Consider the following 53,001-nt stretch of genomic DNA (forward strand, 5'->3'; position numbering starts at 1 on the left):
GGTGGCAATGAACGCTTCGTCGATGTCGGCTTCGCACAGCGCCATGTCGGCACAGTGGTCACGGTAGAACAACAGCGGGAAGCTGTCGCGGTCCTTCAGCCCCAGCAGGACCAGACCGGTCAGATGATCCGGGTCGCGCTTGAGCTGCGACACGTCGCAGCCTTCAGTGCGCAGGGTCTCGATCAGGAACTCGCCCATCTGTTCGTCGCCCACCCGGGACAGCATGGCGGACTTGAGCCCCAGACGGGCGGTACCGAAGGCGATGTTGCCGGACGAGCCGCCGAGATATTTGGCGAAGCTGGCCACGTCCTGCAGCCTGGAGCCCACCTGGTGGGCGTACAGGTCTACCGCCACCCGGCCGATGCTGATCAGGTCCAGCTTGCGATCAGCGGCAAATACGGTGTTATTCTTCATTTCAGAAACTTTCAGTCTTCACAGTGATTCGATGCGTGTTTGTTGGCAATCCACATGCGCTATTAGCTCGCGCGTTTCTTGCGGAACTGGTCGGCAACTACGGCAATCACGATAATCAGACCCTTCACGATTTCCTGCAGGTAAGAATCGATCCCCAGAAAAGTAAAGCCGCTGGAAATCACACCCAAAATCAGAGCGCCAATCACCGTACCGGTAATTCGTCCCACGCCGCCTGCCAGGCTGGTACCACCAATCACGGCCGCTGCAATCGCATCCAGCTCGTACCCCATCCCCATACCAGACTGACCGGTTTGGGCACGAGCAGACACAACCACCCCGGCCAGACCTGACAAAACACCAGCGATGGTGTACACAGCGATCAGGTTTTTACCCACATTAATGCCGGAAACACGTGCCGCTTGAACGTTGCCGCCAATGGCGTAGATGGACTTGCCGAAGCGGGTGTAGCGCAACACGATATGGAAGAACAATGCAACGGCCAGGAAGATGATGACCGGATTGGAACCGCTACCGATCCACAAGTAGTCATCCGTGAACATGCTGACAGGCTGACCGCCGGTGTAGTAACGGGCCAGGCCACGTGCAGACACCATCATGCCCAGCGTGACGATAAATGCAGGCACACGCATCTTGACGATGACGGCTCCGTTGATAAACCCGGTAATTGCCCCGATCAGCAGGCCCATCAGGACCGGAATGATCACAGGCAGCCCGCCAAGGCTTGGAAAAATGGCACGATCATAACCAACGACTTGTGCAAAGCTGGAAGCCACCATGGCAGAGAGAGCCACGACAGAGCCGGAGGCCAGATCAATCCCGCCGGCGATAATGATCATGGTGACACCCACCGCAATCAGGCCGATCTCTGACACCTGCAGAATCATGATCAAGAGGCCTTGCGGGTTGTACAGGAAAGACTGGTCACGCTTGACCCAGCCAAGTACTTCAAAAATCAGTGCAATGCCGATGAGTACCAGCAGAATGCTGAACTCTTGCGGGAGCTTGAATTTCCGTTTTTTGGTAGCAGGCAAGCTGGCTACGGTAGTGGTTTGGTTCATGATGGTTCCTCTAGAATATTATTTGCATCACGTTGCTAAATGGATGTCATTTATTCTGTTATAAGTCTGGTCTTGCGCTACGCCCTGGAAGCTAATGGTTGGATTACATGCCTGAAGCCAGCGCCAGAATCCGTTCCTGGGTAGCCTCTGCACGGGATAAAATGCCGCCGACCTTGCCTTCGTGCATCACCATCACCCGGTCGCTCATGCCCAACACTTCAGGTAGCTCGGATGAAATCATGATGATGGCGACACCCTGCTTGGCTAGCTGAGTGATCAGTTTGTGAATTTCGGCCTTGGCGCCCACGTCCACACCGCGGGTTGGCTCGTCCAGAATCAGTACTTTCGGGTGGTTGAGCAGCCAGCGGGCAATCAGCACTTTTTGCTGGTTACCGCCACTCAGGTTTTCGATGATTTCATCCAGACCAGGTGTTTTGACTTTGAGCTTGCCCACCATTTGATGGCACAGCTCATCGACTTCACTTTGCTTCACAAACCCCATATTGCAATGGTCAGGCAGAGAAGCAATCTGCATGTTCTCGCCCACAGACAGGCTAAGGAAAAGACCGGTTTTTTTACGATCCTCTGTAAGCAATGCCATGCCAGATCGAATAGCATCGGCCGGAGATTTAATCTTCAGCTGACGTCCATCAAAGCGGATTTCACCTTCTTTTGCAGGGTTAATGCCAAATAGCGACTCCATGACTTCGGTCCTGCCTGAGCCCATCAGCCCAGCCACACCAAGAATCTCGCCATAGTGCACATCAAAAGAGACGTCGTTGAAAACGCCTTTTAAACCCAGGTTCTTGACGGAAAGTGCGATATCGCCAATTGGTACGTCTTCTTTCGGGAACACCTGAGACAGCTCGCGCCCCACCATGGCCGTAATCAACGAGTTATGGTCAAACTCGGATGCTGTCTTGGTCACAATGTGATGACCATCACGGAAAATCGAAATATCATCCGCAATCTGGAAAACCTCATCCATCTTGTGGGTGATATAGATAATCGCTTTGCCTTCAGCTTTCAGCTGGGCAATGATGCGGAACAGGTGTTCCACTTCTTTTTCGGTAATGGCAGATGTCGGTTCATCCATGATCAGCAGATCGGAATTGAACGACACGGCTTTGGCAATTTCGACCATCTGACGATTGGCAATACTGAGTGAACCCAACTCGACTTCCGGGTCGATATCAATACCCAGCTTGCTTAGCAGCGCGTGGGTCTGGGCGAACAGCTGACCATGATCAATCAGGCCCAGCATATTGCGTGGTTCACGACCAATCCAGATGTTTTCCGCAACCGTCATGTACGCCAGCAGGTTCAGCTCCTGATGGATCATGGCAATGCCTTTACCCAACGCGTCCCGAGGGGACTTCAGCACAATCGGTTGGCCCTTGAAATACAACTGGCCTTCGTTCGGAATATAAATGCCAGCGACGATCTTCATCATCGTGGACTTGCCTGCGCCATTCTCGCCCATCAGTGCATGGACCATGCCGGGGCGGATTTTTAGCGAGACTTTGTTAAGGGCTTGCACCCCAGGAAATGATTTTGAGACACGCTCAGCCACAAACATGTACTCAGCGTCTTGCTGACTGACAGACGAATTTTCTTGTTGCTGTACTTTTGACATGACACACCTCTCACTTAACTGCTAGCAGATAAGCGATGACAAACCTGGACATATGAACGCGAACTTGCGTATCACAGTGTTCCGGACAACCGGGCGTTCATGACAAACGCCCGGCGTCTCATGCAGAGTGCTTCTGATTAACGGTTCAGATAGCCCTTCATGTTTTGTGGTGTCACCAGCTCGTAAGGAATCATGATGTCTTTGGCTTGAGACTTGTCACCTTTTGCCAGTTTGATCGCTGCATCAATCGCACCCTGGCCCTGACCTTTGGCATTCTGGAACACGGTCATGGTCAATTCGCCTTTTTGCATGGAAGACAATGCGTCTTTGGTTGCATCCACGCCACCAATCACGATTTTCTTCGGATCAACTTTCGCCTGTTTCATGGCGATGATGGCACCTAGCGCCATTTCGTCATTATTGGCAGCAACTGCGTCAAACTTTACGCCGGCACTGATCCACTTGCTCATCAGGTTAATGGCTTGAGAGCGGTCAAAGTTAGCCGTTTGCTCTTCTACTACCTTGATGCCTGGGAACTTTGCAAAAATGTCTTTCACGCCTTGTGTACGATCACGCTGGGCATCGGTAGACAACTCGCCCTGCATAATCACCACATTGCCTTTACCATTCAACTTCTTGGCAATGTATTCCCCTTGCAGATGGCCAGCCACCAGGCTGTCTGAGCCAACAAAAGCGGCGCCATTTCCCATTTTCTCATCTGGCTTGCGGTTAACGTACACAATCGGGATACCAGCCTTGCGAGCCGCTTCAGTCATGCGTTTGGTGGCAGACGTATCTGCAGGGTTGACCACAATGGCAGCCACTTTCTGAGAAATGAAGTTCTCGACCTGGCTCACCTGACGACCCACGTCACCACGGGCATCTTCAAACTGAAGATTGACGTCTTTCTGGGTTTTTGCGTAAGAAGACATGCCTTCGCGCAGAACAGTCAGGAAGTTGTCATCGAAGTGAGCCATGCTCACACCAATTTTGGTATCTGCAAATGCAGACAAAGGCAACAGAGCAGCCAGAATGATACTTTTAGTGAATTTCTTCATTTGTGTCTTCCTCTCGTTATTGGCATCACGTTAACAACATCAAAAAATTGCTAGCGGTTCAGACTAGCAGACTGCAAACTGTGGACGAATCAAGAAAGATTCAGGCCTTTCTTGATGAAACAGATACTTTCACCCAGCTGTTTTTCTGCCTCCTCAACCGACAGTGATGCCACTTCTTCAGCAAATGGTTCAAATGAAACATAGCCTTTAAAGCCGGCATTCAGCAGGTATTGTAGTTGAGGAATATTGCCAAGGCGGTCATCTTTATTCACGAGCACCCGGTGCATATCCAGCATGCCAGGACGCTCGACCTGAGCAGACTCCACACCAGAAATATGAATCAGCCCCGTCCACTCTGGGTAAAATGCTTGTTCGCCCGCGACATAATGGTGAAAAGTGTCATGAACGACCTTGAATGCATTTTCGTAACCGCTGGCCTGAATGGCTTTTACGGCTACACCTTTGTGACGCAGTGCACAGATTTCGAAACCTAGAGGCTCAATCAGACCGGTCAGATGATTAGCTTCCAGGATCGGGCCAAGATTTTTTAGGGCGTGAACCAGATCTTCAAACCGCTTTTCTTCAGAGCGCTTGTCGTTACGGTCACAGGTTGGACACAGCACAATTGCCTTGGCGCCGCACGCTTTGGCATACTGCGCCAGTTTTTCGGCTTCGTCTTTTTTGGCATCGTCAAACTGGTCGAAACGTTGCAACGCGTTGATAGAGGCGATCTCGACACCTGCAGCATTGGTGGCTGCAAGGATATCTGCAGCTTCGGAGCCGTCGTTCATTTCAACACCTGGCAGATCATTACGGATTTCGATACCGGATACACCCAGGTTCTGTGCCACTTTCAGAAAGTCGGCATAGGTAGATCTTGGGATGCTCATGCGGTTCAAAGAAAACTTGATAGACATTCGTGTATCCTTTACGTGTACATCGCGATAACATGCAGTAAAAAAATGTAGCCCCCTCACATAGCCTTATGCCCATCAACAGCGCTGCAAGGTTTAGCCCATTCGCCGGGCTACTCAAGTTACTGCCCTAGAACCAAATTCGATGTGACTATCTAACCATACGGACCTTGTGTTTTCACCACGAAAGATGACGATTTATCGTCAATGACACCTAAATATAAGCAAGCTAAATTCTGTGCAGCGCAACATTTCCAAGGCTAGTTATTAATTGAAATTACAATGCATCACAAAGGTAAAAGTGACAGTCCCATACGAGGTCGGTTTGGCATCGCAAACGATAGGAGCTTGGAGGATAAGCTTGAGCACATCTGCACATATTCAGGGTAATACCTCAAGAAATCAGGGCAATCAGTGCAAATAGTTAAGAAATGCTGGTCCATGAGACGGTGATGGCAGGACTGTTTTAGATGGCGCTAAACGAATTTATGTATAGCATGTTGATCAAGAGCATGCGCACGTAATGAATAACCCCGGCTTCATCAGAAAATCTTGCCTTATGATGAGTACATTGACGAATTTAATTACAAATGCATATTCTTTGTAGTCAAATATTCCCTACACGACATTGCTGTCTATTGCCTCCTTCCAAGCCGTTTCTGCAAATTCTTTTAGCATCAGAGCCTCCTCCCAGCGATCGGTAATATCCAGCCCATCGCTTCCTGTGATGGCATATGGTGCAGGGCCTAGTTCGCAGGTAAATGTGAGGGTATCTGTCGGCGCGGCTCGTCGTTGCCAACTCGCCATCCCATAAGCCCACCAACGCCTGAAAATATTTACCCAACTTGCATGCTGACCAAAGCGAATTGGCACTTGAACCTGATGCCCGTTTGATACCCTTCCATGAAAACCCCAGCCATGATCTAGTATGGTTTTAATTTGTTGATCATCTACTTCAGTAGGAGGCAGGGGAAACTCTCTAGCCACCACATAATGGGATAGGTCTGACAACAGCTTGAGGTTAGGCATTTCATCCAGTAAATCAAGGGTAAAAAGCAAATCATTTGTCACCCGGTATCGATGAGTTTCGACCAAAACAGGGAAGTTGACCTGCTCGGCTAACCGCTGCCAGCCCTCAATTACATGAATAGCCTCTTTCAGGGAACGAGGTCTGAAATCTGCCTGAATGGTAATATGATGACAGCCAAATTCACACCCGTTTTCCAAAGCTGGGGCCAATTCTTCAACTGTTGCAGGGAAAACCTGCCCTTCTGCAAGCAACCCCAAGGGTTGAAACGTTGAGGCGAGTCGTGATACGTGATCACGGTCATAGTAATGGTCGGTAAACCCGTCAAAACCAGCAGCAGCAATTTGTAATAGGCGTTCCTCATAACTGGCTGTTTCTCCGCCAGATAACAAGTTCTCCATTCCCCACATGGATTGAAATACCTTTAATTGCTGTTGGAAACGTGTAGACATTTAATTGCCTTTTAACAATGATTTGAGAGATTGGGCCGGGTCTAGCAATTTGTAAGGAGGGATAATCTTTTGCATGTCAATCAAACGCTCAAGCAGCTTGATCTCTCTGGCAATATGACCCTCTTTGCCCATCCCAGCTGCCCCGCGTATTCGCTCAGTGTCATCCAGATAAATCACTAATGTAGCTTCATCTGATTGCAAACGGATGATAGGTGTGAGATCCGCACCAGTCTCGCCAATCACCTGCAATCCTTCATCAAACTGATCTGACCAGAACCACATGGTGTCATGAAATGCCTGTTCTCTCTTGGTCAAATGTTTTGCCAGAAAACGAGCTTGATGTTCGGCATTGCGCCAAGTTTCAACACGTTGGTGCCCATTCCCTTGAGGCAAGGCAGCTACGTCTCCAATCGCATAAATATCGGTTTGAGATGTTTGTAGATATTGATCGACCAAAATACCATTGCCAACCGCTAAACCCGCAGCTTCTGCCAAGTGTTGATTCGGTACAATTCCAATTCCCGCTATCAGTGCATCGCAGCAAACTGTTTCACCTGTTTTGAGCTGCAAAAGAGTTGAGCTACCATCACGAATCAGCCTTTCAATTCCAGTACTCAAGCGAATATCTACGCCATGCCTTTGGTGAAGGGACATCAACCTAGCAGAAATTTCTGCTGGTATGACTCGGCTTGCTAGACGGTCTGCTGTTTCTATCACGACAACTTCACAGCCAAGTTGTTTAGCGGAAGAGGCAATTTCCAATCCAATGAAACCACCACCTATAATTCCGATTGATCGACCAGGTAAGAGCTGGGATTTAAGCCGGCTGGCATCCTCCATGTTTCTTAAGTACAAGATATTAGTTTTATCGCAACCCGGTAGAAACAAGGAGCGGGGATAACCACCCGTCGCCAAGATCAAGGTTCCATAAGTGAGGGTTTCCTGATTGTCCAGAATAACCTGTTTGTCCAATGGTAAGATTTGACTTGCTGATACCCCGGCTATCCAATCAATAGACAGCTTGGCAAACTGCTCAGAATTAGTGAAGGGTAATTGAGCTAGAACCTCCTCGCCTAACAAGATCTGCTTAGATAGCGGTGGACGCTGATAAGGCAGGTGTTTTTCTTCGCCAATGAGTCTAATAGCTCCAGTAAAACCCTCCTCCCGCAAGGCAAGCGCTAAGCGCCCACCTGCTTGACCCGCTCCAATAATAACGATGGGTGCTAAGGTATGCATGAGGTTACTCCAGTTCTATCCAGACTTTTCCCGCTTCCACTTTTACAGGATATGTAGGCAGGTTGACACAGACAGGAGCCCCCTGCGCCTTACCAGTACGATAATCAAATCGTCCATTGTGTTTAGGGCACTCGATGATGTAATCCATCACTAATCCATTTGAGAGATGGACTTTTTCATGGGTGCAATGCCCGGCAGTAGCGTAAAACTCACTGTCTGGCGAACGATAAATGGCGTAACTAGTACCATTGTGATCAAAACGACCCACATCTTCTTCGTCAATATCGTCTACTTCACAGACCTCAAACCATTGACCCATGTTGATTCTCCTTTAGCTGGCGAGCATCTGTGATGAGGCTCGTATACTGATAAGTGTTTTCAGACTTGTGGCAATACACGGCGAATGAAATATTCCGGATCGCGGCGCTGGCGCATGATGGCGGGAAAGATTTCTTTGTAAGCCTCCCACAAACTTTGGGAAGCAGGGGCGCACTGATCTTTTATTAACCCATGCAACTTCGGCAAGTTGTAAAATGGAACCATCGGAAACATATGATGTTCGATGTGGTAATTCATATTCATGTACATGAAAGCTGACACCGGATTGAAAATAACGGTACGGGTATTTAAACGATGATCAAGTACATCTTCGGCCAAGCCAGCATGCTGAGTAATATTAAAGACTTGGGTCAGTGGTGATCCATAAAAGCGTGGCAACACCACAAACATGGCAGGCAAAATACTATGACTGTATGCACACGTGGTCAGGGTTACCGCATATATCAGGGTATGGATTCGACTGGAAATAATCATTTTTGGTATTTCTGACGCTGGCACAAATGAGCGTGTTGCAGGGCTAACCACACCAAATGCGTGTTTGATAGTTCGGAAGAATTCAATACTGCCAGACTTCAGAAAGAAAAAGTCTAATAGCCAGCCGATCACACCAAACGGTCGAGGAAAGGCAATTTCCCGATCATTTCCCACAATTAATGTATCGGTATGGTGACGTGCATGACTCCAACGCCAATAAACGGGTTCATGCAGTGCCATAAAAGAAGTAAGCTGGAAAAATAGCATATTCAGCCACTGCGTTTTGAAGGGCGTGCCGTGCGATAACTCATGCGAACCATGTTCACCTGCCGAATACAGAAGCCCATAGGCAAAAAACGCAGGGATCGCCCACAGGGTGCTCCATGAAAAATATGCAAGTACCCCACTTGCAATGAGTAGCAGAAACCAACTGCCTAAATACGCGAGGGCTTGTTTATCATCCCGCTGCATGAGCTGCTTCATCACTTTACGATCGACATTGCATGCAAACCATTCTGCAGAAATAAGCCCCTTGGCAGCGGCTTCTTTAGCACTGTCACCTTCCAGGTTGTAACTTCGTTTCTTGATAGAATCTATCATTTGCACCACCTCAATTTTCAGGATATATTTTGATTATTATTGATTACATTACTTGCAATCATTGTGTGATACAGTATGATTTGATCTTGACAAATGATGCAATACATCGATCAAAATGAATTTCATTTTCTATCATATATATCGAGAAATTATTGATAGCTCTATCAAAAAAGGACAGATATGAAACCTACAATGGAAGATGTCGCACATTTGGCAGGTGTGGGAGTCGCAACAGTTGATCGTGTCATCAACAAACGAGCCGTGGTTCGCCCCGAAACAGCTCAGAAAGTCTTGGAGGCAGCTGAACAACTGGGGTTTCAGCGCATAGGACTCATCAAGCATCGAATTAAAGAGCAAAGTTCCGGCCTACACTTGGGCTTTATCCTACAGAAGCAAAGCACCCAGTTTTATAAAGATCTAGGTGAACAAATTCATGTACAAGGAAAGCAAAGCCCCTTCCCAGTTGCAAAAACAACGGTGATCTATCTAGATGACCTAAGTCCGCAAGTGATTTCGGATCAGCTTCTAAATTTGGGAGATCATGTCGATGCGATCGCCTTGGTTTCCACTGACCACCCCTTGGTCAACCAGGCGATAGGACAATTATCATATAAGGGCAAGCCAGTAATTTCCCTATTGTCTGATCTAACTGCGGAGAGTTGTGCTGGATTCGTTGGAATTGATCATCGAAAAGCAGGAAGAATGGCCGCCTGGACAATTCAACAACTTTGCCGGACACCCGGGAAGATTGGCCTGATTGTTGGTAGCCACCGATATCTTTGTCAGGAACTCAGCGAAATCAGCTTTCGCTCATTTTTTCGCGAACATGCGCCTGACTTTCAGGTACTAGAAACACTGGTTTCGCTCGAAGACATCATGCTTGCTGAATCAGCAACACTGGAACTACTCAAACAGCATCCAGACTTGACTGGGTTATTTGTTGCCGGAGGGGGAATTGAAGGTGTTATCAGAGGACTGCAGAGTACAAAGGTAAATAATCATGTGGTAACTATTTGCCTCGACCTTACCCGAATTACTCAGCAAGCTTTGATTGATGGAGTGGTAGATACCGTCTTGTCCCACCCAATGGAATGGATGGTCAGTAAGTTACTCGAGAGTATGGTGCACGCTTGTAAGCAAACAGACTTTAAGCGAATTGTTAACGTGACTTTACCTTTTACTACGTATACAAACGCCAATGTCTGATCCGGAGGTTAGTGTGCTCCTTAAATTGGCACAGTCACCACTGAACTGCCCCGGGTAACCAGTAACTACTCTGCATATACGTTGATGGATAGACGCCCCCCACTTCACCCACGCTTCTCCGGCCCATCCTACCCCAATCTAGGCGAATGTGTTTTCTATTCCATAAATCACACACTTTTAAGAATTTTTGCCCATATCCACCCGCTTTTTAAGGAAAAGATTCTGCAACTTCACCACTAAGATTTTCCGGTCAGGTTGGGCACATCGCCAGGGTAGAAAACCTTCCGCCACGCATGCGCCCACCTTGGCGATTCGTGTGGAATAGCTCAATTCATGGAGAGGGTCAAATTAAGCGCAATTATCAACATCATCCTTTGTATTACTCGGACTCATGCAGGCATCGGCTACCAATGCAGATGCAGAAATCATGGTCGGTCAGGTGAGCCCGCTATCAGGTTCTATTGCTCATCTGGGTAAAGACGTAGAAGCTGGTGCACTGCTTGCAGTCTAATACGCCAAAAGCATACACGTAGAGATCACAGGGCAAAAGGTCAAATATATTTTACTGTCAGAAGATGATACAGCAGGCCCCAAAAAAGCCAATGTGGTTGCACAGAAACAAATCAATGAAAAAGTGTCAGGCCTGCTATCGCTCAAAGGGCACTCTGGCTGATCATCGGCCAAAGCAGCCTGTCGATAACATCGATATCGCGGGCAGTCACCTACAGCAAAGCTGACATTAAAGATTATCGTCTCGTGCTGTCCCGTACTACAAACGTAGCTACAGTGCATACAGCCCATCGGTCTGTGCTAGCATTGCTGCCACCTCCTGTCGAGTCAAAACGATGGCAGATGTCTGGACGAGTTGGCCCGAACTACCTCATCCAGCCAGGGCAAGTTCAGCATCAGCACATCACGATGGAGGAACAACAGCGCCGACAATGCCTGATTTTGCGTGGATGCAGATACCAGACCTTCAACGGCAAAATGGGTGAGGAAGCTACTAATCTCAGTAGCCCCCATCTCACATGGGTGCCGATAATGAGTGAAAGCAAAAAAACGCTGTACCCAATTGATGTATTACTGCTCCGTACGCAGGCTGTAATGTCTGACTCGCATCGTCAGGCGCAACACATCGAGCAAGCGGGGCGCAGCAGTCCTATCTGACTGTGTCCTGTCAAGCATCGGCAACTCCAATGTCTTGTAAAACAATGGAAAATTCATTAAACATTTCGTGTTATACACATACATGAACCAAATATACACCTGCAAAGGCGTATATTTCACGTTAGACAAAATCAAGTACATATGAGCATTGAGCTAGAAAAACTGAAAGCACACAGTGAACATCTCTTGGATGGTTTCCTTGGGCTGAGAGAGCGATACGCCATGCTTGAACCAATGCTTTTCAACAGGTCGGTGATTAAGGCAAAAGGGCAAGGTGCGATGGGTAGAGGCTTTCTTGCTATCAAGAACAACCTCTTCCTGTACTGCTGCCAAGATATAGCCAAGCTAACCTTGGATAAGTACGACACATCCCCGAGTATCAAGAGGATCGTAGATAAACTTCAGGACGAGAAGCTCTTGGCTACATTGGAGGATGAATTTTCAGTCTGGTACGTCGAACCGCCTGTCGGAGAAAAAGACCCAACGGTGCTGGACCTCCTGAAGCGGATGGATGAGAGAGAGCACCTCGACAGGAGAGCCAACTTCAAAGAGCTGGTCAAATCCCTCAATCTCAACTGGCAAGAGCTTGAAAACAAGCAAGCACTAGATTCCTTCAAGAAAATTAGAAATAAGGTATCAGCCCACCTTGATGTAAACTTGGTGGGCGGGAAATTTCAACCATTGGATATTGGCTCGCTTGGTGTCAAATGGAAAGACATTGGCGAAACAATAGCTGAGATGCAAGTTATCATCGAACATATCGGATTGATTGTCCGCGGAGCATCCTTCGCGTGGGACAGCCTAGACAATAACCTTCAAAATGCCGCGAAGGGCTTCTGGGAGGCTGAAAATGTTGTCTAACTGGCGGTTCAACGTGGACGCCAACATTGGCCATGACGTCGCCATTTTCATGGTCAGTGTCGGTGCCCTTCGCGCACCGGCGCCTGTTAACCTGGACGTTAGAACTCGTCATGTCTGAGTCCTTCGCTCAATGCGACTGTTGCGATTACTTCACCATCCAAGATGGCAACGACTATGAAATTTGTCCTGTCTGTTTCTGGGGGCAAGATGCTTTTGGCGTTTCGGAGCCTGATGAGCCCTCCGGCGCAAATCATGGCCACTCGCTTCATGAAGGCCGCACAAACTTCCTTATGTTTGGGGCATGTGCGGCTAAATTCAAAGCAAATGTCGTCACAGTGTCTGAACGCGAGATGTATCGCTATGCAGCGCGCACTATCTAGTTCTAACCCTGCGCTCAAGCAGACCGTCAAAAGCTGCGCTTTTGCCGCCCGCTTAGCTTCACGTTAGGCCTCACTAGGAACTATCGTGCAGTCCCCAAAGCAGGTACAGAATACTGTTGACGTGAAGGATCTCTACAAGATTCTAATTGACACGCGAAATGGACGTGTCCGATATTACGTGTAAACCTGTCGTTCCACACTTACCTGTCGAGTGTCCGCTTTGGCCGAATTGCAGCCAATCCTATTAACTGTAGCCAATTTTGCAATCCCAAGACAAAGGACGTTCCTTCACCACAGCAAACCGTATAGAACATACCAGCTTATTCAAGTCGCTTTCGCAAACGCGGCCCAACTTCATGAAAACCGACACTTGTATAGAAAGAAACGGATCTCTGCCATTTGGGAACAGATGGCGCTCCAACTTCTAACATGGTCCAGCCCCTGTTCCGGGCAAACTCTTCGGCTTTGGTCATCAAAAGCTGCGCAAGGCCGTGGCTGCGTTTGTTTGGGTGCACATACAGCTCGGTTATCACGCCATAGGTACCACCAGCGTAAAGGGCATTTCTTTCACCCAGCATGATAATTCCAACAACCTCGTCATCTTCCTGTAGCAGAAAACCAAATACTTGATCCTCCATGCCCAGCAATTTTCTTACCAAGCGGGTATCCAGTTCTGATGCAGCAGTATCTGGCAAACCGCGTAATTCGTTAAACAGCGCACCAACAAGTTGGCCTACCATCTCTGCATCTGCAGGCAATGCCGGTCGAATACTATGTTTTTTCAAGGGAAATGCTCCTTCACTTCCAATCGGCATTTGCAAAATGACGGCCACTTTCGTGTTAGTACATGCAACTACATCTCTTTCGACCTTTTGAAAGGCATAATCTGAAAATACGCATCAGGCATTGTTCTTTTATATGAACGCTTCATTCAGCGTACCTTGCCACCAATCAGTGCCCTCTTCACCGGGACGGTTCGACCAGCCATTTCGTCCATGCCTGCACACGCTCACCGGCTCAGCCACTGCCAGTAATGCCCTGCTTCAGTAAGCGTAACTGCGCCCTCACCTGCACTTCTACATTTTCTCGATATCGACGCGACCTAATCATTTCAACCAAGAGTCTTTCGAAGTCGCGCTCAATGATCTGTCGCAGTTGATCAAGCGTCTCCTTCTCGACCATCCGCCGAATGTCCAAGCCTAACAAATAGATACCCGCCAGGTCTGGATCATAGTCACCGGCTTCAATCACGCCCTCTATTTCGTATACACGTTCAAAATTACCTGCCGCGGCATAACTCTTCATAATAAATGCAAGATCTTGTGCATCTTTCGGGTTCTCTCTTCCACGGTCAGACCATGCAAAGATTTTCAGAATCGCCAAGCCCGCTATCGACACGACTTTTTGAATCAATCCCGGGGCAAACTCCACCCACTCGGCGGCAGCCAGAACCTCCTCGTAGCCTGCTACATTCATGATGGTTTTCATGTCCGGGGGCCAGGCTATTTCCATTGTGCCTTTCGCGATAGCACCGAACGGGACCAAGTCAATGTGATAGTCGAATTCCCCTTTTTCACCTTTATAGTAAAGACGCTGCTTTGCCCTTCCGCTACCCTTAAATGTTTTACGTTCAATAAGCCCTGAACACAGCGCATCAAACTGCTCCCAGTCCTTCACCGCGACTGCAAAATCGATGTCATATGTTGCCCGCGTAGTTTCCAATCCAAACACATGGGTCAGCAATACATCTCTCGCCGTTGCACCTACCAGCATATGCGCTATATCCGCTGTGGTTGCAACCTCAGCAACTTCACGCAAAATGGCTATCGTGATCGGGTCGATGGGACGGTCAGTCAGGATAGTGCGAGGGCTCAATGAACTTCTCCATAATGAGTTGTGCAGTTTCCTTGGCCCTTGGATCCATTAATCCGAGCAGGTCGGCATAGACGGCCAGTGGTGGTGCTATTCCAGGAACAGACTCAACCTGCGGAGACCAAAACCGCTCCAAAATTTCAATTTGTCCGTGGGGATCAGGTCTGAGCCGATACGTTTTCACCAGCCGGCCAATGAGGTCTCGCCCATGCTTCGGATCCACATACATCGTTTGCGTCGATGGTTTGAGATGTCTGAACATCTTTGTAGCTGCTACTTCTGATCCCCAGGAGGCATGGAAATCAGCAATATTGACGCTCTCCCACCAAGAAGGGTCAGGGCATGTAAAGCGGTAACGGTTGAGCTTTGTGCGAAGCGCCAAAGGGAAGTTGATGGCCCACTCTTCAGCCAGGCGTCTTGGCTCCAACAATGTGCGGGTATTCTTTACATCGGCAATCAAATACCCTCTTCGCAGCAATTCGCCAAGTACATTATGGGCGGTGCCTAATGAGACATTAGACATGGCAGCAATTTCTTTGAATGTCCCCTTGATGAGTTCCGGTTTTGATAGCAGCGCGAATACGACACGGAGTGCGGCCTGGTTGGTCAGCCCTTTGGGGGCTCTTTCATATTGATGTTTGTACTCATTCTTTTCACCCGTTGTATAGATAAACAGCCCAGGCGCGCGCAAGTATGCATTTCCATGAGTATCTATAAACTGCAGACCAAGCGTTTGGCAGTAAGAGGCCAGTTCCTTGCTGAGGTACTCAGTCACCAGCATAGACGGGGTGCCGATCTGTTGCAGTTTCAGAGCAATCTGATCGATCTGCACTTTTCGATCGACCTTGTTTTTGCATTCCACGAGGTAATGGTAGCACTGGCCATCAATTGAAAGGTCTACCGCAGCATCGGGTTGATGGTGGGTCGTGACCGCCAGTGGAGCCCCCCCCCCCTGGATTTGCGTCTTTTCCTGCAAGGCATGGAGCGCATCTTCCAGTAATCTGGATCCCAATTCGTAGGACCTTATGTCACGCACGGACTCGTTCATTCAATTTTTTCCAATTTTCACGCTTCGTGAATTTACAAATTATATGAAAATTATAATGCTTTTTCAATAGTTCATTTTTTTCACGCAACGTGAAAACATATTAATATTGAAACCAACTATGTCGAGGTATTAAGCCATGACCCGCCAAGAATCATGCAGCGTCCCCATCGAGATGTTTTAACTATGAAACTCTGTGTACGTTTGCACCCCGGCAAATAACTGATTAATCATGTCGCATACAATTTCAAAGGTGAACAATACCGTCGGATCCAGTGTGCTTGAGCCATGTGCATAGCCGTTACGAATTTTGGGGATCAGTTCTATAAAATGATTCAGCCAATCAAAATCGAGCTCTTCTGGAGTCAAAATCACCTCTTCCTCCGGATAAGAAATGAAATCCTGACCTGAACTAATCATTTGATCGATTTTCTGATGTGTTAAGCGTCCTTTGGCGCGCATCAGCGCCCATTGCATACGATGGGTGAAGCTTTCATTACGGATCAACTGACGGGAAGACGCTTCTTTCAACAGATCAGAAAGTCCTCTTGGGGGCTTGTTGCCATTCTCACCATGGAGAAGCATTAGACGTTCTTTTAAGGCAAACTCCAGTGACACTAAGGCATAGTGTTCAGCAACGGGGTGAAAGCGATACACAAACCAGGCATATAGATACAGGTTTTTCGCGGTTTCGAAATGCACACGAATATCGAGAGGGACGGCATTATCAAGTTTGAAACCAGCAACGGTCTGTTGACGTACAGCCAAAGAAACATGCGCATGCTTCGATCTACTTGAAGCAAAAAATGCATTTCTCTCATCAGGCTCCCAGACGGAATCTGCACTCCGCAGCGCATCACACGCATCGATCTCAGCATCATCAAAAGATTCGCTCATCTAGTCATCTTCCACCAAGTGCTACGAAATATTGTATATCTACCTAGCATACTACAACCCTGTCATCTGTAGGGTGCAACCATGGAAGGAAGACGCAACATCAACGAAGACTTATCACACCGGCTTTCACCAACCCGCCAATACGCTTTGAAACTAGCCAATCCTGGTTAATCTTGATATGACTTCAATGCTCGCCAGCACAGTTTTTTGGCCGTGCACAGAACCATGCACAACCAAGAAACATCGAATTTTCACAACCCTACCCTCTCAGCCCCCCCCGTTATCCGGTACCCCAGCTATTTTGATGACTGCTTTTGAAAGGCTTGCAGTTCACTCACCACTTGCTGGATGAACGGTTCGAAAATAATCCAGTTGCGATATCTACCCTCCCAGTGCCCCCTGCCCCGGCAAATCGGTTCGACAACTTTTCTCACATCTTCATTAAAGCGATGTTTCACTTTGTAGTTATAAGGGAGTTTATCGACCCAAACGCTTGCGCCGCAAATCGTAAAAGTCAAAGACTGCCAAGCAGGTGCTGAAATTTGGGGCGAAGGCACTGACGGCTCCGCTTCCTGTTCAACCCAATATCGGCGATTCACGTCCATTAAAACGGCCTCTTCGAGATCTGACCAAGTCCAGGGAAGACTCACCATATCTTTCAGATCAATTTCGAGAGTTCGGATACTTAAATGCTTTAGTTTGTCTGTTTTGATTTCATCAACCTTATGATGAACAGCAATTTCTATGGCAATAGGCTCACCCTCTGCGATGGCAAAGCAGTCAACAATCACTTCCCCAAGGACAGAGCTCATCCAATGCTCCACTATTACCTCAGAGAAATGCATGTTCCCGGCTGGCTGCTGATGTGTACTATCCTCAGGAACAGCTAACCACTTGTAATCTTGCACGACCTGTTTGGCAGCCAGATGCAGTGCCGTTTCTGCACACTTTGCAGCGTGTGATCCCGTTTCATGCGCAAAATGATGGGCTTTTTCTCGCCCAGCATTCTTTGCGATCAATCTGTGTTTACAGCTAGGGCAAACACACCTGCAATCAATACCCGTTGGCACATCTTCCACATGCACCATTCTTCCATCTTCGGCTAATGCAAAAGTAATCATTGGGTTACTGATGTCCATGTCACAACTCCTCTTGGGTTAACTTAGGAGTTAGCGTATGCATGAATATGCGATTAGAATAGTCCGAAACCCTCATACAACTGTTCGAGACTGATATGCAAGATATTGATCTTATTATGGAAAATGATAAAAACAAGGAAAACAGCATGGGCAACGGATATCTTGAAGGTCTCGAAACCTTGCTGGAATTTGTAGACTATCTAGAACTTCCAACTAAACCTTATCAGGTACTTCAACAGTGGTTACGGGTGGAAATACAGCGGATTAAGGATGGGAAAACACAATCCAGATATGAAGCCGAAAAATTACAGTTGTATGCAGATGGAAAAGTGTCCGGGAAAGAACCTTCTCGCTGGATGAGTCCGATCTGGGATAAGTTAAAAGACTTTGAAAATCAGCATGCAGAAGGAATGCTAAAAAGGGCACGGGGTCAAGGACGGAAGTGGTACTGTCTTCCAAGAAAACAAACCAGTCCAGGCGGCCAAGGGCATACGTCAAAGTTTTACTTTGAATGTTTCGAGGTGAATCAACAGGATGCAGAGGAAACGGCAGGCTCTCCGCGAACAAAGGATGAGATCGACTATATCCTGGATACTCAAGTGGTCCCTGCCTGGTGGGCCAGAAAATTATTCACGACCAGTTACAAATTGGCCGGCTGGCGGAAGTGGCTGTTCCTGGGGTATTTCTTCTTAAATTTGATCATCATTGCACTTGCCTTAATATCTGCATATGTCAGTTCAATGTATCTGAGCCATAACGCACTTGAAATTATCAAATGGCTGCTTCCCACCTCTGCCATTGCATTTTTGGGATGGCAGACGATTAAACCAATCATTCAGTTAGCTGATTGGCGAATCATCATGGCGCCAATTACCCTTTTTGCGCTAAAAGAAGATCATGCCCAGTTAGAACTCGCTACACTGTCAGATCATCACAGTTCTGCAAAAAGAGAAATTCGCCTTGTCCGTTATAGCGCGCAATGCCCCAAGTGTACGGGTAAAATTCTACTTCGTGATGGAGGGAAACAGTTTCCAAATCGCCTGGTAGGTCGTTGCGAGGAAAGTCCGTCAGAGCATGTATATAGCTTTGATCGAATCTTGCAAATTGGCAAAAATTTAGTGTGAACGTCTATGTAAGGGTTATATCGTCTCTTGCCCTTCTCGACCGGTATTGGGAATGATGAAAATAAGCGATCATTCCCTCAACAAAAAAATAGAGCTAATTTTGTCATTCTTTCAAGTCCCTATCCACTTTCCGGTAAGGCAATGCATCTGTTAATTTCTGACGTCGAGTGTAAATTCGGAAAGATCCACAATAAGCATTCGTGATCGAAATTTTACTATGCCCAGCCTCTTCCGCTACCTGCAAACGAGCTATGCGAATCAGCTCAGGATTATTTTCAGCAAAAGCTTTGGCGTCCCCAATAGATATCTCTGGATATTGGCGTTCAACCCTTTTCACAGGCTCTGCGTATCGTATTGCATTGAGTAGAATGCTCTTTCTAGTACAAATAACCGAAGATGCCTTACCGCTTTCTCAGGTGTATATTTTCGATCTCGGATATATCCACCATTCTTTTTAGCAAAATCCAAGGCAGGCTCATAAGTACTTCGCTTATAATCAGAATCAAGATGCAACAGTGAATTAGCACCTGAATTCTCATTCTGAACAATAAAATATTTATGGCTTGAATGTAGACATTTTTGCGGCATAAATGCAACAACCTGCTTTGGTTTCAACCCAAAGGTATGAATCATGAGTAACTGCAGCCAAACATATTGGTCAGTGGCAAAAATTCCATATATCACTTCCAACGAACATTTGCTTCCATCCTTCATGTAGACATCCATCTTTTCCCTTTGAACTACCAGTAAAAATCCAATAGGTAATGACATTCAAAATAGTGATATCTATCAACACGAAGAATATTGTTCATGCAGGTTATACAATATATTTTTCATTTACCATGCATAAATATTCGCAACAATGCATTCAGTCAATAACAAATGAAGCAGAGTGACACTGGGATGAAGAATATAACTTGCTTAACATCCTATTGATAAAGACTATTGGTTCTCCTCATATTTAGTAGAGCCAGACAACATACAAAATGCACTAAAGCTGGCTAATGGATGGTGTGTCGCGATGACCCTCGCGACCAGGGTTTTGGGCAAGTTTTAATTAAAAGCGCGAGTCGCGTCCCCCGGGCGGGTGGACCCCAAATAAAAATTGGGCGGAGACGAATGGTCCCTATGTGGGTTAGGCGAAATATCTCATTCTCGTCCCCAAGAGCATGCCGGCTCGATCGAGTTACCTTTTGACAAGGTGCCGATGCCAGCGCGGGCATCCAACGGCCTTGTTTTTCCTAGTTTGAGATAGGAAAAGCAAAGGAAGATATTGAAGTTTTGATATTACCGGCCGGAGTACAGCCAGAGTGAGAAATGCACCCTGAGGAGGGATTAGCTGAAGGGGCTCTAGTTCATCTTGCAACTCAATACAAGAGACAGCCATTTTGAACTACATGTCAGGAAAAAGCGTGTCGCGAGTTCCTGCGTCAGAAAGCCGGACTTAACCGGGGTTACCAAAAATGAAGTATTTTGGTATTTAGATTTTCATTCAAAAATCAAATCTCTGTCAAGCCGTTTCAAGAGTACATATTTTCTTTAGTATTATTTTTAGTATGTGAAATTACACTGTAAGTCCCATAAAACGTAGATCTTCTACATCCTCTGTATTCGAAATTTGTCTAAAGTGGACATGACGAGGATGTGCATCATCCCCTCTTAAGGGATAAAACACGACGCCAGCTCAGATAATCTCTAGCTCATGAAACACGTAGAGGTATGCAGATGGGAGGCATTGCAAAACAGTCTTATCAGTATGAAGTTACTTTAAGGGACATTAGTACGGGGGAAGAGCTGATGAAATTCAGCGTTGGAACATCTATGAAGACACATCATTCGTAATTTCTGTCTACTGATTTGATGGCCAAAGGTACGCTGAAATGTCTGTGGGAAATGTCTTTTGAGAAAATAATGCTGCAGCAAGAGCGATCACTACCAGAAGCCTCAAAAAGGGGCGGTTCATGACTACCGGCCCCTTTGAACCGGTGAAGTCAAATAGCCAGATCAGATTCAGTTTTACCACTGGCCAAAGCAGCTTTATACCATTCAGGTAGACGGCCGCGCCCTGTCCATGTCTGGTTTGGATTTGCCGGATTAGCATACTTTGCAATAGAAGGAGTTTTAGATCCCTTGCTGCCCTTTCCAGCTAATAAAGCGACCAACTCATCCACGCCCATTCCCAAAGCTTGCGCTTTATCTTTTACGGTCTTCAACAAAGAATTGATCTCACTCTGCTTTCGGCTTTTGATTTCATGATCAATCGCGTTAACCAGTGCATGCAATTCATCAATACTCAGTGATGAAAGGTTCATAGACATGATGATGCCTCCCTAAATTTATTGGAAATAAGTTGTATCTCACAGCAGGAAAAAGGCGTTTTACAATTGCTGTTTATCAGTATAGCAAAAAATGTAAGATATGCATTATTGTATACGACGTTCGTCCTGAGTATAAGCCTACAAATATAATGAAAAAGAGCTTGATCTAGCATAGTTTCATTGATTTCAAATGCATCAAGATAAATTTCCATCTGTAACAACCACCATCGCCTCTTCTTTCAGCATACCAGAAGGCAAGACACAGGAAGTACGCTGACTCACAAGTCGTTTGCCATATTTCCAAACTGGGACATATCGAAAATTACGTTGAATTTTTTGATTTTTTTCCAGGCACCTCAACAATTGTAAATTTACGCCTGATTTCATACACGCCGATCGCAAATGCAAAATTGCATTTAAAGTACCATATCGAATATTACGAATAGATCCATGATTAGTATTAGCTATAATAAGTGCAAGGTCATAAACACCTTTTTTATACTCAGTATCAACATTAAATCTAATTAAACAATCAGAATCTAAGTCTTTAACGAAAAAATACACACCACTGGAGTGTATATTATTTTGTGGATGTAAATTTACAACCTGGCGTACGCTTAATCCAAAGGCATGAATCAACAATGATTGTATCCATACAAATTTATTCACAGCAATCAATGAATTAACATTTTCTAGTTGAGCAGTTTTTTTATCAATTATAGAAGTAACTAACTTATCTTCATTCAAATTAGTTAAATTTTTAACAGCGTCATTAATTTCTGATTCATCCTCAGATTTACGTGAGGAATATTGAATGCAAAGTTCGTGCAATGTGATGCCTAGCTTTTTCTTAGTGAGCCCAACTTTCTTAAGTACTGTATTCATCCTACTAGCACATTGACTACTCGTTTTAAGTTGATGACTAATATGATCATTATTACCTTTCGAGTAATCCATCAAATATTTTAACAAAATAGATTGCTCTTCATTTGTAATCTTAACTATGCGCTTCTGTCTATTCTTTACATTTTTAAAAACCTCAATATAACCATCATCAATTTTACTGTATTCATTTGGTCGAAACGAAATTGCCTCATAGACTGTCAAACCAAACTCCAACACCATACGTACCTGCATATAGCAGTATTTATCTATAATTTGAATCTTATTTAATACTGCCTCAACGTCGATATCGACAGTTTTTCTCGGATTACTAGCCTTGGGTTTACTTTGCTTCGGGAAGATGGCTTTGTCACTAAAGTAGGAGGATGTGCTCCTGACTAACCCCGGTTTTTCTATCCATTTTGCAAATTGACGCAAAGCAGATAAATGAGTTTGAATTGTGGATAGAGCATAGTTTTTTTCAAGAAATGTGTCACATATAATCTGAATGTGCTTCTCACGAATGTTGGCTGGTCTTACCCTATATCCCTTTTCCTGAAGAATGCTAAAGATAAGTTTCAAGGAATCAATCCTCCCATTCTTTGTCAGATCCGCCCCAAACTTTCCATCCGCGCGATAGCGAACAAATGGTTTTATGGTAAGTAAAAGATCAACAAGCCAACCAGGATTCTTCTTTGCTTTCACAAGATTTCCCCTCGATTCAACATCACAAGATAGTAGATAAAAAACAAAAGGTCTGACAAAAGTGTTGCTCGAACGAGCTCAAGGTGCACAGAAAGAAAGTGGTAATTATGCGTAACCAGCATCCCTGCCAGGATGTGCTTCTTATGCTTGTACGGCGAAAACGTTTAAGCAAGTTGAGGACATTATCGAAAAGTAGAGGATGTTGGTTCGAAAAAACCAAGTAGGAGAAAACTACCCATAAAAGGTAATTAACGGATGATCGGCTGACCACGTATTCCATGGCGCTTTAGTCACCATGGCAATATTAGAAAGCTGGACTGAACCAGGATGCCCAAAGGCACTTAGAAATAACATATTACTGATCACAGAGTTCTTGTCAAGAATTTTTCACATTTTATTTTTAGTACATATTTTAGTGTATTTTTCTATCTCCTATGCCACATCCCTGCTTGATCTGCATATTACTCTGTATTTGACTTTTGACTAAAATTCCGTATTTCAACCACAATATATGCATAAGACATAATACATTTAAGGCACTTAAGATTGATGTAACTGCGCGGCAACTGCCCTTTCCCCCCAATCGGTATGCCACTAATTACAGGACCATTTGGGATTGGTGATGCTTTATACGGTATTCCACCGGTGACAAGTGGACGAACTATGTTGTTATCAAGCTGCCATGCCTCGTTTCTCTTCCTGGCCGACTGCAAGCTCCGCAAACCATGTTGACTCAGGCATACCTCCCTGAATCGGTCATTAAAAATCTATATATATATTCCAAACCTGAATCAACACTTGCTTAAGTCCACATAGACGCAAATGTTCCAATAAACGGGCGAGCCGCGCTCCTGACAGGGGGTGATCTATTACAATCTAGAGAGTTTCACGGCTCCAAAGGTCAATCAGGGTCAGAGCCCGAAACCAGCGACCAGGCCAAAGTCCAACATTGATCCTGCCCACCGGTTCTGATAGAACCACCTGCAAGTTTGGCCGTTTCTTTCACTTTCTCAGCCGAAGCGATAACCCCCGCCTCCCGATAGATACACACCACGCGCTTGTGATTGATTTACCAGCCTTCGCGTTGCAGCAAGACATGTAGTCGCGGTGAACCGAATCACCGCTGATGTTCTGCCAACTTGCACAAGCGGACTCATACTGACGCATCCCGATCAGGCACGAAAGGTCATCGAAACGTCTTGCGATTAATCAGCAGTAGCTGGCAGGCCCGCCGCTCGACTATCCAGTGAGAAGCTAACAGTTGTCTGGCTGGCTGCTTAACACCGTAATACGGCCTATTTCAGTTTCTTCCTAGAAATTCATTGAGCATTTAGATATCAAGTGCCTGATTGGCAACCAGCCGCTTCAGTCTGGCATTCTCGTCTTCGAGCAATTTCAGCCGTTCTGCTTCCGAGACTTCAATGAGGAGCAACCTCTTTACTATTATTACAAACTAGCCAACTCTGAGAATTTTGTTAAATTGATTAATGTGAAAGGCGAATATCAGCAAAGCATATACCAATCATCTATAGGTACGCAGAAGCTTGCAAAAAGCAGAATAAGAATCAGTTCGCTTCCTGTTTTTAGCACGCTTTCAAGAACATTGAGTTGAAAGCAATCACAGTAAGGAAAGTTGGCAAATTCGTTTAAAGGCTTCTGACAACGACATTACTTTAAAAATTTGATGAATAATTCTCACAGGCGGACAAAAAACTGCCCACATGCAAGACAACCTGACTATGTCAAATGGCTACTATGGATGATCTACAAGGAAAGGATATGAATTCAAATACCGCTAGAAGATTGGTCATGCTGAGTGAAGCATACAGATATGTAGGACTCTCAAGACCTACGTTCGATGCAGAATTCCGTCCGGAACTCACAATTCTCCAGATAGGACGGAGAAAATTAGTCGATTTAAATGAACTAGATCAACTGATTGACCAAAAATTTCTGAACGCAAAAAATTCATCCCGCGACACGCGGGAGAAAGAAGGAGAAAAAATATGTCCCGCGCAAAAATCACTGGCCTCACTTTCAAAAATGGAAAGTGGCAAATTGATAAAAGAATCCCAGCTTACGGTAGGCTTTGCGAAAGCACTGGTACTAGCAACAGGGAAGAAGCAGAAGAGATCCTGATACATCGTCTTAACGAAATCAGGAAGGCAGTAATCTTCGGAGAACGTCCAGTCCGCACTTGGAGAGCGGCAGCAACGAAATATCTATCTGAAAATTTAGAAATGCCTAGCATCTCCAACACAGCTATCTGGTTTAAGCAGTTAGATGAATACATTGGGGATATTCCTCTAACTAAGATTCATGATGATACGCCTGGGTTGAAGCAATACATTAAAGATCGGCTTGCAGGAAAAGGTAGTACAAAGGGTATACCAGTCAAGGCACGCACTATAAACATTGCGCTTCAACGTGTCTCAAGGGTACTGAGATTGTGTGCAACGAAGTGGCGTGATGAATTAGGCATGACTTGGCTTGAAACAGCGCCAGTTTTAACTATGCTCAACGAAAATAAAACTGCTCGTCTACCCTACCCACTTTCTTGGGACGAGCAGGCTGCCCTATTTAGGGAGTTGCCTGAGCATCTAGCACTGATGGCACTTTTCAAAATCAACACCGGTTGCCGAGAACAAGAGGTATGTAAGCTTAAGTGGGAGTGGGAAATACAGATTCCTGAACTCGATACATCTGTTTTTTTGATTCCGAGTGACTTTGGTGGACGTACAGAAAACTCAGGTGTGAAAAACAAGGAAATAAGATTGGTTGTGCTCAACAATATTGCCAGGAGAATCATTGAGGAACAACGTGGCCAGCATAAGGAGTACGTGTTTCCATACAAAGGTTCACCCATTCACCGTATGAATGGGCATGCTTGGCGAAAAGCAAGAAATCGCGCACACTTACCCGAAGTGCGTGTTCACGATCTGAAGCATACCTTCGGCCGAAGGTTAAGGGCAGCCGGAGTAGGTTTTGAAGACCGTCAGGCGCTATTGGGGCATAAAAATGGCAGTGTTACCACACATTATTCAGGTGCAGAAATTCACAACCTGATTAAGGCAGCGGATAGCATTATCGAAGACCTGTCCCGCCAAAGTCCCGCTCTTGTAATATTAAAAAACAAAGCCGCGTGGGCTAGACGCGGCTAAGTAATTAATACAAAAGTGTTTTCTATGGTCGGAGCGAGAGGATTCGAACCTCCGACCCCTTGCACCCCATGCAAGTGCGCTACCAGGCTGCGCCACGCTCCGACTAAGATGCGAGATTATACCAGCATCGTCAGTAAAAACCACTCTTTATGCCAGTAAAATCCCAAGAATTTCGGTCAACTCGGCACGCAAGCTCTGCTTCGGCAACTGGTCGGTAGACAAATCTACCGTTTCCACGACCACGCCCGGAGACTGGACTTCAAGTTCGGACAGCCGGTTTCGGGCACCACTGATCGTAAAACCTTCTTCATAGAGCAAGCCACGAATCCGGCGGATCAACAGCACTTCATGATGCTGATAATAACGACGGTTACCACGTCGTTTGACAGGCTTTAGCTGCGTAAACTCCTGCTCCCAGTAGCGCAACACATGCGGTTTCACGCCACACAGCTCACTCACCTCGCCAATCGTAAAATAGCGCTTGGCAGGAATCGGGGGCAGTTCAATCTTAGCTATTTCTGTCATGATGTTCTTCTACCAAACCTTTTAACTTTTGGCTGGCATGAAACGTAACCACTCGTCGCGCAGTAATCGGAATTTCTTCCCCGGTTTTCGGATTTCTTCCCGGACGCTGAGGTTTGTTTCGCAGCTGGAAATTACCAAAACCGGATAATTTCACGGTATCGCCGGCTTCCAGAGAAATGCGGATTTCTTCAAAAAAAGCTTCCACCATCTCTTTAGCTTCACGCTTGTTCAGCCCTACCTGCTCAAACAGCACGTCGGCAAGTTCGGCCTTAGTCAACGTATTAATCAATTCTGCTCTCCTTCAAATCAACGCAACTGAGCAGCATGTTTTGCGGATGCTTCCTGAATAAAAATATCCATCATGGCATCTACTTCTACATCGGTCAAAGTCTTCTGAGTATTATGCAATTGGAATCTGATTGCAAGGCTCTTCTTGCCAGATTCAACGCCCTTACCCGTATAGACATCAAACAAGTTCACATCCGTCACTTCTGCAGGCGCAACCCGTTTCAAGGTGTTCAGCAACTCATCGGCAGCCAAAGATGCATCCACCACCAACGCCAAGTCACGCTTTACCGGCGGGAAGTTAGAAACTTCTTTGTACAACGGAATCGCTACCTGCTGCAAGGGTTCAACCACCAGTTCAAATACCACCGGCGCGCTTGGCAAATCATAAGCCAGTACCAGTTGCGGGTGCAGTTCACCCAACCAGCCGATTACCTTGCCATCCAGCACCACGCCGGCGCTTCGGCCAGGGTGAAGGGCCGGATGCTCCATTTTGGAGAAGCTGGCTTGCAAAGGTGCAATCAACGCCTCTACATCAGATTTTACATCAAAGAAATCTACCTGGCGGGTCTCTGCTCCCCATTGCTCGGGCAATGCAGGTCCCCAGGCCAAACCCGCCAGATGCAACGGCTGATTAAAACCGGCAACGGTCAACGGCCCGTTAACTACCGAAGCATCTTTCAAAAATACTTTGCCAACCTCAAACAGCCGGACTCGCGGAGCGCGCCGGTTGATGTTGTACACCAGATTAGCCACCAGGCCGCCGATCAGATTGCTTCTCATCACAGACAAGTGGCTGGCAATAGGATTCTTCAGCGCAATCGGAGTTTCGTTCGCAGCAAAGTCTTTCTCCCACTTGGCTTCAACAAAACTATAGTTAATGACTTCCTGATAATCTTCATCGGCCAGTACGTTACGCAAGGCATGTACAGAACGGACAGACTCGGTCGGCATGAACATGGCCACTTCAGCAACAGGTGGCTTGGAAGGAATATTCTCGAAACCATAGACTCGCGCAACTTCTTCAATCAAGTCTTCTTCAATCAGAATATCGAAGCGATAAGAAGGCGGCGTCACAATAAAGCATGCTTCTCCGTCTACGTCCTTCTGCTCAAACCCCAGGCCCAGGCGCGTAAAAATGGATGCCATTTCATCCGCGGAAATCGCCACGCCAATCACACGCTGCGCACGTTTCACACGCATTTTGACAGCAGGTCTGGGTGGCAATTCACCATTCACTACGCTGACAGGACCAACCTGGCCACCACAGATATCCAGAATCAATTGTGTTGCACGTTCGATGCCATCCACGCAATTCTCGAAATCTACACCACGCTCAAAACGGTGCGCCGCATCGGACGTAAAGTTAAAGCGACGCGCCTTGCCCGCAATCACATTCGGGTCAAAAAATGCTGACTCGAGAAATACATTCTGGGTCGTCAACTCGGCCTTAGTCGAGTCTCCGCCCATAATGCCTGCAAGACCAATCGGACCAGACGCATCTGCAATCAGCAGCACATCGTCAGCCAGTGTAATGGTCTGTTCATTCAATAACTTCAATGATTCGCCCTCACGAGCAAACCTCACCTCAATCGCACCGGTCAGCTTGTCCTGGTCATACACATGCAAAGGACGGCCCAGTTCAAGCATCACATAATTGGTTACATCCACCAGCGCAGAAATGGAACGAACCCCAGAACGCTCTAGCCGCTGCACCATCCAGTCAGGGGATTTGGCATTTGCATTCACCCCACGGATCACACGCCCGGCAAAGCGTCCGCACGCCACATTCGCAGTCAGGGTCACAGGATGCACCGCATCCAGATCCGGTTTTGCGGGTGTAATCGCTGGCAGCACCATGGACGTCCCCGTCAACGCGGCAGTTTCGCGTGCAATACCAAGTAGCGACAAACAGTCAGCACGGTTAGGTGTCAGCTTGATGGTAATTTTATGGTCGTTCAGTGCCAGGTACTCATACACGTCAGCACCCACCGGCGCATCAGACGGTAGCTCCAGCAAGCCGCCATGGTCATCCGACAAACGCAGTTCTTTGGCAGAACACAACATGCCCGCGCTATCCACACCACGCATTTTAACAGCGGCAATAACAAATGGCTGATCAGCCGTTTCGCCTGGCAACGCGGCCCCCAGACGAGCGCACGGCACCTTGATACCAGCACGTACATTTGGTGCACCACAGACAATCTGGACAGGCTCTGCCTCGCCCACATTCACTGAACATACATTCAGCCGGTCAGCATTCGGATGCTTTTCCGTGCTGATCACCTCAGCAACCACCACACCTTTAAAAGGCACACCGACAGGTTCGTCTTCTTCGACTTCCAGACCTGCCATTGTTAAAAGGTGAGTCAATTGATCTGTAGACAAATCAGGGTTAACAAAAGTACGAAGCCAGTTTTCAGAAAATTGCATGATCGCCTGCTAACAATAATATGGGGCTCACTTGAAGGTGAAACCAGAAAAGCCAGTAATTTTTAATTCTTTATTATGCAAATTGCTTCAAGAAACGCAGATCGCCCTCATAGAACAACCGCAGATCGCCAATGCCATAACGCAGCATCGTCAGGCGCTCCAGACCACTACCAAAAGCAAAACCGATGTACTGCTCAGGGTCTAAACCGTAGTTGCGAACCACGGTCGGATGTACCTGACCAGAGCCGGAAATTTCCAGCCAGCGACCTTTCAACGGGCCACTGCCAAAGCGCATGTCAATTTCAGCAGACGGCTCGGTAAAGGGGAAGAACGAAGGGCGGAAGCGCACCTCGAGATCGTCAGTTTCAAAAAACTGACGAAGAAAATCGGTATAAACACCTTTAAGATCGGCAAAACTGATATTGTCAGCGATCCATAACCCCTCTACCTGATGAAACATCGGTGAATGCGTAGCATCAGAGTCCACGCGGTACGTCTTGCCAGGGGCAATGACCTTGATAGGCGGCTTATGCATGCGCGCATATCGCACCTGCATCGGACTGGTATGGGTTCTCAACAGCAAAGGCTCTTCAGACTCAGACTCGACATAAAAGGTGTCGTGCATGGATCTGGCAGGATGGTTATCAGGCTGGTTAAGCGCGGTAAAGTTAAACCAGTCCGTTTCGATTTCAGGGCCATCAGCCACATCAAAACCAATCGAACGGAAAATTTCCTCAACACGCTGCCATGTGCGGATTACAGGATGGATGCCACCGCGGCTACGGCCACGGCCTGGCAAGGTCACATCAATCGCCTCTTCTGCCAGCTTGGAAGCAAGTTTGCGTTGCTGAATGGAATCGCGCTGCGCATTCAGGACAGACTCGATTTTTTCTTTGGCCAGATTGATTTCCTGACCTAAACGAGGACGGTCTTCGGCACTGACCTTGCCCAATCCCTTCATGTGCTCGGTCAACTCACCGGTCTTACCCAGATATTTGGCTTTTGCCTGTTCTAGCAAGGCAAGGTCATCAATCACACTAAGTGTAGACTCGGCTTCCAATACGATTTCTGCAAGGCTGCGCATAATATATAAACATCCAGACAACGGAACACAGGGAACAACAAAGAAAAAAAGGGAGGCTACACAGCCTCCCTTGATCAGCCGTAAGGCTTAGGCCAGGCTAGCTTTAGCTTGCTCAACCAGTTTGCCGAATGTTGCCTTGTCAAAAACAGCCAGATCAGCCAGAACCTTACGGTCCACAGCAATCGCTGCCTTTTTCAGGCCATTCATGAATACGCTGTAAGACAGACCAAACTCACGGGCTGCCGCATTGATACGGACAATCCATAGAGAACGGAACTGACGTTTGCGTTGGCGACGATCGCGATAGGCGTATTGCCCAGCTTTCATCACCGCTTGCTTAGCAATACGGTAGACATTTTTCCGACGACCGCGATAGCCTTTAGCCAGCGCAAGAACTTTTTTGTGACGGGCACGTGCCGTTACACCGCGTTTAACTCGTGGCATCTTTTAACTCCTTATGCGAACGGAAGCATTGCGCGAACAGAAGCAATGTTCGTGCTGTGTACCTGAGCGGTACCACGTAGTTGACGCTTGTTCTTGGTGGTTTTCTTGGTCAGGATGTGGCGTTTGAAAGCTTGGCTACGCTTGATCACACCGCTGCCCATGACCTTGAAGCGCTTTTTCGCGCCACTTTTGGTCTTCATTTTTGGCATGGTAACTACCTCAATAAAAATAGCGCACGGTGACTGAACCTTTCAGTACTTTGAACCGTGACACCCTTCATTTTTGCCCGGCTATAGGCAAAACCTCTTCAAGAGCCGTAAATCGGCTCTCGTCTATTCTAACAAATCTTAGCGACGCTTAGGTGCAATAACCATCACCATTTGACGACCTTCAAGTTTAGGGAACTGCTCTACAGTCCCAAACTCGACCAGATCAGCTTCAACACGCTTTAGCAGGTTAAAACCGAATTCCTGATGCGCCATCTCGCGACCACGGAATCTTAACGTAATTTTGGTTTTATCGCCTTCACTCAAGAAACGAATCAAATTGCGCAGCTTGACCTGATAATCGCCCTCATCAGTCGCTGGACGGAACTTGATTTCTTTAACCTGAATCTGCTTTTGCTTTAGCTTGGCTTCATGTTTGCGCTTGCTTTCCTGGTACTTGAACTTGCCGTAATCCATCAGTCGGCAAACAGGTGGGCTTGCTTGTGGCGCAATTTCAACCAAATCAACTTCAGCTTCTTCAGCTAACTGCAAAGCTGCACGTGAACTCATGATACCTAGCTGTTCACCTTCAACACCAACCAGCCTGAGTTCTGCCAGATTAATTTCGCCGTTGATACGCGGCTCTTTCTCCTGAGCGATGACTATTCTCCAAAAAATTCAAAAAATCAGGATCTGTCCGCAATATCAGTCTTGAACCGGTTCACCAGTTCATCGATTGACAGTTGCCCCAGATCTTCTCCCTTACGGTTACGGACCGCGACCACACCTGCTTCCATCTCCTTATCGCCGACAACCAGCAGATACGGAACACGTTGCATACTGTGCTCTCGGATTTTATAGGTTATTTTCTCGTTTCTCAAGTCAGTATCAACGCTAAAGCCTTGTTCTTGCAAGCGATGTGCAACTTCTGTCGCATATTCACCCTGACGATCGGTAATATTGAGCACCATGGCCTGAACAGGTGCCAGCCAGAACGGGAAGCTCCCCGCATGCTGCTCAATCAAAATACCCAAGAAACGCTCTAGCGAACCGACAATCGCACGATGAAGCATCACCGGCCTTTGACGGCTATTGTCTTCCGCAACAAACTCAGCCTTCAATCGTTCTGGAAGCACAAAATCGAGCTGTAGCGTCCCGCACTGCCAGGAGCGACCAATCGCATCCTTGATGTGATACTCGATTTTTGGCCCATAGAAAGCGCCCTCACCTGGCAGCTCTTCCCACTCGAGGTCACAGGCACGCAATGCCTCACGCAAACCCTCTTCGGCTTTATCCCACACCTCGTCAGAACCTGCTCGCTTAGGCGGACGCAAAGAAAGCTTGATGGCAACATCAGTGAAGCCAAAATCCTTATACACACTCATGGCCAGCAAATTAAACGCGCGTGCCTCTTCAATAACTTGTGACTCCATACAGAAGATGTGTGCATCATCCTGAACAAAGCCACGCACCCGCATAATGCCATGCAAAGAACCGGAAGGCTCATTACGGTGACACGCACCAAACTCAGCGTAACGCAGCGGCAGATCGCGATACGACCTCAACCCCTGGTTAAAAACCTGCACATGCCCTGGGCAGTTCATTGGCTTGATAGCATAATCGCGCTTCTCTGAATCCGTCGTGAACATATTCTCACGATAATTCTGCCAATGACCAGACTGCTCCCACAGCGTACGATCCATGATCTGCGGTGTACGAATCTCTTTATAGCCAGCGGCTGACAAACGCTTACGCATGTATTGCTCAACGTTTTGCCACAAAGACCACCCTTTCGGATGCCAGAAAACCATACCCGGAGCTTCATCCTGCAAATGGAATAGATCCATCTGCTTGGCCAACCTGCGGTGATCCCGCTTTTCCGCCTCTTCCAGCCGGAAAAGGTAAGCATCAAGATCTTCTTTTTTGGCCCAGGCAGTCCCATAGATACGTTGCAACATCTCATTATTGGAATCGCCACGCCAGTAGGCGCCCGCAACCTTCATCAATTTAAAATGTTTTAACTTGCCTGTTGATGGCACATGAGGTCCACGACACAAATCCGTAAACTCGCCTTCAGTATACAGCTTGATATCGTCCGCAGACGGAATGGCCTCAATCAGTTCAGCCTTGTACTTTTCACCCAACCCGGCAAAAAATGCGACCGCCTCGTCCCGACTGACAACGCGCTGAGTAACTGGTACATCTTGCTTGGCCAACTGCTGCATCTTTTGCTCAATAGCCTGCAAATCTTCGGGCGTAAACGGCCGCTTATAAGCAAAGTCATAATAAAAGCCATTTTCGATGACAGGACCAATGGTTACCTGAGCCTCTGGATACAACGTTTTGACCGCATAGGCAAGCAAGTGAGCAGTAGAGTGACGGATCACCTCAAGACCATCCTGATCTTTATCGGTGACGATCCCTAAATCGACATCCTTGGAGATCAGATAGGATGTATCAACAAGCACACCATCAACACGACCAGCCAAGGCAGCGCGAGCCAAACCCGCACCAATACTTGCAGCAACGTCAGCAACAGTAACTGCCTGTTCAAACTGCCGGATAGAACCATCAGGTAAACGAACGGAAATCATGGAATGACCTTTAAAATCACAGACCAAAAAAAAGTGCGGTCGAGCCGCACTTTTTCCACCAGCGAACTCCACCGATCAAAAATTACATCAAGGTGGCAGTTCGTAGGATGTTCATAACTTTGAATCTTTCAACTTTAAAGTTGGTAGGCACGATTGGACTCGAACCAACGACCCCCACCATGTCAAGGTGGTGCTCTAACCAGCTGAGCTACGTGCCTAAGGGAGAAAAGGATTATACCAAATAATTCTTACAATGCAACCAGAATCTACGTATATCTTTTACTTTTTATACAGAACTTTTGCGACAAATCCTGGAATGGCAAAAATCAAAAATAAACAGACCGCAGTTGCATAAAACTCCCATTGTTGATCATGCAGCGCACCAGATGACTGTTCGAACACTCTTACAATCACGGCTAGTAACAAGAATGACAAAATGAGATTTACAAGTACAACAAGACTATAAGATGCCTTCGACTTGAAGATGTATAACAATTTGCTTGTGAAAAAAGGGGCATTGGCAGACAGCAAACCAAGCGCAATGACTATCCAGAAAGCCCCTTCTTTTTCTAGCATATTTAAACCTTAAGACGCGAAGGATGCCAATACCACCTGCTGGCAATAGTCCAACAGAGATTGAGGCAGAATACCCAGTGCGAGAATGAACAGACCATTCACCACAAGTGCGAACTTCATACCTTTATCAGTACTTAATTCTGCAGTCGACTCAGGAGCATCAAAGTAAGCCAGCTTCACAATCCGCAAATAATAGAACGCACCAATCACTGACAGCAGCACCACAATCACAGCCAAAGCAACATTACCACCAGCCAGTACGGCAGAAAGCACCGAGAATTTACTGATAAAGCCGACAGTGGATGGAATGCCTGCCATAGAGAACATGACCAACAGCAATACACCACCAAACAGAGGGCTGCGCTGTGCCAAGCCTTTCAGATCAGACAGTTGATCGCCTTCAAAGCCAGCCTTGGTTAACAGAAGAATCAGGCCAAAACCACCCAGCGTCATCAACATATAAGTAATGACATAGAAAGCAGAGGCCGCATAGCCAGCCTGACTATTCACCATAACACCAAGAATCACGAAGCCCATGTGAGAAATGGCCGAATACGCAAACATGCGCTTAAGGTTTGTTTGGGCAATTGCAGTGATGTTACCAATTGCAATAGACAGTACAGCCAGCACCATCAGCATTTGCTGCCATTCTCCATGCAAGGCAGGCAACGCCTGACCCAGCACGCGTGAAACAAATACAAAAGCAGCCAACTTGGGTGCAGAACTTACAAACATGGTCACAGCAGTAGGCGCGCCATGATAAACATCAGGCACCCACATATGGAAAGGAACAGCACCCAGCTTGAATGCAAGGCCTGCAACAATAAATACCAGACCAATTTTCACCAGCACCATGTTAGCAGCACCAGAGCCGATAATTGTGGCAACTTCGTTCACATCCAGAGACTTGGTACCGCCATACACCATGGAAATACCATACAGCAGCATGCCAGATGCCAATGCACCCAGGACAAAATACTTCATGCCTGCTTCGGTACTTTTCACGCTGTCACGCTCCAATGCAACCAGTGCATAAGAACTCAAAGACAAGAGCTCCAGACCAACATACATAGACAGGAAGTTATTTGCAGAAACCAGCACGCAAATACCCATCAGTGCAAAAAGCATCAGCGCATAGTACTCACTTTTGAACATGCCACGATCAGTGACGTACTGGGTGCCATACACAAAAATAACAAATACCGTTGCAATTGCTGCCAACTTCATCGCTGTGGCCAATGGATCTAGCACATACATGTGATGGAATGTGTAAATAACACCACTCTCCCCCACATTCAGCACGATCAAGGCTGTGACGATCAAACTGAGTAAACTACCGCCCAGCAGAATTGCCCTGGAATTTTCTTTCAAAAAAAGATCCAGCATCAGCAGCACAGAAACCGCACACAAAAGAAACGTTTCTGGCAAGGCAGGTACAATATTCAATCCAGCAAGCATCATAATTAAATTCCAGCGTGTTTTGCGTTTAGCTTATATAAAGACGCTTATTGACTCAGGATTACTGAGACAAACCAGCTACAGCAGCCTGTTTATCAGCCACCAGCGTAATCAGGTTGGTTACAGAAGCGTGCATTTTTTGCGCGAACAGATCCGGATAAAGCCCCATGCCCAGAACGGTGGCAGCAAGGATGATCAGAACCAGTAATTCGCGTCCATTCACATCAGTCAACTCTGCAACATGTGAGTTGGCAACAGCACCAAAAATAACTCGCTTATACATCCATAGTGTATAGCCGGCACCAAAGATCAGCGTGGTTGCCGCCAGTACGGCAACCCAGAAATTGGCTTTTGTTGCCCCCATAATCACAAGGAACTCGCCAACAAATCCACTCGTTGCAGGCAGACCTGCATTCGCCATTGCAAACAACAGGAAGAACGCAGCAAATTTAGGCATGGTGTTCACAACACCACCATAGTCAGCAATCTGGCGGCTATGCACACGGTCATACATCACTCCCACGCAGAAGAACATCGCTGCGGATACAAAGCCGTGAGAAATCATTTGAAGCAGAGCACCTTCAACCGCATACGGATTAAGCTGGCTACCTTCAAACAGGAAGAACCCAAGCGTCACAAAGCCCATGTGTGAAATTGATGAATACGCAATCAATTTCTTCATATCAGCCTGCACCAATGCCACCATGCCGATATACACCACTGCAACCAGGGACAGTAACACAATCAGCCAGCTCAGCTCATGACTGGCAACCGGAGCGATTGGTAAACAGAAACGGAGAAAACCATAAGCACCGATCTTTAGCGTAATCGCTGCCAGCACCATGGAACCACCAGTCGGCGCCTCAACGTGCGCGTCAGGCAACCAGGTATGAACTGGCCACATCGGCACCTTCACTGCAAATGAAGCAAAGAATGCTACAAACAGCAAGATCTGGATATCGCGAGACAAACTCAAAGACTGGAAGTCTGCAATTGAGAAGCTACCACCGCTCGCCTTATGCAGGTACAAAAATGCAACCAGTAACAGCAGAGAACCCAGCAACGTATACAAGAAGAATTTAACAGACGCATACACTCTGCGCGGGCCACCCCAAATACCGATAATCAGGTACATCGGAATCAGCATGGCTTCAAAGAATACATAAAACAGCACCGCATCCATGGCAGCAAAGGAGCCATTGATCAGGCCTGACATGATCAGGAAAGCCGCCATGTAGTGAGAAACCCGGCTTTGGATCACTTCCCAACCAGCCAGAATCACCAGCAGCGTTGTAAAGCTGTTAAGGATAACGAAGAACAGCGAAATCCCGTCAATACCCAACGCATAATGGATATTGAATTGAGAAATCCAGACTTTGTCTTCAATAAACTGCATGCCAGCATGCAAGTCTTGAAACTGCGTAAATAGTGGCAGCGTAGCCAGGAAACTGACAGCCGCACCTATCAAGGCAATCCATCTAGCTAACTTTGCTTGCGAGTCGCCCCCCACAAACAACACCAACACGCCAGACAAAATCGGCAGCCAGATTGCAAGACTTAACAGATGATTCTCAAACATAAATGACCCAATACGTTCTGTTTAATATGATGCAGTTAAAATGCTGATTAGTGGGCAAACAATATTTGCTGGAACCACCATGTCAAAGCAGCCATGACAGCAATAATCATCATCAGGGCATAGTGATTCAGCAGACCAGTCTGCGCGCGCCGAACCACAGATGAAATGCCACCGACAAGTTTGGCCAAACCATTCACAATCAGACCATCAATCAGCAGCACATCGCCAACTTTCCACAACAACCAGCCAAGTCCACGTGCACCTTTCGCAAATACATTGATATACAAATCATCCATGTAGTATTTGTTTTCAAGCAGCGTATTGATAGGGCCTGCAATTTGCTTGATCCGGGCAGGAATGGACGGTGCCTTCATATAGAAGAACCAAGCGGTAACAACACCTGCCAACGCCAGCCAGAACGGAAGAGACGTAACAGCATGTAAAGCCATACCAGATGCGCCATGGAATTCATGATGTAGCTCTTCCATTACTGGATGCAACTCACTAAAAATTACACCTTTGAAGAAACTGCCATAGAGCATTGGCTCGATAGTAAAGAAGCCAATCAATACTGACGGAATCGCAAGGCATACTAGTGGCAAAGTCACCACCCATGGTGATTCATGCGGCTCATGTGCTTCTCCGTGACCATGATGGTCATCATGTCCATGATCATCATGGTGAACATTGCGGAAACGCTCTTCACCATGGAACACCAGAAAGTACATACGGAATGAATAGAAAGCGGTTACAAACACACCGGCAATCACCGCAAAGTATGCAAAAGAAGCACCAGGCAGATGAGAAGCATGCACTGCTTCAATAATGCTGTCTTTAGAATAGAAGCCAGAGAAAAATGGCGTACCGATCAGCGCCAGCGAACCTAGCAAAGACGTAATCCAGGTAATTGGCATGTATTTGCGCAAACCACCCATGTTGCGAATATCCTGATCATGATGCATGCCCATGATGACAGAACCCGCACCTAGGAAAAGGAGAGCCTTGAAGAACGCATGCGTCATCAAATGGAAGACAGCAACAGAATAAGCTGATGCGCCAAGTGCAACGGTCATGTACCCCAACTGGGACAAGGTCGAATATGCAACAACACGCTTGATATCGTTCTGGATAATCCCCAAGAACCCCATGAATAGCGCAGTAATTGCACCAATCACCATGATGAAGTTCAAGGCAGTATCAGACAGTTCGTACAGTGGTGACATGCGAGCCACCATGAAGATGCCAGCGGTTACCATGGTTGCCGCATGGATCAATGCAGAAATTGGTGTTGGACCTTCCATCGAATCAGGCAGCCAAACGTGCAGCGGGAACTGCGCAGACTTACCCATTGCACCAATGAACAACAAGATACCAATCACGGTCATCAAAGACCAGTCATGCCCCGCGATCAGGCTGATTTGCATGTCCTTCAGAGATTCCGACTTTGCAAAAACAGCCGCATAATCCAGTGTGCCGAAATATGCAAGCACCATGCCGATACCGAGTACAAAACCGAAGTCGCCTACACGGTTGACAAGGAAAGCTTTCAGGTTGGCAAAAATTGCAGTTGGCTTGTTATACCAGAAGCCAATCAACAGATATGAAACCAGACCAACCGCCTCCCAGCCAAAGAATAGCTGAACAAAGTTGTTGGACATCACCAGCATCAGCATCGAAAACGTAAACAAAGAGATATAGCTGAAGAAACGCTGATACCCGGCATCCTCATGCATATAACCGATAGTATAAATATGCACCATCAGCGATACGAAGGTCACCACGACCATCATCATGGCAGAGAGGCTATCAATGAGGAAACCCACTTGTAGGGTTACACCATTTACAGACATCCATTCATATACAGTACCGTTGAAAGACTTCCCAACTGTCATTTGGTCGTATAGCACATAGAGAGACATTACCAATGCAGCAAACACCCCAAGAATGGTAATGGTATGTGCACCCGCACGCCCTATTTTTTTACCCAACAACCCGGCAATCAAAGCGCCTGCAAGAGGCGCTAAAGGGATCATCAAATACAGATTTTGCATATCGAACTTCTTGCCTGTATGTTTATTTAACTTATCTGCAAGACCACCTATAGTGGTCCGTACAGGGATTGGGAACCAACTTCAACTGCTAAGAACTTATTAGCCCTTTAAAGACTCAAGCTCTTCTACATTGATACTGTTCAGGTTTCTGAATAGCACAACCAAAATGGCCAGGCCAATTGCAGACTCTGCCGCTGCAACCGTCAGAATAAAAAACACAAACAGCTGACCTGACATGTCACTCAAGAACTGGGAAAAAGCAACAAAGTTGATATTCACAGCCAGCAGCATCAGCTCAAGGGACATCAGCAGAATAATGAGATTGCGCCGGTTCATAAAAATGCCAAGAACACCAATGGCAAACAATATTGCGGCAACGATCAGATAATTTGTTAAACCAATCATGTGAAATCCTTATCTTTAATTCACATTATTCAGCTGGAGTATCGGCGTTCGGCTGTGGCTGCTCCAGAAACTTTTCTGACTGCACACGCAGAACCTTCAAGCGATCAGCACGCATGACTTTGGCCTGCTTGCCAGGATCCACATACTTTGAATCTTTGCGCTTGCGGAAAGTCAAACCAACTGCAGCGACTAACGCAACCAGAAGAATGACTGCCGCGATCTCGAATGGATAAATAAAGTCTGAATACAGCAATTTACCCAGAGCATGACTATTGCTGGCTGAGTGCATAACATCATTTGCCGGCTTAACATCCGCACCACGAACTTTAATCAACAAAATCAGTTCAGAAACCATAATGGCAGCAACAACAGCCGCTAAAGGCAGGCTTTTCCAGAACCCTTTGCGCAAGAGCTCAATATCAATATTGAGCATCATCACCACAAACAGGAACAGAACCATCACAGCACCAACATAAATCAGTACCAGACCAATACCCAAAAATTCAGCCTCGATGAGAAGCCATAAGGCGCTGGCAGATACAAAGGCCAGCACCAAGAACAAGGCTGCATGCACCGGGTTCTTGCTGGTCACAACTCTGAAACCGGACACGAGTAGTATCGCGGCAAACACTATAAAGACAATATCTTGAAAGCTCATACAATATTCACTTTTATAAGGTGACAGTTACTTATACCCAAAGAAAGCTCTTAGCGGTACTTAGCATCAGCTTCTCTGTCTTTAGCAATCTGGGCTTCATATTTATCCCCAACGGCTAGTAACATTGGCTTCGTATAGTAAAGATCACCACGCTTTTCACCGTGATATTCAAGTACTCGGGTCTCGACAATTGAATCTACCGGGCAGGATTCTTCACAAAAACCGCAAAAAATACACTTGGTCAGATCAATATCATATTTTGTGGTTCGACGTGTGCCATCATCGCGCTTTTCAGACTCGATAGTAATCGCCATTGCCGGACAAACTGCCTCACACAATTTACAGGCGATACAACGCTCTTCCCCATTAGGATATCTGCGCAAAGCATGCAGCCCACGAAAACGAGGGGATTGCGGTGTTTTTTCTTCCGGAAACTGAACCGTGATCTTACGGGCAAAGAAATGACGACCCGTTACTACCATCCCTTGCACCAATTCATAGAGCAGGAATGTTTTCAAGAAGTTACGAATAGATTTCATCTAAATATCCGACCTTATTCCTAATCTGCTTTTACCAAGGAGAATACGGAGTTTGCATGATAACAGCGATTAACACTACCCAAATCAAAGTGACAGGAATAAATACTTTCCAGCCCAAACGCATAATCTGGTCATAACGATAGCGAGGGAAGGTTGCCCTGATCCACAAGAAGAAGAACAGGACCATCGCGATCTTCACAAAGAGCCATAGCGCACTACTTGCACCCAACAAGCCCCAGCTTGCAGGGAATGGAGAAAGCCACCCACCTAAGAACATCAAAGATGTCAAGGCGGACACCAAAATCATGTTTGCATACTCTCCCAAGAAGAATATTGCAAATGCCATACCGGAATATTCCACATGGAAACCAGCAACAATCTCTGATTCACCTTCAGCAACGTCAAATGGGTGACGGTTAGTTTCCGCAACGCCAGAAATCAGGTAGACAAGAAATAATGGAAACAAAGGCAACCAGTTCCATCCAAACACACTCCCGCCCAAATGATGAGCTTGCTGCTCAACGATGCCAGACAAGTTCAATGTACCTGATACCATCAAAACGCCTACCAAAGCCAAACCCATCGCTACTTCATAAGAAACGATTTGCGCGGCAGAACGTAAAGCGCCCAAGAAGGCATACTTTGAATTTGACGCCCATCCGGCAACAATCACACCGTACACGCCCATGGATGTAATGGCCAAAACATACAGCAGCCCAGCATCAAGGTTAGCCAATACGACACCAGGCTCAAATGGAACAACCGCCCAGACTGCAATAGCAGGCATAATTGTTAAAACAGGTGCAAGCACAAACAACGCCTTATCTGCTTTTGCTGGCAAAATAATTTCTTTTGTCAGCAGTTTGATGGCATCAGCAATCGGCTGCAATAATCCAAGAGGCCCCACTCGGTTAGGGCCAATCCGGATCTGCATGTAGCCAATCACCTTACGCTCAGCAAGCGTAAGATATGCAACAGATAGCAACAACGGTAAAACGATAGCGACAATCTTCAGCAAGGTCCAAACGGTCAAGCCCAAATCGTTGCCAAGCAAATGCTGGAGGAATTCCATGATTTACACTCGCTCCAAAGAAACATGATCAAAGTACCCACCAAGCATGCTAGTCGCTGGGTGCCCTGCTGGAATTGAAACTGTATTGTCAGCAACAAGAGAATCTATCACCAGCTCGAAACTGCTCGTCGCATTAGCTTGCTTAACTTGAACTTTCGCGCCTGCTGAAAGACCCATGCGCTCAGCCAAAGCTGGATTAACTACGGCAACTGGCACAGCCACATCTTTCGTCGCTTGCAATGCGGGCGCACGGCGGACAATCGGATCTGCGTTATACAACGGTACTTCTGCATGGCGAACAATTGAATCAACAGCACTTAAGCCGTTGACAGCAAAACCATCGCCCAAACGATTATTTAACCGTGACAAGATTTTTTCTGCATCCAGTGCATCTGCACGCACTTCCTCTGCAGAGTCATAGGCAAAACCGGGCAATTCAAGCACGTCTGCAAGTACACGCAGAACCTTCCAGGCCGGACGGGCATCACCTTGAGGTTTTACCACACCGTTGAAAGGTTGCAATTTACCTTCAGTATTTACATAACTACCGGCGGTTTCAGAGAACGGCGTAATTGGCAACATTACGTCAGCGTACTGTTCTGCCGCGGCTGACTTGAATGCCGAGCACACGACAACCATTTTCGCTGACGAAAGTGCTGCAACTGCCTGAGCAGGGTTATATGTGTCCAGTTCCGGCTCAACATTGAACAGAACATAAGCCTGTTTTGGCTTAGCGAACATCTGAACCGCATTGTCACCAGCGTCTGTTGGCACAGCACCAACAGCCCATGCCCCCACGCTGTTAGCAGCCAGCGCTGGTACAGACACAATTGCACCAGACAGTTCAGCAATTGCGTTAGCAATAGCAAGCAATGTGGCAAACTGTGGGTGATATTGAGCCTCTGCCCCCAGCAAAATCACCTGTTTCTCACCTGACAGCAATGTCTTGGCAATTTCCTGATGCAATGCAGTGACTTCGACTTTTGTATCAAACGAAGCAGGGAGCGGCTTACCAGCAGATTGTGCAACAGCGTGTAAAACAGCTAACAATGTATTCGCGAAGTTCGCAGGAGATACTAATGCTTTGCCTTTAAACTTAATGTACTGCTGTGTATCTTTAGCAGTAATTGTCGCCACACTCGCACCATGTTTGACCGCATAACGGACGCGACTTGCAAGTAGCGGAATTTCTTTCCTCAAATTACTACCAACCAGCAACATGCTATTCAGTGAACTGAATTCAGCGATACTTTGACCCAACCAAGGTATCCCTTGATAAGCCGAGTCTGCTGAAAAATCAGACTGCTTGATCCGAGAATCAATATTATTGGTGCCGAAAGCACGCAACAGTTTCTGGAACAGGAAAATTTCCTCTGTAGTGCTATGAGGAGAAATCAAGCCAGCAATTTCTGATGCTCCACTGTTCTTCCTGATGTCCAGCAGACCATGCGCAACATATTCAAGCACTTGCGTCCATGAGACCTCTTTCCAGATGCCGCCATTCTTGATCATCGGTTTGGTCAGGCGTGCTTCTGAATTAAGTGCCTCATAGGAGAAGCGATCGCGGTCCGCAATCCAGCATTCATTAATGGCTTCATTCTCGTTTGGCAGCACACGATACACCTTGTTGTGCTTAACCTGAACGATCAGATTGGACCCCAACCCATCGTGCGGACTGACTGACTTGCGACGAGACAATTCCCATGTCCTGGCACTGTAACGGAAAGGCTTGCTTGTCAGCGCACCAACCGGGCACAAATCAATCATGTTCCCAGACAATTCCGAATCCACTGTCTTCGAAATGAAAGGCATGATTTCAGAATGCTCGCCACGGTTAGCCATGCCCAGCTCCATACGCCCGGCAATTTCATCACCAAAACGGACACAGCGGGTACAGTGAATGCAACGAGTCATGTCGGTACTGATCAGCGGGCCCAAATCCTTGTTTGCAACAACGCGCTTTTCTTCTTCATAGCGGGATGAAGAGCCGCCATAGCCTACCGCCAAATCCTGCAGCTGACATTCGCCCCCCTGGTCACAAATAGGACAGTCTAGCGGGTGATTGATCAACAAGAATTCCATCACACCCTTTTGCGCTTTCGCAGCAAGCTCGGAGTGAGTTTTCACTTTCATGCCGTCTGTAACAGGTGTTGCGCAGGCAGGCAAAGGTTTAGGTGCTTTTTCTACCTCAACAAGACACATGCGGCAGTTAGCTGCAATCGAGAGCTTCTTGTGGTAGCAGAAATGTGGAATATATACACCTGCCTGATTGGCGGCATCCATAACAGTACTACCAGTTTCAACTGTTAGCTGCTGGCCATTAATTTCGATTTCTAGCATTGCGACTACCTAGATATTTTATTCGAAGTAACTAAAGCACGTTAAGGGCAAATGTTTTGCCCTTAATGCCCTGCCCTTTAAAACCATTTATGATCGACCAAGCACTTCTTGTTCTCGATGTGATATTCGAACTCGGAACGGAAATGCTTTGTAAAACTTCTTACCGGGAATACTGCGGCGTCAGCAAGCGCACAAATAGTCTTCCCTGCCATGTTATTACCGACTGACGTCAGCAGATCCAGATCATCAGGACGGCCAAGACCATTCTCGATGCGATGGATCACGCGATACAACCAGCCGGTACCTTCACGACAAGGTGTACATTGTCCACAAGACTCTTCATGATAGAAATAGGCCAAACGCTCTAGTGCTTTCACCATGCATACGTCTTCGTTCATGACGATCACGGCACCAGAACCCAACATGGAACCTGCTTTGCTGATTGCATCATAATCCATGGTGAGATCCATCATGACGTCACCAGGCAGAATTGGGGCCGAAGAACCACCAGGAATGACAGCTTTCAGCTTTTTCCCGTCTTTCATGCCACCGGCCATTTCTAGCAAGGTTGCAAACGGTGTGCCAAGCGGAATTTCGTAATTGCCAGGGCGATTTACATGACCAGAGATCGAGAAGAGTTTTGTACCACCATTGTTCGGCTTACCAGCTTCCAGAAACTTGCTGGCACCATCTTTGATAATGAAAGGTACTGAAGCGAAAGATTCTGTGTTATTGATCGTTGTAGGCTTGCCATACAGGCCAAAACTGGCAGGGAATGGCGGCTTGAAACGTGGCTGGCCTTTCTTGCCTTCCAGTGATTCAAGCAACGCAGTTTCTTCCCCACAAATATAGGCGCCATAGCCATGGTGAGCAAACAAATCAAATGAGAAATCTGATCCTAGAATGCGCTCGCCTAGCAAACCGGCTGCACGAGCCTCATCCAAAGCAGTTTCAAAGCGCTCATAGACCTCAAAAATTTCGCCATGAATATAGTTATAACCGCGCTTAACACCCATTGCATAAGCGGCAATAATCATGCCCTCGATCAGTGCATGCGGGTTAAACCACATGATGTCACGGTCTTTGAATGTACCTGGCTCACCCTCATCCGAATTACAGACAATGTACTTGTCCCCAGGGAATGAGCGTGGCATGAAGCTCCACTTCAACCCGGTTGGGAAGCCTGCACCACCACGACCACGTAATGATGAATTCTTGATTTCTGCAATTACTTCATCTTGCGGAGTTTGTGCTTCAATCAACTTTTTAAGCGCAGTGTAACCACCACGAGCCTGATAAGCTGCGAGTGACCAACAGGAAGAGTCTGCGGTATCTACACCTTCAAAAATGACACCCTTTTCAAAGACGGCCATTATTAGTTACCCAATTTATCAAGTTCAGCCAGTTTTGCGTCAATTGCTTCTTTTGACATAAAACTGCACATAGAGTGATTATTCACCAACAGTACAGGAGCATCACCACAGGCACCCATGCACTCACCTTCAACCAGGGTGAACTTACCATCAGCAGTAGTTTCACCAAAGCCGATGTTCAGCTTTTCTTTGAGGTAATCTGCAGCAGCGACACCACCACCTAATGCACAAGGCAGGTTGGTACATACAGTAATTTTGAACTTACCGACTGGCTTCAAGTCATACATGTTGTAGAATGTTGCCACTTCATAGGCCGCAATTGGCGGAATATCCAGATAGTTTGCAACAAACTCAATCAAATCCGTAGAAAGCCAAGATTTTTCTTGCTGTGCTATGCGCAAAGCACCCATTACTGCGGACTGTTTTTGTGCAGCAGGATACTTGGCTACTTCGCGATCAATTTTTGCGAGTGATTCGGTCGTCAGCATTATCGGTCAATCTCCCCGAACACAATATCTTGAGTCCCAATGATAGCCACAACGTCAGCGATCATGTGGCCACGCGCCATTTCATCCAGTGCAGCCAAGTGTGAGAAGCCCGGTGCGCGAATTTTCAAGCGATAAGGCTTATTGGCACCATCAGTGACCATATAAATACCGAACTCGCCTTTTGGATGTTCCACGGCTGCGTATGTTTCACCAGCTGGTACGTGCATACCCTCTGAGAACAGTTTGAAATGATGGATCAGTTCTTCCATATTCGTCTTCATGTCAAGACGGCTTGGAGGTGCTACTTTATGGTCATCCACAATCACTGGACCAGGATTCTTACGAAGCCAATCCACACATTGTTTTACGATTCTGTTTGACTGACGCATTTCTTCAACGCGAACCAGATAGCGGTCGTAGCAATCACCATTTGTACCGACCGGAATGTCAAAGTCCAGACGGTCATATACTTCGTAAGGCTGCTTCTTGCGCAAATCCCAAGCGATGCCTGAGCCACGAAGCATAGGGCCTGTCATACCCAATGACAAAGCACGCTCTGGCGTGACGATACCGATATCGACGGTACGCTGCTTCCAGATGCGGTTATCTGACAACAGGGTTTCATAGTCGTCTACGCATTTCGGGAAACGGTTTGTAAAGTCTTCAATGAAGTCAAGCAAGGAGCCCTGACGGTTCTCGTTCAGCTTGCGAATTGCATCTGCATTTTTCAGCTTGGAAACTTCATATTGAGGCATGCTGTCTGGCAAGTCACGATACACACCACCAGGTCGATAATAGGCAGCATGCATGCGCGCACCAGATACGGCTTCGTAGCAATCCATCAGGTCTTCACGCTCGCGGAAAGCGTAAAGGAAGACGGTCATTGCACCAATATCCAGTGCATGCGCGCCAATCCACAGCAAGTGATTCAGGATCCGTGTAATTTCATCAAACATGACCCGGATGTATTGCGCACGCTCAGGCACTTTGACGCCCATCAGATTCTCGATGGCCATCACATAAGCGTGTTCATTACACATCATGGAGACATAATCCAGACGATCCATGTAAGGAACACTCTGGATGAAAGTCCTGGTTTCTGCCAGTTTTTCTGTACCACGGTGCAGCAGGCCTACGTGCGGATCTGCACGCTCCACCACTTCACCATCCAACTCTAAAATCAGACGCAAAACCCCGTGCGCAGACGGATGCTGCGGACCGAAGTTAAGTGTGTAATTGCGAATCTCAGCCACCGTAGCCCTCCTCACGAATAATACGCGGAGTATTCTCACGCGGCTCAATCGTTACGGGCTGATATACAACCCGTTTTAGTTCTTCATCGTAGCGCATCTCAACGTTGCCAGAGACAGGGAAATCCTTGCGGAAAGGATGTCCAACAAAACCGTAATCCGTCAGAATCCGGCGCAGGTCTGGATGTCCAAGGAATACAATGCCATAGAGGTCAAATGCCTCGCGCTCGAACCAGTTGACAGAACTCCAGACATCGATCAGCGAATCTACCGAAGGAATATCATCATTTTCACAGAACACACGCACGCGAACGCGCTGATTCAGCTCAACAGACAACAGCTGGTATACAACCGCAAAACGTGAGCCATCCCAAGCACCATCGGCGTAGGCACTGTAGTCAACGCCGCACACATCGATACACTGATCAAATTTCAGCTGCTGGTGATCGCGCAAACCAGTCATGGCGGCTTTCAATGAAGCTGCTTTTACAACAATTGTTAACTGGTCTGCTTGAACAAAATGATTTACAAGGAAATCGCCCAGAACAGACTGAAGCGTTTCCAAAAGACGGGAATTATTTTGAGACATGTCTATTAACCCTGACGTGCAATAGTGCAGGTGCGCTTGATCTTGTTTTGCAGCTGGATCAAGCCGTATAGCAGTGCTTCCGCTGTAGGCGGGCAACCAGGGACATAAACATCCACCGGCACAATCCGGTCACAGCCGCGCACCACAGAATATGAGTAATGATAATAGCCGCCACCGTTGGCACAGGAGCCCATCGACAAAACCCAACGAGGTTCTGCCATCTGGTCGTACACTTTACGCAAAGCTGGCGCCATTTTGTTACACAAAGTTCCGGCCACAATCATCAGATCCGACTGGCGCGGACTAGGGCGGAAAATAATACCAAACCGGTCCAGATCATAACGGGCCGCACCTGCGTGCATCATCTCAACAGCACAGCAGGCCAGACCAAATGTCATCGGCCACAGTGAACCGGTTCGAGTCCAATTCAACACCTTATCAGCAGATGTTGTGATGAAACCCTTCTCCAATACGCCATCTATTCCCATTCTAGCGCGCCTTTTTTCCACAGATACACAAAGCCAATCACGAATTCAGCAATAAAGATCAGCATAGAAACGAAACCTAGCATGCCAATTTCTTTAATTGAAATTGCCCAAGGAATCAGAAATGCCGTTTCCAAGTCAAATACAATAAACAGAATTGCCACCAGATAATATCGGACATCAAACTGCATACGGGCATCTTCAAATGCGACAAAACCACATTCATATGCAGAGATTTTTTCGGCATCGGGACGGTTAGGACCAATCAGGGAGCCCAGCAATACCGGACCCACACCAACAGCCAAACCAATCACAACGAAGAGCAAAACGGGAAAATATTGTTGCAACATACCGCCCCCAACCGCCCGGAGCTTTGCCAGGCATTTGCTTATAAGACAAGAATTCTGGTGCCGACAGTGAGACTCGAACTCACACAGCTTTCGCCACTACCCCCTCAAGATAGCGTGTCTACCAATTTCACCATGTCGGCCCTAAAATTCACTACTGAATTTTAATTGGGAATCTGCTGTCCCTGTCCGGCAGGTTTTACCGGCTGCTGCTGAGACACAGATGAAGGCGCCACGGCCGTGCTCATCACACTACCTGAACCACCTTTTTGCACCGCAACCATGGACAACCCCAGGCTGGACGCAAAGAAAATAACTGCCGCGATTGCGGTTCCACGACTCAAGAAGTTAGCAGAACCCGAAGCACCAAACAGACTACCAGATGCGCCAGAACCAAATGCCGCACCCATATCCGCACCCTTGCCTTGCTGCAACAACACCAGCACGATTACCGCTGCTGCTGACGCAATATTAACAATCAAGAGTAAAGTCTTAAGCCATTCCATTTTGAATTCTACCGTTTATCGGAAGTTTCGACAAATCTTGACAAACTCTTCCGCTTTGAGAGATGCCCCCCCTACCAACGCTCCGTCGATATCAGGCATAGCTCGTAATTGTGCCGCATTTTCAGATTTAACGCTACCCCCGTAAAGGATTTTCAGCCCATTTGCTGTCTCAAATGCGACGTTGCGAATTGTGTCGCGGATATATTTGTGTATTTTTTGCGCATAATCAGGTGTAGCAACTTTTCCTGTCCCAATTGCCCAAACCGGTTCGTAAGCTATTACTACATTCGCCCATTCGGATGCGGTAAGTGCATCGCACAGGGGATGCAACTGACGGGAAATCACAGATTCGGTTTCCTGAGCTTCGTATTGCTGTAGCGTCTCGCCTACACAGATGACCGGTCTGATGCCATGCGCTAGAGCCTGTTTTGTCTTCTCAAGTACAGTGTTGTCGGTTTCATGATGATAGGTCCGCCGTTCTGAATGCCCTACCAAGGTAAATCCAACATTGAATTCCTTCAGCATAAGCGCCGAAATTTCACCTGTAAACGCGCCTGACGCGTGCGCCGAAACATCCTGAGCACCATACTGGACCGATGCCCCATTCAGTAATTGCGAAACCTGAGCCAGGTAGATGGACGGGACAGCCACACCGACCTGCACATCTTCTGCTGACCATGTTTCCGCCAGCAAACCGGACAACAATGACTCATTTTCTGCCTTGCTGCCGTTCATTTTCCAATTGCCGATTACCAATCCGCGTCCAGACATTATCTCTCCTCACCCGCTCAGTTCTGCGCATAAAAAAACCGACTTATGTCGGTTTTTTTATGATAGCATTTTTGGCACACTCTCATATAGTGTGTGGCTTTAGAAGCCCCTGTATTTCCAGTGAGAATGTACTCATGTGGATTTTTGGCATCGGTTTAATATTTGCTTTGCTTAAAGACAGCACGCGTTATAATATTCAGCGACAACACAGCCAGTGTTATCAGCGCGGCTCCCGCCCATGCGATTCCTTGCCAATTTTCATAAGGGCTCATCGCATACTGAAAAATCACCACTGGCAAGTTTGCCATTGGCTGATTCATGTTCAGGCTCCAGAATTGATTATTGAGTGCGGTAAAGAGCAGTGGCGCGGTCTCACCGCTAATCCGGGCCACAGCAAGCAGGATGCCGGTCAAGATACCGTTCTTTGCGGCAATCAACGATACCGTAAATACGGTTTTGCGCTGTGATGCACCCAAACCATATGCTGCTTCACGCATCTCGGTTGGCACTAACAACAGCATGTTTTCTGTCGTACGGACAATGATTGGCATCGCGATGATTGCCAGCGCAATCGAACCCGCCCAACCTGAAAAATGTTGCAGGGTTGCAACCACAACCGTATAGATGAAAAGGCCAATGACGATAGATGGTGCTGACAACAGAATGTCATTGATAAAGCGGATGGTATTGGCAAGACGGCTATTTTTGCCATACTCAGCCAGGTAGATGCCGGCAATCACGCCCACAGGGGCGGCAATCAGCGTACTCACCAGAATCATCAGCAAACTGCCGACAATGGCGTTCAGCAAACCGCCATCGGCGCCTGGTGGAGGCGTCATTTTGGTCAACAGATCCAAGTGCATTGCACCAAAACCACGGTTGAACAAGGTGAACAGAATCCAGCAAAGGAAGAACAGACCCACACCAGTCGCTGCAGTAGCGGCAACCATGGAGATCAAGTTTTTGATTTTTCTACGCTTGAAATGTGACATTTCTTTTGCGCCCAGCGCAATGGCGGTACCTTGACCCAGACTCATCTTGAGCCCTCCTTACGTTCTGCTTTTGCAATCATGATGCGGGCTGCGGCAAGTACCGCAAAGGTAATGGCGAACAGAATCAAGCCCAATGTAATCAAGGCAGAAACATGTAATGGATTTGATGCTTCGGCAAACTCGTTTGCCAGTAGTGAAGCAATGCTATTACCGGATTCAAATAATGAGATGCTGATATTGTTTGCATTGCCGATCATGAACGTAACAGCCATGGTTTCCCCTAGCGCCCGTCCCAGACCCAGCATCACGCCCCCCACCACCCCAACGCGGGTATAAGGCAAGACGATGTCCCACACGACTTCTGAGGTAGTAGCACCTAGGCCATACGCCGACTCTTTAAGCGTTGCTGGTACGACGGCAAACACATCCCGCATCACCGCACTGATAAACGGGATAATCATGATGGCGAGCACAATGCTGGCTGGCAAAATCCCGATACCGATCGGCGGTCCTTGGAAAAGCGGGCCAACCAGCCACAAGTTGCCAAACCATTCCGTCAGCGCAGGTTGCAGGTGCTCAGACAAGAATGGCGCTAGAATGAACAGACCCCACATGCCATAGATAATGCTGGGAATCCCTGCCAATAACTCAATGGCCGTTCCAATCGGACCACGGAGCTTCAGCGGGCACAATTCGGTCAGGAAAACTGCAATCCCAAAACTGACTGGCAATGCCAGCAGCAGTGCAATCAGTGACGTGACTAATGTCCCGTAAATGGCAGGCAAGGCACCATAAATATGCTGCACTGGATCCCAGGTTGTACTTGTCAGAAACCGCCAGCCAAAATGTTCATACACAGGACCAGCGCCAGAAATCAGCGAGAGAACAATCGCGCCAAGCACGGTCAGCACAACAAATGCCATACTGATTGCGATGACTTTGAATGCGTTGTTTTTCTTTCTCTCCGCAATGACCAGGTTGCGGTAACCCTGATCAGGCTTGGCAATATTATCTGCCGCTATATTTTGCATTGCACACACCCTTAGACTATCATGACTTACGCATCAGGCCGTCACTTATGTACGGCCTGGTAACACACTGTTTTTTACAGTGATTCGGCCACATTACTTCCAGATCGGCTTGCCAGCGGCATCCTTGATGTTGGCTTTCCAGCTTTCTTGCAACTGGGTCACCAGTGCGGCTGGCAGCGGCACATAGTCCAGCTCGCGAGCTGCTGCACCACCGTTTTTCAGTGCCCAGTCATAGAACTTCAGCACTTGCAGGCCGTTTTCAGGGTTGGCTTGCACTTTCTGCATCAGGATGAAACTGGCACCCGTGATTGGCCAGCTGTTCTTGCCTGGCTCGTTGGTCAGGATTTCATAGAAACCTGGGGCTTTAGACCAGTCGGCGTAAGAAGCAGCGGCCTGGAATGTGGTGTCATCCGGCTGCACAAACTGGCCTTCCTTGTTCTGCATGGACACGTAATCCATCTTGGTCTTCTTGGCGTAAGCGTATTCCACGTAGCCAATGGCACCCTTGATACGCTGCACGTAAGACGCAACGCCTTCGTTACCCTTGCCGCCGACACCTTCCGGCCAGGCCACGGCAGTACCGGCACCTACCTTGGTTTTCCATTCTTCGCTGACTTTGGACAGGTAGTTCGTGAAGATGAAAGAGGTACCAGAACCATCTGAACGGCGTACCACGACGATATTGCTGTCTGGCAGTTTCACGCCCGGGTTCAGGGCCACAATCGCTTTGTCGTTCCAGGTCTTGATCTTGCCCAGGTAGATATCAGCCAGTACAGCACCAGACAGTCTCAATTGACCACCCACCACGCCGTCCAGGTTTGCAACCGGTACCACGCCACCGATGATGGCCGGGAACTGGGTCAGGCCGTTCTTGGTTTGTTCTTCCAGGGTCATTGGCATGTCGGATGCGCCAAAGTCCACGGTTTTAGCCGTA

At 47.2% G+C, this 53,001-nt stretch carries 51 protein-coding genes and 3 tRNA genes; 5 read left to right on the forward strand and 49 right to left on the reverse strand.

Annotated elements, in window-relative coordinates:
- The 9 genes from F552_RS18085 to F552_RS0100280 all read right to left on the reverse strand — a co-directional run.
- A partial coding sequence (locus tag F552_RS18085; RefSeq protein WP_033374348.1) for a PfkB family carbohydrate kinase occupies window positions 1-414 on the reverse strand: 414 nt, incomplete at its 3' end.
- A 62-nt stretch (window positions 415-476) separates the two neighbouring features.
- Window positions 477-1,493 (reverse strand): ABC transporter permease, encoded by a 1,017-nt coding sequence (locus F552_RS0100245; RefSeq protein WP_018149702.1) that lies wholly within the window; start codon window positions 1,491-1,493, stop codon window positions 477-479.
- A 103-nt stretch (window positions 1,494-1,596) separates the two neighbouring features.
- Entirely contained in the window at window positions 1,597-3,129 is a 1,533-nt protein-coding gene (locus tag F552_RS0100250; protein WP_018149703.1) for a sugar ABC transporter ATP-binding protein, read from the reverse strand.
- 137 nt (window positions 3,130-3,266) lie between these two features.
- Window positions 3,267-4,187 carry a sugar ABC transporter substrate-binding protein gene (locus tag F552_RS0100255; RefSeq protein WP_018149704.1) on the reverse strand — a complete coding sequence of 307 codons (921 nt, stop codon included), beginning with the start codon at window positions 4,185-4,187 and terminating at the stop codon, window positions 3,267-3,269.
- An 89-nt stretch (window positions 4,188-4,276) separates the two neighbouring features.
- The gene (locus F552_RS0100260; RefSeq protein ID WP_018149705.1) at window positions 4,277-5,104 is read right to left on the reverse strand and encodes a TIM barrel protein; all 828 of its coding nucleotides are present in this window, start codon (window positions 5,102-5,104) and stop codon (window positions 4,277-4,279) included.
- Between the two features lie 615 nt (window positions 5,105-5,719).
- Entirely contained in the window at window positions 5,720-6,580 is an 861-nt protein-coding gene (locus F552_RS0100265) for an IolE/MocC family protein (RefSeq protein ID WP_018149706.1), read from the reverse strand.
- A complete protein-coding gene (locus F552_RS0100270; RefSeq protein ID WP_018149707.1) occupies window positions 6,581-7,816 on the reverse strand; it encodes an NAD(P)/FAD-dependent oxidoreductase in 1,236 nt (411 codons plus the stop codon).
- Window positions 7,817-7,820: 4 nt separating this feature from the next.
- Window positions 7,821-8,135 carry a MocE family 2Fe-2S type ferredoxin gene (locus F552_RS0100275; protein ID WP_018149708.1) on the reverse strand — a complete coding sequence of 105 codons (315 nt, stop codon included), beginning with the start codon at window positions 8,133-8,135 and terminating at the stop codon, window positions 7,821-7,823.
- A gap of 59 nt (window positions 8,136-8,194) precedes the next feature.
- The gene (locus tag F552_RS0100280) at window positions 8,195-9,229 is read right to left on the reverse strand and encodes a fatty acid desaturase (protein WP_018149709.1); all 1,035 of its coding nucleotides are present in this window, start codon (window positions 9,227-9,229) and stop codon (window positions 8,195-8,197) included.
- Between the two features lie 192 nt (window positions 9,230-9,421).
- Between F552_RS0100280 and F552_RS0100285 the strand changes: the two genes are divergently transcribed.
- Window positions 9,422-10,435, forward strand: a complete 1,014-nt coding sequence (locus tag F552_RS0100285; RefSeq protein WP_211208196.1) for a LacI family DNA-binding transcriptional regulator — start codon at window positions 9,422-9,424, stop codon at window positions 10,433-10,435.
- Between the two features lie 837 nt (window positions 10,436-11,272).
- On the opposite strand, the gene F552_RS21045 is transcribed toward F552_RS0100285, so the two are convergent.
- On the reverse strand, window positions 11,273-11,512 hold the full coding sequence (locus tag F552_RS21045) for a phage integrase N-terminal SAM-like domain-containing protein (protein WP_083917382.1): 240 nt from the start codon (window positions 11,510-11,512) through the stop codon (window positions 11,273-11,275).
- A 231-nt stretch (window positions 11,513-11,743) separates the two neighbouring features.
- Between F552_RS21045 and F552_RS0100305 the strand changes: the two genes are divergently transcribed.
- The gene (locus tag F552_RS0100305) at window positions 11,744-12,463 is read left to right on the forward strand and encodes an AbiU2 domain-containing protein (protein ID WP_018149714.1); all 720 of its coding nucleotides are present in this window, start codon (window positions 11,744-11,746) and stop codon (window positions 12,461-12,463) included.
- 110 nt (window positions 12,464-12,573) lie between these two features.
- The gene (locus F552_RS20235) at window positions 12,574-12,843 is read left to right on the forward strand and encodes a CPCC family cysteine-rich protein (protein ID WP_083917383.1); all 270 of its coding nucleotides are present in this window, start codon (window positions 12,574-12,576) and stop codon (window positions 12,841-12,843) included.
- Window positions 12,844-13,163: 320 nt separating this feature from the next.
- Here F552_RS20235 and F552_RS0100315 read toward each other — a convergent pair whose 3' ends face one another.
- From F552_RS0100315 to F552_RS0100335, 5 genes are all read right to left on the reverse strand, one after another.
- Window positions 13,164-13,628 carry a GNAT family N-acetyltransferase gene (locus F552_RS0100315; protein WP_169333552.1) on the reverse strand — a complete coding sequence of 155 codons (465 nt, stop codon included), beginning with the start codon at window positions 13,626-13,628 and terminating at the stop codon, window positions 13,164-13,166.
- Window positions 13,629-13,860: 232 nt separating this feature from the next.
- Complete coding sequence (locus tag F552_RS18095; RefSeq protein ID WP_018149717.1) at window positions 13,861-14,718, reverse strand: nucleotidyl transferase AbiEii/AbiGii toxin family protein; 858 nt, start codon at window positions 14,716-14,718, stop codon at window positions 13,861-13,863.
- On the reverse strand, window positions 14,693-15,763 hold the full coding sequence (locus F552_RS18100; protein WP_018149718.1) for a type IV toxin-antitoxin system AbiEi family antitoxin: 1,071 nt from the start codon (window positions 15,761-15,763) through the stop codon (window positions 14,693-14,695). The genes F552_RS18095 and F552_RS18100 overlap by 26 nt, the downstream gene beginning before the upstream one ends.
- Window positions 15,764-15,940: 177 nt before the next feature.
- Complete coding sequence (locus F552_RS0100330; RefSeq protein WP_018149719.1) at window positions 15,941-16,657, reverse strand: hypothetical protein; 717 nt, start codon at window positions 16,655-16,657, stop codon at window positions 15,941-15,943.
- A gap of 296 nt (window positions 16,658-16,953) precedes the next feature.
- Complete coding sequence (locus F552_RS0100335; protein WP_018149720.1) at window positions 16,954-17,796, reverse strand: competence protein CoiA family protein; 843 nt, start codon at window positions 17,794-17,796, stop codon at window positions 16,954-16,956.
- Between the two features lie 95 nt (window positions 17,797-17,891).
- On the opposite strand from F552_RS0100335, the gene F552_RS19845 reads away from it, so the two are divergent.
- Window positions 17,892-18,920, forward strand: a complete 1,029-nt coding sequence (locus tag F552_RS19845; protein WP_018149721.1) for a hypothetical protein — start codon at window positions 17,892-17,894, stop codon at window positions 18,918-18,920.
- A 333-nt stretch (window positions 18,921-19,253) separates the two neighbouring features.
- Here F552_RS19845 and F552_RS0100345 read toward each other — a convergent pair whose 3' ends face one another.
- The 3 genes from F552_RS0100345 to F552_RS0100355 all read right to left on the reverse strand — a co-directional run bounded on the left by F552_RS0100345 (window position 19,254) and on the right by F552_RS0100355 (window position 22,825).
- Window positions 19,254-19,634, reverse strand: a complete 381-nt coding sequence (locus F552_RS0100345) for a hypothetical protein (protein ID WP_156802180.1) — start codon at window positions 19,632-19,634, stop codon at window positions 19,254-19,256.
- Between the two features lie 1,277 nt (window positions 19,635-20,911).
- Complete coding sequence (locus tag F552_RS0100350) at window positions 20,912-21,238, reverse strand: H-NS histone family protein (protein WP_026182248.1); 327 nt, start codon at window positions 21,236-21,238, stop codon at window positions 20,912-20,914.
- A gap of 195 nt (window positions 21,239-21,433) precedes the next feature.
- Entirely contained in the window at window positions 21,434-22,825 is a 1,392-nt protein-coding gene (locus F552_RS0100355) for a site-specific integrase (protein ID WP_018149724.1), read from the reverse strand.
- 2,006 nt (window positions 22,826-24,831) lie between these two features.
- On the opposite strand from F552_RS0100355, the gene F552_RS0100365 reads away from it, so the two are divergent.
- Window positions 24,832-25,986: a tyrosine-type recombinase/integrase gene (locus F552_RS0100365; RefSeq protein WP_018149726.1), complete on the forward strand. Its 1,155-nt coding sequence runs from the start codon at window positions 24,832-24,834 to the stop codon at window positions 25,984-25,986.
- A gap of 25 nt (window positions 25,987-26,011) precedes the next feature.
- Here the strand turns inward: F552_RS0100365 and F552_RS0100370 are convergent.
- From F552_RS0100370 to pstS, 31 genes are all read right to left on the reverse strand, one after another.
- A tRNA-Pro gene (locus tag F552_RS0100370) sits at window positions 26,012-26,088 on the reverse strand.
- A 45-nt stretch (window positions 26,089-26,133) separates the two neighbouring features.
- Window positions 26,134-26,511, reverse strand: a complete 378-nt coding sequence (locus F552_RS0100375) for a MerR family transcriptional regulator (RefSeq protein ID WP_018149727.1) — start codon at window positions 26,509-26,511, stop codon at window positions 26,134-26,136.
- Window positions 26,495-26,800 carry an integration host factor subunit alpha gene (locus tag F552_RS0100380; RefSeq protein WP_018149728.1) on the reverse strand — a complete coding sequence of 102 codons (306 nt, stop codon included), beginning with the start codon at window positions 26,798-26,800 and terminating at the stop codon, window positions 26,495-26,497. Before F552_RS0100380 ends, F552_RS0100375 begins: the two co-directional genes overlap by 17 nt.
- A 17-nt stretch (window positions 26,801-26,817) precedes the next feature.
- On the reverse strand, window positions 26,818-29,229 hold the full coding sequence (gene pheT / locus F552_RS0100385; protein WP_026182249.1) for a phenylalanine--tRNA ligase subunit beta: 2,412 nt from the start codon (window positions 29,227-29,229) through the stop codon (window positions 26,818-26,820).
- 73 nt (window positions 29,230-29,302) lie between these two features.
- Complete coding sequence (gene pheS / locus F552_RS0100390) at window positions 29,303-30,313, reverse strand: phenylalanine--tRNA ligase subunit alpha (protein ID WP_018149730.1); 1,011 nt, start codon at window positions 30,311-30,313, stop codon at window positions 29,303-29,305.
- Between the two features lie 87 nt (window positions 30,314-30,400).
- Complete coding sequence (gene rplT, locus F552_RS0100395) at window positions 30,401-30,757, reverse strand: 50S ribosomal protein L20 (RefSeq protein WP_018149731.1); 357 nt, start codon at window positions 30,755-30,757, stop codon at window positions 30,401-30,403.
- An 11-nt stretch (window positions 30,758-30,768) separates the two neighbouring features.
- Entirely contained in the window at window positions 30,769-30,966 is a 198-nt protein-coding gene (gene rpmI, locus F552_RS0100400) for a 50S ribosomal protein L35 (protein ID WP_018149732.1), read from the reverse strand.
- Window positions 30,967-31,104: 138 nt separating this feature from the next.
- Window positions 31,105-31,641 (reverse strand): translation initiation factor IF-3, encoded by a 537-nt coding sequence (gene infC, locus F552_RS0100405; protein ID WP_308417735.1) that lies wholly within the window; start codon window positions 31,639-31,641, stop codon window positions 31,105-31,107.
- 8 nt (window positions 31,642-31,649) lie between these two features.
- Complete coding sequence (gene thrS / locus F552_RS0100410; RefSeq protein WP_018149734.1) at window positions 31,650-33,557, reverse strand: threonine--tRNA ligase; 1,908 nt, start codon at window positions 33,555-33,557, stop codon at window positions 31,650-31,652.
- 141 nt (window positions 33,558-33,698) lie between these two features.
- Window positions 33,699-33,775: transfer RNA gene (locus F552_RS0100415), tRNA-Val, on the reverse strand.
- 61 nt (window positions 33,776-33,836) lie between these two features.
- Window positions 33,837-34,133 carry a DUF2818 family protein gene (locus F552_RS0100420; RefSeq protein ID WP_018149735.1) on the reverse strand — a complete coding sequence of 99 codons (297 nt, stop codon included), beginning with the start codon at window positions 34,131-34,133 and terminating at the stop codon, window positions 33,837-33,839.
- A 9-nt stretch (window positions 34,134-34,142) separates the two neighbouring features.
- Window positions 34,143-35,594, reverse strand: coding sequence for an NADH-quinone oxidoreductase subunit NuoN (gene nuoN, locus F552_RS0100425; RefSeq protein ID WP_018149736.1), 1,452 nt, complete (start codon window positions 35,592-35,594; stop codon window positions 34,143-34,145).
- A 58-nt stretch (window positions 35,595-35,652) separates the two neighbouring features.
- On the reverse strand, window positions 35,653-37,170 hold the full coding sequence (locus tag F552_RS0100430; protein WP_018149737.1) for an NADH-quinone oxidoreductase subunit M: 1,518 nt from the start codon (window positions 37,168-37,170) through the stop codon (window positions 35,653-35,655).
- 47 nt (window positions 37,171-37,217) lie between these two features.
- On the reverse strand, window positions 37,218-39,221 hold the full coding sequence (nuoL, locus tag F552_RS0100435; RefSeq protein ID WP_018149738.1) for an NADH-quinone oxidoreductase subunit L: 2,004 nt from the start codon (window positions 39,219-39,221) through the stop codon (window positions 37,218-37,220).
- Window positions 39,222-39,320: 99 nt separating this feature from the next.
- Window positions 39,321-39,626 carry an NADH-quinone oxidoreductase subunit NuoK gene (nuoK, locus tag F552_RS0100440; RefSeq protein ID WP_018149739.1) on the reverse strand — a complete coding sequence of 102 codons (306 nt, stop codon included), beginning with the start codon at window positions 39,624-39,626 and terminating at the stop codon, window positions 39,321-39,323.
- Between the two features lie 25 nt (window positions 39,627-39,651).
- Window positions 39,652-40,284 carry an NADH-quinone oxidoreductase subunit J gene (locus F552_RS0100445; protein WP_018149740.1) on the reverse strand — a complete coding sequence of 211 codons (633 nt, stop codon included), beginning with the start codon at window positions 40,282-40,284 and terminating at the stop codon, window positions 39,652-39,654.
- 50 nt (window positions 40,285-40,334) lie between these two features.
- Window positions 40,335-40,823 (reverse strand): NADH-quinone oxidoreductase subunit NuoI, encoded by a 489-nt coding sequence (gene nuoI, locus F552_RS0100450; RefSeq protein WP_018149741.1) that lies wholly within the window; start codon window positions 40,821-40,823, stop codon window positions 40,335-40,337.
- Window positions 40,824-40,854: 31 nt separating this feature from the next.
- Window positions 40,855-41,895: an NADH-quinone oxidoreductase subunit NuoH gene (gene nuoH, locus F552_RS0100455; protein WP_018149742.1), complete on the reverse strand. Its 1,041-nt coding sequence runs from the start codon at window positions 41,893-41,895 to the stop codon at window positions 40,855-40,857.
- A gap of 3 nt (window positions 41,896-41,898) precedes the next feature.
- Window positions 41,899-44,235 (reverse strand): NADH-quinone oxidoreductase subunit NuoG, encoded by a 2,337-nt coding sequence (nuoG, locus tag F552_RS0100460; RefSeq protein ID WP_026182251.1) that lies wholly within the window; start codon window positions 44,233-44,235, stop codon window positions 41,899-41,901.
- Between the two features lie 77 nt (window positions 44,236-44,312).
- The gene (gene nuoF, locus F552_RS0100465) at window positions 44,313-45,608 is read right to left on the reverse strand and encodes an NADH-quinone oxidoreductase subunit NuoF (protein ID WP_018149744.1); all 1,296 of its coding nucleotides are present in this window, start codon (window positions 45,606-45,608) and stop codon (window positions 44,313-44,315) included.
- Window positions 45,609-45,610: 2 nt separating this feature from the next.
- Window positions 45,611-46,096 (reverse strand): NADH-quinone oxidoreductase subunit NuoE, encoded by a 486-nt coding sequence (gene nuoE / locus F552_RS0100470; RefSeq protein ID WP_018149745.1) that lies wholly within the window; start codon window positions 46,094-46,096, stop codon window positions 45,611-45,613.
- A complete protein-coding gene (locus tag F552_RS0100475) occupies window positions 46,096-47,349 on the reverse strand; it encodes an NADH-quinone oxidoreductase subunit D (RefSeq protein ID WP_018149746.1) in 1,254 nt (417 codons plus the stop codon). Before F552_RS0100475 ends, nuoE begins: the two co-directional genes overlap by 1 nt.
- The gene (locus tag F552_RS0100480; protein ID WP_018149747.1) at window positions 47,342-47,935 is read right to left on the reverse strand and encodes an NADH-quinone oxidoreductase subunit C; all 594 of its coding nucleotides are present in this window, start codon (window positions 47,933-47,935) and stop codon (window positions 47,342-47,344) included. Before F552_RS0100480 ends, F552_RS0100475 begins: the two co-directional genes overlap by 8 nt.
- A gap of 5 nt (window positions 47,936-47,940) precedes the next feature.
- Window positions 47,941-48,423 (reverse strand): NuoB/complex I 20 kDa subunit family protein, encoded by a 483-nt coding sequence (locus F552_RS0100485; RefSeq protein WP_018149748.1) that lies wholly within the window; start codon window positions 48,421-48,423, stop codon window positions 47,941-47,943.
- Window positions 48,414-48,770 (reverse strand): NADH-quinone oxidoreductase subunit A, encoded by a 357-nt coding sequence (locus tag F552_RS0100490; RefSeq protein ID WP_018149749.1) that lies wholly within the window; start codon window positions 48,768-48,770, stop codon window positions 48,414-48,416. Before F552_RS0100490 ends, F552_RS0100485 begins: the two co-directional genes overlap by 10 nt.
- A 55-nt stretch (window positions 48,771-48,825) precedes the next feature.
- Window positions 48,826-48,910: transfer RNA gene (locus tag F552_RS0100495), tRNA-Leu, on the reverse strand.
- Window positions 48,911-48,931: 21 nt separating this feature from the next.
- A complete protein-coding gene (gene secG, locus F552_RS0100500; protein ID WP_018149750.1) occupies window positions 48,932-49,273 on the reverse strand; it encodes a preprotein translocase subunit SecG in 342 nt (113 codons plus the stop codon).
- A gap of 15 nt (window positions 49,274-49,288) precedes the next feature.
- Window positions 49,289-50,044 carry a triose-phosphate isomerase gene (tpiA, locus tag F552_RS0100505; RefSeq protein ID WP_018149751.1) on the reverse strand — a complete coding sequence of 252 codons (756 nt, stop codon included), beginning with the start codon at window positions 50,042-50,044 and terminating at the stop codon, window positions 49,289-49,291.
- A 155-nt stretch (window positions 50,045-50,199) separates the two neighbouring features.
- Complete coding sequence (gene pstA / locus F552_RS0100510) at window positions 50,200-51,081, reverse strand: phosphate ABC transporter permease PstA (protein ID WP_018149752.1); 882 nt, start codon at window positions 51,079-51,081, stop codon at window positions 50,200-50,202.
- Window positions 51,078-52,067 (reverse strand): phosphate ABC transporter permease subunit PstC, encoded by a 990-nt coding sequence (gene pstC / locus F552_RS0100515; RefSeq protein ID WP_018149753.1) that lies wholly within the window; start codon window positions 52,065-52,067, stop codon window positions 51,078-51,080. The genes pstA and pstC overlap by 4 nt, the downstream gene beginning before the upstream one ends.
- Window positions 52,068-52,160: 93 nt before the next feature.
- Window positions 52,161-53,001: phosphate ABC transporter substrate-binding protein PstS (pstS, locus tag F552_RS0100520; RefSeq protein ID WP_018149754.1), on the reverse strand; the 841-nt coding region annotated here is incomplete at its 5' end.

It is taken from the genome of Leeia oryzae DSM 17879 (genome assembly GCF_000376945.1).
Lineage (GTDB): Bacteria > Pseudomonadota > Gammaproteobacteria > Burkholderiales > Leeiaceae > Leeia > Leeia oryzae.

What these genes read in the sequence shown, in the direction of transcription:
- F552_RS0100245 (WP_018149702.1), bottom strand. Translation starts at nt 1,493, where the DNA reads ATGAACCAAACCACTACCGTAGCCAGCTTGCCTGCTACCAAAAAACGG.
- F552_RS0100250 (WP_018149703.1), bottom strand. Translation starts at nt 3,129, where the DNA reads ATGTCAAAAGTACAGCAACAAGAAAATTCGTCTGTCAGTCAGCAAGAC.
- F552_RS0100255 (WP_018149704.1), bottom strand. Translation starts at nt 4,187, where the DNA reads ATGAAGAAATTCACTAAAAGTATCATTCTGGCTGCTCTGTTGCCTTTG.
- F552_RS0100260 (WP_018149705.1), bottom strand. Translation starts at nt 5,104, where the DNA reads ATGTCTATCAAGTTTTCTTTGAACCGCATGAGCATCCCAAGATCTACC.
- F552_RS0100265 (WP_018149706.1), bottom strand. Translation starts at nt 6,580, where the DNA reads ATGTCTACACGTTTCCAACAGCAATTAAAGGTATTTCAATCCATGTGG.
- F552_RS0100270 (WP_018149707.1), bottom strand. Translation starts at nt 7,816, where the DNA reads ATGCATACCTTAGCACCCATCGTTATTATTGGAGCGGGTCAAGCAGGT.
- F552_RS0100275 (WP_018149708.1), bottom strand. Translation starts at nt 8,135, where the DNA reads ATGGGTCAATGGTTTGAGGTCTGTGAAGTAGACGATATTGACGAAGAA.
- F552_RS0100280 (WP_018149709.1), bottom strand. Translation starts at nt 9,229, where the DNA reads ATGATAGATTCTATCAAGAAACGAAGTTACAACCTGGAAGGTGACAGT.
- F552_RS0100285 (WP_211208196.1), top strand. Translation starts at nt 9,422, where the DNA reads ATGGAAGATGTCGCACATTTGGCAGGTGTGGGAGTCGCAACAGTTGAT.
- F552_RS0100305 (WP_018149714.1), top strand. Translation starts at nt 11,744, where the DNA reads ATGAGCATTGAGCTAGAAAAACTGAAAGCACACAGTGAACATCTCTTG.
- F552_RS20235 (WP_083917383.1), top strand. Translation starts at nt 12,574, where the DNA reads ATGTCTGAGTCCTTCGCTCAATGCGACTGTTGCGATTACTTCACCATC.
- F552_RS18100 (WP_018149718.1), bottom strand. Translation starts at nt 15,763, where the DNA reads ATGAACGAGTCCGTGCGTGACATAAGGTCCTACGAATTGGGATCCAGA.
- F552_RS0100330 (WP_018149719.1), bottom strand. Translation starts at nt 16,657, where the DNA reads ATGAGCGAATCTTTTGATGATGCTGAGATCGATGCGTGTGATGCGCTG.
- F552_RS0100335 (WP_018149720.1), bottom strand. Translation starts at nt 17,796, where the DNA reads ATGGACATCAGTAACCCAATGATTACTTTTGCATTAGCCGAAGATGGA.
- F552_RS19845 (WP_018149721.1), top strand. Translation starts at nt 17,892, where the DNA reads ATGCAAGATATTGATCTTATTATGGAAAATGATAAAAACAAGGAAAAC.
- F552_RS0100345 (WP_156802180.1), bottom strand. Translation starts at nt 19,634, where the DNA reads ATGAAGGATGGAAGCAAATGTTCGTTGGAAGTGATATATGGAATTTTT.
- F552_RS0100350 (WP_026182248.1), bottom strand. Translation starts at nt 21,238, where the DNA reads ATGTCTATGAACCTTTCATCACTGAGTATTGATGAATTGCATGCACTG.
- F552_RS0100365 (WP_018149726.1), top strand. Translation starts at nt 24,832, where the DNA reads ATGTCCCGCGCAAAAATCACTGGCCTCACTTTCAAAAATGGAAAGTGG.
- F552_RS0100375 (WP_018149727.1), bottom strand. Translation starts at nt 26,511, where the DNA reads ATGACAGAAATAGCTAAGATTGAACTGCCCCCGATTCCTGCCAAGCGC.
- pheT (WP_026182249.1), bottom strand. Translation starts at nt 29,229, where the DNA reads ATGCAATTTTCTGAAAACTGGCTTCGTACTTTTGTTAACCCTGATTTG.
- pheS (WP_018149730.1), bottom strand. Translation starts at nt 30,313, where the DNA reads ATGCGCAGCCTTGCAGAAATCGTATTGGAAGCCGAGTCTACACTTAGT.
- rplT (WP_018149731.1), bottom strand. Translation starts at nt 30,757, where the DNA reads ATGCCACGAGTTAAACGCGGTGTAACGGCACGTGCCCGTCACAAAAAA.
- rpmI (WP_018149732.1), bottom strand. Translation starts at nt 30,966, where the DNA reads ATGCCAAAAATGAAGACCAAAAGTGGCGCGAAAAAGCGCTTCAAGGTC.
- thrS (WP_018149734.1), bottom strand. Translation starts at nt 33,557, where the DNA reads ATGATTTCCGTTCGTTTACCTGATGGTTCTATCCGGCAGTTTGAACAG.
- F552_RS0100420 (WP_018149735.1), bottom strand. Translation starts at nt 34,133, where the DNA reads ATGCTAGAAAAAGAAGGGGCTTTCTGGATAGTCATTGCGCTTGGTTTG.
- nuoN (WP_018149736.1), bottom strand. Translation starts at nt 35,594, where the DNA reads ATGATGCTTGCTGGATTGAATATTGTACCTGCCTTGCCAGAAACGTTT.
- F552_RS0100430 (WP_018149737.1), bottom strand. Translation starts at nt 37,170, where the DNA reads ATGTTTGAGAATCATCTGTTAAGTCTTGCAATCTGGCTGCCGATTTTG.
- nuoL (WP_018149738.1), bottom strand. Translation starts at nt 39,221, where the DNA reads ATGCAAAATCTGTATTTGATGATCCCTTTAGCGCCTCTTGCAGGCGCT.
- nuoK (WP_018149739.1), bottom strand. Translation starts at nt 39,626, where the DNA reads ATGATTGGTTTAACAAATTATCTGATCGTTGCCGCAATATTGTTTGCC.
- F552_RS0100445 (WP_018149740.1), bottom strand. Translation starts at nt 40,284, where the DNA reads ATGAGCTTTCAAGATATTGTCTTTATAGTGTTTGCCGCGATACTACTC.
- nuoI (WP_018149741.1), bottom strand. Translation starts at nt 40,823, where the DNA reads ATGAAATCTATTCGTAACTTCTTGAAAACATTCCTGCTCTATGAATTG.
- nuoH (WP_018149742.1), bottom strand. Translation starts at nt 41,895, where the DNA reads ATGGAATTCCTCCAGCATTTGCTTGGCAACGATTTGGGCTTGACCGTT.
- nuoG (WP_026182251.1), bottom strand. Translation starts at nt 44,235, where the DNA reads ATGCTAGAAATCGAAATTAATGGCCAGCAGCTAACAGTTGAAACTGGT.
- nuoF (WP_018149744.1), bottom strand. Translation starts at nt 45,608, where the DNA reads ATGGCCGTCTTTGAAAAGGGTGTCATTTTTGAAGGTGTAGATACCGCA.
- nuoE (WP_018149745.1), bottom strand. Translation starts at nt 46,096, where the DNA reads ATGCTGACGACCGAATCACTCGCAAAAATTGATCGCGAAGTAGCCAAG.
- F552_RS0100480 (WP_018149747.1), bottom strand. Translation starts at nt 47,935, where the DNA reads ATGTCTCAAAATAATTCCCGTCTTTTGGAAACGCTTCAGTCTGTTCTG.
- F552_RS0100485 (WP_018149748.1), bottom strand. Translation starts at nt 48,423, where the DNA reads ATGGGAATAGATGGCGTATTGGAGAAGGGTTTCATCACAACATCTGCT.
- F552_RS0100490 (WP_018149749.1), bottom strand. Translation starts at nt 48,770, where the DNA reads ATGTTGCAACAATATTTTCCCGTTTTGCTCTTCGTTGTGATTGGTTTG.
- secG (WP_018149750.1), bottom strand. Translation starts at nt 49,273, where the DNA reads ATGGAATGGCTTAAGACTTTACTCTTGATTGTTAATATTGCGTCAGCA.
- tpiA (WP_018149751.1), bottom strand. Translation starts at nt 50,044, where the DNA reads ATGTCTGGACGCGGATTGGTAATCGGCAATTGGAAAATGAACGGCAGC.
- pstA (WP_018149752.1), bottom strand. Translation starts at nt 51,081, where the DNA reads ATGAGTCTGGGTCAAGGTACCGCCATTGCGCTGGGCGCAAAAGAAATG.
- pstC (WP_018149753.1), bottom strand. Translation starts at nt 52,067, where the DNA reads ATGCAAAATATAGCGGCAGATAATATTGCCAAGCCTGATCAGGGTTAC.